Genomic DNA, 57,029 nt, shown 5'->3' on the forward strand with positions numbered 1-57,029 from the left:
GGCAGCCGGCGAGTCCGGCGTTCTCCAGTTCCTGGATGGTGCGGGCCACGTTCATCGGCTCGCCGAACCCCGTGTCGGCATCGACGATGGCCGGCAGGTCGGTCATCCGGGCGATCTGTCCGGCCCGGGTGGCGACCTCTGTCAAGGTGGTCAGGCCGACGTCGGGCAGGCCGAGGTCGTTGGCGAGCACGGCCCCGGAGATGTAGACGCCGTCGAACCCCTTTTCGCCGATCAGGCGTGCCGAGAGCGGGTTGAACGCCCCGGGGAACTGGCGGGCGGTGCCCGGGACCAGCAGTTCGCGCAGGGTGCGCCGCTTGGCCTCGGGGGTGGCGGTTGAGTACAACATCTAGAACAGTCCCTTCGGTGCGGCCGCGGCGTCGACGATGCCCGGCGCCGCGGCGATGTTCAGCTGGTCCAGATCGCCGGCTGCCAGCTCGGGCAGGCGTGCTGCCGCGGCCAGGAACCGGTCGATCTCCTCGGGGGTGACCAGTCCCTGGGCCAGGGTGCGGAACTTGTTGACGTACTGCTCCCGGGCGAACGGGCGGGCGCCGAGCGGGTGGGCGTCGGCGACGGCGATCTCGTCGGTGATGACGGTGCCGTCCTTGAGCGTGATCTCCACGGAGCCGCCGAACGCCTTCTCGGCGATGTCCAGCGAGTGGTAGCGCCGGGTCCACTCGGCGTCCTCCTCCGTGGTGACCTTGTGCCACAGCGCCACGGTGTCTGCGCGTCCTGCCCGCTCGGGCGAGTACGAGTCGACATGGTGCCAGGCGCCGTCCTGGAGGGCCACGGTGAAGATGTACGGGATGGAGTGGTCCAGCGTCTCGCGGGAGGCGGTCGGGTCGTACTTCTGCGGGTCGTTGGCGCCGGAGCCGATGACGAAGTGGGTGTGGTGGCTGGTCTTGATGCGCACGTTGTCCACGTTGGCCGGATCGGTCGCCTCGGGGTGCTCACCGTGGAGCTTGCGGGCCAGGTCGATCCACGCCTGGGCCTGGTATTCGGCGGAGTGTTCCTTCGTGTAGGTGTCCAGGATGGCGCGCTTGGCTTCGCCGGCTTCCGGCAGCGGGACCTCGTAGGAGGCCTCGGGGCCATCGAGCATCCAGGCGATGACGCCGTCCTCGCCCTCGTAGATCGGCACGGGCGAGGTCTGGCCGCGCATGGCCCGGTCGGCGGCCTCGACAGCCATCTTGCCGGCGAAGGCGGGGGCGTGCGCCTTCCAGGTGGAGATTTCACCCTTGCGGGATTGGCGGGTGGCCGTGGTGGTGTGCAGGCCCTGGCCGACGGCCTGGAAGATGGTCTCGACGTCCAACCCGAGGAGGGTGCCGATGCCGGCGGCCGCGGAGGGGCCCAGGTGGGCGACGTGGTCGATCTTGTGCGCATGCAGGCAAATGGCCTTCACGAGGTCCACCTGGATCTCGTAGCCGGTGGCGATGGCGCGCACCAGGTCGGCGCCGGAAGCCCCGGTGTGCTGGGCAACGGCCAGGATCGGCGGGATGTTGTCGCCCGGGTGGGAATACTCGGCGGCCAGGAACGTGTCGTGGTAGTCCAGCTCCCGGACGGCTACCCCGTTGGCCCAGGCGGCCCATTCGGGTGAAACCTTCTCGGTGATGCCGAACAGCGAGGCCCCGGCGCCGCCGGAGCTCGGGGCGTGGGTGAGGGCCTGCGACCGTGCGGCGATGATCGGGCCGCGGTTCAACGAGGCAATGGCGACCGAGGCGTTGTCGATCACGCGGTTGATCACCATGTCGGTGACCTCGGCGGACACCCCCACTGGATCAGCGGCGACGGTGGCGATCTTGTGGGCCAGCTGATCTTCGCGGGGCAGGTTTTCGTCGGAGCGGTAGACGCGGACGTGGTGGTTGATCATGCGGTGGCCTCTTTCGGTAGTGCGTGGGATCTGATGTGGTCAAGGCTGTTGTGCAGGTGGAGCAGTGTGGCAGCGGCGGCCAGGCCGGGGTCCCCGGAGGCGATGGCGCGGGCGAGTTGGGCATGTTCGCGGGCGGAGGCGCGTAGGCGTTGCGGATCGTCGTGGGAGAGCCGACGTAGCCGCGCCAGATGCACACGCAGGCCGGTGAGGGCCTGGCGCAGATAGGGGTTGGCGGCGCTTTCATCGATCGCCTGGTCCAGTTCGCCGGCCAGCTGGTAGTAGGCATCGCGGTCGGTGGTAGCGTCCAGGGTCTCTGATGCCGTATCGAAGCGTTGCGCCAGGTGCGTGAACGGTTCGGGGCGTCCGGAGCGGGCGGCGCTGCGGGCCGCCTCGGTCTCCAGGGCGCGGCGCAGGGAGAACAAGTCGTCGACGTGGTCGAGGGAGACGTCGGAGACGATGACGCCGCGGCCGCGCTGGGCGACGGCTAGTCCGTCGGCGGTGAGCCGGGACAGTGCCTCGCGCAGAGGGGTGCGCGAGACGCCGAGGCGTTCGGCCTGCTCCACCTCGCCCAGGACGGTGCCCGGCGGCAACGCCCACGAGACGATGTCCCGCCGGAGGACCGCATAGGCCTTGTCGCTTGCCTTCATGCCCTCAGTGTATACAGACAGCACGGAAAGGTGCCAGAAATTTCAACCGCTCTTCGGTAATTACCTCAAAAGTCTTCGCGTCATGTATACAAAACTCTTGAAGCGTTGTGGGGTACACCATAGAGTGGCCCTGTACTTGCCCAACGATGTGGGAGTCACCATGACACCGGATTACCGAGAAACCTATGCTGCCAGCACCGAGAACCCGGCGGCCTTCTGGCTTGAGGCCGCCGACCTGGTGGAGTGGGGCACCGCACCGACCCGAGGACTCGATGATTCCCAGGCCCCGCTGTACGGGTGGTATCCCGACGGCCGGCTGAACATCACGGTCAACGCCCTTGACCGGCACGTCGCCGCCGGCCGCGGCGAACAGGCAGCCCTCGTCTACGATTCCGCGGTGCTCGGCTCCACGCGCAGCTACAGCTATGCCGAGCTGCTGGATGAGGTCTCCCGCTTCGCCGGGGTCCTGCGCGGTCTCGGGGTCGATACTGGGGATCGGGTCATCCTGTACCTGCCGATGATCCCGCAGGCAGTCATCGCCATGCTGGCCTGCGCCCGGATCGGTGCCGTGCACTCGGTGGTTTTCGGTGGCTTCGCCGCCAAGGAGCTGGCCGCACGCATCAACGACTGCCAGCCGAAGGCGATCATCACGGCCACCGGTGGCATCGAGCCCGCCCGCCGCGTGGAGTACCTGCCGGCAGTGGCCGAAGCGGTGGGGACCGCCACACACCAGGTGGACACCGTCGTCGTGCATCACCGGGATGGCTTCCAACACGACCGCGCCGAGTTCGGAGGGACACCTGCGGGATGGCATGACTGGGACGAACTTGCCGCCGTGGCCGAACCGGCCGGTCCCGTCGACCTGGCGGCCGGGGACCCGCTGTACGTGCTCTACACCTCCGGGACGACCGGTTCGCCCAAGGGCGTGGTCCGCGATACCGGAGGCTACGCGGTGGCCATGGCCTGGTCGATGCGCAACATCTACGGGGTCAATGCCGGGGACACCATGTTCACCGCCTCGGACGTGGGTTGGGTCGTGGGGCATTCCTACATCGTCTACGGCCCGCTGATCGCCGGAGCGACCACGGTGCTCTACGAGGGCAAGCCGGTGGGCACCCCCGACGCCGGTGCATTCTGGCGCGTCGTCGCCGAGCAAGGCGTCGACGTCATGTTCACCGCCCCCACGGCGCTGCGCGCGATCCGCAAGGCCGACCCCGAGGCCGGACTGCTCGCCGACCACGACACCTCGGGTCTGCGGGCCCTGTTCGTGGCCGGTGAACGGCTGGACCCCGACACCTTCGCGTGGGCCGGCCGCGTGCTCGGAGTGCCGGTGGTCGACAACTGGTGGCAGACGGAGACGGGGTGGCCGATCGCCTCGAACCCGTTGGGCCTGGAGGAGTTGCCGATCAAGGCAGGGTCCCCGACGGTGCCGGTGCCCGGCTACCACGTAAGGATCCTCGGCGCCCTCGGCGAAGCCGTCGGCGCGGGGGAAGAGGGCAACATCGCCCTGGAGCTGCCGCTGCCACCGGGAGCCCTGCGCACCCTGTGGGGCAACGACGAGCGCTACCGTTCGGCCTACCTCGAACAGTTCCCCGGGTTCTATGCCACCGGCGACTCCGGCTATCTGGACGAGGACGGCTACCTGTTTGTGATGGGCCGCACCGACGACGTGATCAACGTGGCCGGCCACCGGCTCTCCACCGGGGCGATCGAACAGGTCCTGGGCTCGCATGCCGCCGTGGCGGAGTGCGCGGTCATCGGCGTCGCCGACGAGCTCAAGGGCCAGCGGGCGTGCGGTTTCGTCGTCTTGAAGTCGGGGGTCGAGACGGGCGAGGAGCAGCTGGCCGCCGAGCTCGTGGCCCTGGTGCGGGAGAAAATCGGCCCGGTGGCCGACTTCCGCCAGGTTCGGGTCGTGGACGCGCTGCCCAAGACCCGTTCGGGCAAGATCCTGCGCAAGACGATGCGCCAGATCGCCGACGGCAAGGCCTACTCCGTTCCCTCGACGATCGAGGACCCGGCCGTGATCGAGGCCCTGCTGCCCTTCCTGCGCGTCTCCTGAGCGGCGGGCCCGCTACTTCCAGCGGTATTCGTATTCCGGGCGGCCCGGTGTCCCGTGCCGGGGCGACTTGACCGCCTGGTCGAGCCCGGCCAGGTACTCCAGGTAGCGGCGGGCCGTCACCCGGGACAGCTCCAGCGCTTCGGCCACCTCCGTGGCGGAGAGGGCACGACCGGCTTCCTGCAGTTCGCGGGAGATGGCCGCCAGGGTCTCATCCAGCAGACCCTTGGGCAACCGGGTCGGACCCACGGTGCGCAGGGCGGCAAGTGCGTTGTCGATCGACGCCTGGGTGGCCGCCCCGCCGTCGTCGGCGAGGTTGAGCCGGAACCGGCGGTGGTTCTCCAGCTTCTCACGGAAGACGGCGAACGTGAACGGCTTGATCAGGTACTGCGTCACCCCGGCCGACAGGGCCGTCTTGACCACGTACAGGTCCCTGACAGCGGTGATGGCGATGATGTCCACCGGGTGGCCGCGGCCGCGGATCCGCCGGGCGACGTCGAGCCCGTGCAGGTCCGCCAGGTTCATGTCCAGCAGGACCAGGTCCACCGGGGTATCGCCGGCGGCCGCCTCGTCCAGCCGGGCCAGCGCCTCGCTGCCGGTGAGCACCACGGCGTCGACCGCGTAGCCGGGCACGCGGCGCACGTAGTCGGCGTGCGCCTGGGCGGTGAGGGGCTCGTCGTCGACGATCAGCACACGCAGGTCGCGCTCAGCGGCCATGCCCGCCGCCTTTCGGGGCTCTTGTGCCGGGAACCTGCGGCAGCAGGGGCAGCGTGACCGTGAAAATCGCGCCGCCGTCGGATTCAACGTCGAGCGTACCGTCCAGCCGGGCCACGGCCTGCCGCACCAGTGCCAGGCCAAGCCCCCGGCCGCCCGCTACGCCGCCGGAGGCCTTGGACGTGCCGCCGAGCCGGAAAAGCTGGTCCAGGTGGTCGGTGTCCACGCCCGGGCCCGAGTCGGCCACGGAGATGATGAGGGTGCCGTCCGCTGCCGAGAAGTCGGCCCACACGCTGCGCAGCTCCGAGCTGGCGGCGGCGTCGAACGCGTTGTCCAACAGGTTCCCGGTCACCGTGACCAGGTCCCGCGCGTCCAGCGACCCGGGCGGCAGGTCCCCGCTGGCCGTCATGGTCAGGTGGATCCCGCGCTCGTGTGCCTGGGCGGCCTTGCCGATCATCAGTGCGGTCAGGAACGGCTCGTCGATGGACTGCACGAACTCGTCGGTGAGCCGTTGGGATTCCTGGCGGTCCCGGACCGCGAAGTCGAGCGCCTCGCGCTCGCGGCCGAGCTCGATCATCGTCGCCACGGTGTGCAGTCGATTGGCGTGTTCGTGCGTCTGGGCGCGCAAGGCCTCCGAGAGCGTCTTCATCGACTCCAGCTCGCCGGCCAGCGCCTGCAACTCGGTGTGGTCGCGCAGTGTCGCCACCGTGCCCAGGGGACGCGAGGCGGCCCGGGTGGGAGCGGTGCCGCGCCGCAGCGCCGGGGCCCACCGGAAGGGGAAGCGGGCCGTGGGCCCGGTGTCGGGCTGGGCGGCCCGCTGCTGGCTGATCACCAGGATGCGGTCCCGCGTCAGGTGGATCTCGTCGACGGCACGGCGTCCGGAGGAGAAGAGGTCGGCGACCGACTCGGGCAGGCCCAGGGAGTCGACCGGTGCCGGTTTCAGGGCACCGGCCGGCGGCAGCCCCAACAGGTCTGCGGCTTGGTCGTTGTAGAGCACGAGGCGGCCCTTTTCGTCGATGAGCACCAGGCCCTCGCGCAGTGAGTGCAGCGCCGAATCATAGTAGGCGAAGAGGCTGCGCAGTTCCTCCGGCCCGTAGCCGAGTGTGACTCGGCGCAGGTAGCGGCTGAGCAGCCAGGCCCCGATGCCCCCCAGGACGACGGCGGCCAGCGCCACCCAGAGGATCGCCGGCAGGGCGGCGGCCTGGGTCAGGGACAGCGTCTGGAGGGTGACGCCGACGGCGACCATCGCGATGACCCGGCCCTCGTCGTCGAGCACCGGGACGATGGCCCGGACGGAGGGCCCCAGGGTGCCGATGTATTCCTCGACCTGGCTGTGCCCGGCCAGCGCCTGGTCGATGCTGCCGATGTAGTGCCGGCCCAGTTGTTCGGGGTTGGGGTGGGTGAAGCGGGTCCGGTCCGGTGCCATGATCGTCACGAAGTCCACCTGGGCCAAGGCATTGACTTCCAGCGAGTAGGGCTGCAGCCGGCTGGAGGGGTCGGGGGAGGAGACGGCCGCGGCAACAAACGGGTCGTTGGCCAGGGTCTCGGCGATGCTGAGCACGCGGGCCGCGGTGGCTTCGTGCGCCCGGGCTTGCGAGGTGGCGTAGCTGGTCGCGCTCAAGGCAGCGGTGACCAGGGCAACGAGAAGGAGCTGGACCAGGAACAGCCGGGTGGCCAGCGAATAGGTGCCGCGCGGTGCGGCCGTGGGATGTGCCGTCACTGCCATGCAGGTCCTCCTCGGAATCCAACTTCCAGTTTCCCACGCCCGGGCCCGGTGTGAACAATATGAACGCAAGCGTGAGCGTGGTCACGTCGGGACCCACCATGGAGTGGAAGCAGAACCTGAACACCACAAGGAGTCGGCATGGCAACGAGGCCCGGAGAACACGAACCCGCCCAGGGCGGAATGACGGCGGCAACCCCGCCGCAGCGCAAGAAGGACAGGACCCACTGGCTGTACATCATGGTCATCATCGCCGTCGTGCTCGGTGCGGCGATCGGCCTGGTCTTCCCCGAGGTCGGCAAGTCGCTGAAGCCGCTGGGCACGGCGTTCGTCGCCCTGATCAAGATGATCATCGCCCCCGTGATCTTCTGCACCATCGTCCTCGGTGTCGGGTCCGTGGCGCGTGCCGCGACCGTCGGCAAGGTCGGTGGACTGGCCCTGGCCTACTTCATCACCATGTCGACCTTCGCGCTGGCGATCGGCCTGCTCGTGGGCAACATCATCCACCCCGGGGCCGGCCTGCACCTGCAGCCCTACAAGGCGGCTGCCGGCGGCGAAGACGGAGGCCTCGTTGAATTCCTGATGAGCCTGATCCCCGGCGACATCCCGGTACTGCCGACCCTGGTGCTGGCGCTGCTGGTCGGGTTCGCCCTGCAGTCCATGGGCAAGGCCGGCGAGCCGGTCCTCCACGGGATCCAGAACATCCAAGGCGTCGTCTTCAAGCTGATGATGATGATCATGTGGGCCGCGCCCATCGGCGCCTTCGGTGCCATCGCCGCCGTCGTCGGTGCGACCGGCTGGGCGGCCATCGGGTCCATGGCCATCCTCATGGGTTCCTTCTACCTGACCTGTGCGCTGTTCATCGTCATCATCCTCGGTGGCCTCCTGAAGGCCGTCACCGGTCTGAACATCTTCTCGCTGCTGAAGTACCTGGCCCGCGAATACCTGCTGATCTTCTCGACGTCGTCCTCCGAGTCGGCGTTGCCGCGCCTGATCGCCAAGATGGAGCACGCCGGGGTCTCCAAGCCGGTCGTCGGCATCACAGTGCCGACCGGGTACTCCTTCAACCTCGATGGCACCGCCATCTACCTGACGATGGCCTCGCTGTTCGTCTCCACCGCCATGGGCATGCCGATGAACATCGGGGAGCAGATCTCCCTGCTCGTCTTCATGATCATCGCTTCCAAGGGCGCCGCCGGCGTGACCGGCGCCGGCTTGGCGACACTGGCCGCCGGCCTGCAGTCACACCGTCCGGAACTGCTCGATGGCATGGGCGTGATCGTGGGCATCGACAAGTTCATGTCCGAGTGCCGTGCCCTGACCAACTTCACCGGCAACGCCGTCGCCACCTTGCTGATCGGCAAGTGGACCCGGGAGATCGACATGGAACAGACCCGCGCCGTGCTCTCCGGCCAGCGCCCGTTCGATGAACTCTCGCTGGAACCGGATGCCCATGCTGCCCCGGTGGCATCTGAGGTGCCCTCCGAACCGGTATCTGTCCGATAGCCCGGTCCCACCCAGGACGTCGGCCGCCCTTCCCGTTGTGGGGAGGGCGGCCGACGTCGTTACCGGGGGATATCCCCGGGACGGCGAGGAGCCAACCCTCGAGTTCAGCTTCAAGGTAAAGGCTCGCCGCCAGCCGCCGGACCTCCGACATGACGGGCACCTGCGGCGATAGCCTAGGGGCTAGGCAGTGAGATACAAGCAACGAACGGAAGCGTGGTTCATACCGTGAGCGAGGAAAAGGGTTCGAGGACTCGTACGGCCGGATTGCTGAAAGAGCCACCGGCCCTCGGGCCGACCGGTCGACCCCTGACGGACTTCCCGGAACCGCAGCCCCTGGAGGGCCACGGTCCGGCGCGCGTCATCGCCATGGTGAACCAGAAGGGCGGGGTGGGCAAGACCACCTCGACCATCAACCTGGCCGCCGCGCTCGCCGAATACGGACGCAAGGTCCTGCTGGTCGACTTCGATCCGCAGGGTGCCCTGAGCGCCGGTTTCGGTACCAATCCGCATGAGTTGGACATCACCGTCTACAACGTGCTGATGGAACGCAAGACGAGCATCCACGATGCGATCCTGCAGACAGACATCGAGAACATCGACCTGCTGCCGGCGAACATCGACCTGTCCGCCGCCGAGGTCCAGCTGGTCAACGAGGTCGCCCGGGAGCAGGTACTTGAACGTGCCCTGCGCAAGGTCTCCGACGACTACGACGTCATCCTCATCGACTGCCAGCCGTCCCTGGGCCTGCTGACCGTCAACGCGTTGACCGCGGCCCACGGAGTGATCATCCCGCTGACCGCCGAGTTCTTTGCCCTGCGCGCCGTGGCCCTGCTGGTGGAGACCATCGACAAGGTCCAGGACCGGCTCAATCCCTCCCTGCAGGTCGACGGTGTCCTGGCGACCATGTACGACGCCCGCACCCTTCACTCCCGCGAGGTCATCGGCCGGCTCATCGAGGCGTTCGGGGACCAGGTCTTCCAAACCGTCATCAAGCGCACCATCAAGTTCGCCGACGCGAACGTGGCCGCCGAGCCGATCACCAGCTACGCCAGCAACCACCCCGGGGCCGAGTCCTACAGGATGCTGGCCCGGGAGCTCATCAGCCGCGGCGGCGCCCCGTAATGAGCGCGGCGGGCCGTGCGGACACCGCGTCGCCGTCCGCCGCACCGGATGCGGAGGCATCCGCCGGATTCGCCGTGGCCCTGGAGAACTTCTCCGGACCCTTCGATGTGCTGCTGAACCTCATCGGCAAGCACCAGCTGGACATCACCGAGATCGCCTTGGCCCGGGTGACCGACGAGTTCATCGCCTACCTGCGCGGGTTGCGCGAGCGGACCGGGGACCGCGCACTGGAGGAGACCACGTCGTTCCTGGTCGTGGCCTCCACCCTGCTGGACCTGAAGGCGGCGCGGCTGCTGCCCACCGGCGAAGTGGAATCCGACGAGGACATCGCCCTGTTGGAGGCTCGGGACCTGCTCTTCGCCCGCCTGCTCCAGTACCGGGCCTTCAAGGTGATGGCCGGCCAGCTCTCCGAGCGGCTCGCCGAGGAGGACGACAGTCACCCGCGACGCGTTGCCCTCGAACCCGGATTTTCCGCACTGCTGCCCGAACTGGTGTTCACCACGACCCCCGAGCAGCTGGCTGCCCTGGCCCGCAAGGCCATGGAGCCGCGACCCGCGGAACCCACGGAGGTCGGGATCGCGCACTTGCACGCCCCCACGGTCAGCGTGCGGGAGCAGGCCGACGTCATCGCCGGGCGCCTCGGCACCACGGGGTCGGTCAGCTTCGCCGAACTCGTCGCCGACGCGAGGGAGACAATGGTCGTGATCGCACGGTTTCTGGCCTTGCTGGAGATGTTCCGGGACAAATACGTTGGATTCGAACAGGACGGGCCGCTCGGCGAACTGCTGGTGGCATGGAACGGCGACGCCGGGCCATGGCACCCCGAGCACGTCGCAGAGGAATATGCCGGAACGCCCGTGCCGGCAGCCATCGGGAACGAACGCCAGGAGGAGACGGCATGAGCCACAACGACGATGCCCCCACCGGGCTGGACGAGTTGCCGGGCGGGACCCGGGCGGCCATCGAGGCCGTGCTGATGGTCGCCGACGAACCGGTCACCGTCCACCGCCTCGCCGAGGTCCTCGAACTCGATCCCGCGGTGGTCCGCGAGCTGCTGGAGGACCTGCAGCAGGACTACTCGGCGAACCACGGATTCGAGTTGCGGGAGCTGGCCGGCGGCTGGAGGGTCTACTCCAAACGTGACTTTGCTCCCGTTGTCTCCCGCTTCGTCCTCGACGGCGCCACGGCCAGGCTGTCCCAGGCGGCACTGGAGACCCTGGCCGTCATCGCCTACCGCCAACCCGTCTCCCGCGCCCGGATCGCGGCGATCCGCGGGGTCAACGTAGACTCCGTGGTACGCACCTTGACGATGCGCGGACTGGTCGCCGAAGAGGGGACGGATCCGCAGTCCGGTGCCATGCTGTATCGGACCACCCCATATTTTCTGGAAAGATTGGGGATAGACAGCGTGGAGGATCTTCCGCAGCTCTCTCCCCATCTACCTGGGCTGGACGACCTCGACCAATACGAAGACGTCCCTTTCTAGGCCACCACACCCAGCAGCAACGAAGGAATCGACATGACCCAGGGATCCAATTCAGGCGCAGGCCGCGGCAACCAACGCCGGTCAACGCCCGGCCAGGGTGCCGGGCGCGGCGCGGCCGGCTCGGGCCGTGGGGCAACCGGTGGCAAGCCCGGCACCGGCGGCCGCCAGCAAGGGGGCAAATCCGGGGGCAGCTTCGGCGCCAAGAAGCAAGGGCCGGCCAAGAACGGCCAGCAGGACGGGAAGCCGCGCGGCCCGCAGGCCTTCGGCGGGGAACGCTTCGGCCGCAACCTGGGGCCGGTGAAGAAGAACCGACCGGCATCCTCCCAACGTCCTGCGCCACGTCCCGATGCCGACCAGGACCAGGACGGCGTGCGCCTGCAGAAGGTACTCGCCAACGCGGGTGTGGCCTCACGCCGTGTCAGCGAGGAGATGATCACCGCCGGCCGCGTCGAGGTCAATGGCGAGATCGTCACCGAACTCGGCATCCGCGTGGACCCTGCCACCTCGAGCATCCACGTGGACGGCATGCGCATCCAGTTGAACGAGACGATGCGGTACTACGTCTTCAACAAGCCCCGCGGCGTCGTCTCCACGATGGAGGACCCCGAGGGCCGTCCCTGCATTTCGGACTACCTGCGTAAGAAGAGCGAACGCCTCTTCCACGTCGGACGACTCGATGTGAATACCGAGGGCCTGCTGCTGCTCACCAACGACGGTGAACTGGCCAACCGCTTGACCCACCCCTCCTACGAGATCCCCAAGACCTATCTCGTCCAGGTGCCCGGGCCGATGGCCCACGGCATCGGTGCCCAGATGAAGGCGGGGATCGCCCTCGAGGACGGCGTGGCCAAGGTCGACTCGTTCAAGCTCGTGGACTCGACCCCCGGCAAGGTCCTGGTCGAGGTAGTCCTGCACTCCGGACGCAACCGCGTCGTCCGCCGGCTCTTCGACGCCGTGGGCCACCCGGTCAAGCGTCTGGTCCGCGTGCAGATGGGCCCCATCAAGCTCGGGGACCAGAAACAGGGCACCATCCGCCAGCTCGGACACCACGAGATCGGCCATCTGCTGTCCAATGTGGGCATGTAGCCGGTGCCCGCAACCCATCTCTCCGGGCCGGTCCTGGTCATCGGCACCGGGTTGCTCGGCGCCAGTGTCGGTTTGGGTCTGAGCCGGCTTGGCCTGTCCGTGCTGCTCTCCGACACCTCGCCCACGGCGCAGCAGATTGCCCAGGACATCGGCGCCGGCACCATCTACACGCAGGGAACAACCCCGGAACCGGCGCTGGTGGTCGTCGCCTCGCCTCCGGACGTCACCGCAACCGTCGTATCGCGCGCACTGCGCGACCACCCCACGGCGACGGTCGTGGACATCGCCAGCGTCAAGACCTCGATCCTGCGCAGCCTGGAAGCCGACCCCGAGCTGGGCGCGGCCGAGCTGTCCCGCTATGTGGGCACGCACCCGATGGCCGGGCGCGAGAAGTCCGGGCCCGCGGCGGCCCGTGGAGAACTGTTCACCGCCATGCCCTGGGTCATCTGCGCGCACCCCGGATCCGCCGAGGACAGCGTGCGCATCGCCGGGTCGCTGGCCATCGACCTCGGGGCCACAGTGCACCGGCTGGACGCCGGAGAACACGACGCCGCTGTCGCCCTGGTCTCCCACTTCCCCCAGATTGCCTCGTCGCTGCTGGCCTCCCGGCTGCTCAACGCCCCCGCCCGCGCCCTCGGCCTGGCCGGAAACGGACTACGGGACACCACGCGCATTGCCGCCTCCGACCCGCGGCTCTGGATCCAGATCCTCAGCCACAACGCCCCCGAACTGGTGGGCATCCTGCACGGACTGCGCGAGGACCTCAATCGGCTCATCTCCACCCTGGAGAACCCGACCGGACCCGGGGCGCTGCTGGACCTCGCCGAGCTGATGGGGGAGGGAAATGCCGGGCAGGCCCGCATCCCGGGAAAACATGGTGCACCGCCGCAGGCCTTCGCCGTGGTCACCGTCATCGTCGACGACAGGCCCGGACAGATCGCCCAGCTGCTGGCCGACGTGGCAGCCGCCGGGGTGAACCTCGAGGACCTGCGGATGGAACACTCCTCCGGCCACAAGGTCGGGATGGTCGAATTGTCAGTATTGCCGGGGCGCAGCCAGGAATTGATGGAAGCCCTGACCGCACGTTCATGGAAGGTAGTGCAGTAAGTGGAGAATCTTGTGGTGGCCATCGATGGCCCCTCCGGCAGCGGGAAGTCCTCGGTATCGAAGGAAGTCGCCCGCCGGCTCGGCGCGGCGTACCTCGACACCGGTGCCATGTACCGCGCCTTGACGTTCGCCTGCGTTGAAGCACAGCTTGATCTGGCCGACACGGCCGCCGTGACGGCTGCGGTGAAGGATGCCCGCGTGGAGATCGGCACCGACCCCGACCGCGAGCAGGTCATGGTCAACGGCGCAGATGTCACCGCGGAGATCCGCAAACCCTACGTATCCGAGGCCGTCTCCGCGGTGGCGGTCATCCTCGACGTGCGGGCCGAGCTCATCCGCCGCCAACAGGAGATCATCGCCGGGCACGCGAGCATCGTCGCGGAGGGCCGCGACATCACCACCGTCGTCGCCCCCCGGGCCCCGGCGCGGATCCTGCTCACGGCCCGTGAGGAGATCCGCATGGCCCGTCGCGGCCTGCAACTGGGCGGCACCCAGTCCGGCGAGGACCTGCAGCGCCAGGTCGTCGCCCGGGACGCCAAGGACTCCACGGTCACCAGCTTCACGACCGCCGCCGACGGCGTCGTCACCGTCGACTCCTCGGACCTGGATTTCGAGCAGACGGTGCAGGCAGTTCTCACCGTGGTGGAAGCCGCCGCCACACCGGGCTGAGAGCCCGCCGTTCGACGGCATGCAAAAATGGTAAGTGCTCCCGCGTACGGCGGGAGCGGCGAACAAAGGAATCCCTGAACATGACCGATCACGCCGCCGTCCCCGGCGACGGAGACGAATACGTCCCCTCGGGAGAGGACCACGTCGCCGAAAGACTCAGCCAGATCACCGACGAGGAGGCAGAACAACGTGCTGCTGCCCTGCGCGATGGCCTTGCCGACTACGAACTCGATGACGAGGACACCCGTCTCCTCTCACATGTCGACGATGACGATTTCGAGGACGAGGACGACAAGGTCCCCCCGGTCGTCGCCATCATCGGCCGGCCCAACGTCGGCAAATCGACACTGGTCAACCGCATCATCGGACGCCGCGAGGCAGTCGTCGAGGATGTCCCCGGGGTGACGCGTGACCGCGTGACCTACAGTGCCGAATGGAGTGGACGCGACTTCACGCTCGTGGACACCGGCGGCTGGGAGCACGACGCCAAGGGCATCCATGCCCGCGTGGCAGAACAGGCCGAAGTTGCCGCGGATCTGGCGGATGCTGTCATCTTCGTCGTCGATTCCGCCGTCGGGGCCACCGCCACCGACGAGCTCGTGGTCAAGATGCTCCGCCGGCAGAAGAAGCCGGTCTTCCTCGTGGCCAACAAGGTCGACGGCGAGGCTCAGGAAGCCGATGCCGCCTCTTTGTGGAGCCTGGGGTTCGGCCAGCCCTATCCGGTCTCGGCCCTCCACGGCCGTGGCACCGCAGACCTGCTGGATGAGCTGCTGGAGAAGCTTCCGGCCTATTCGGCCTTCGGTGGGTTGATCCCCCGTGGTGGACCGCGCCGCGTCGCCCTCATCGGGCGTCCGAATGTGGGCAAGTCCTCGCTGTTGAACAAACTGGCCGGCGCGGAACGCGTCGTCGTCGACAACACCGCGGGTACGACGCGCGACCCCGTCGACGAGCTCGTCGAGCTCGGGGGGCGGACCTGGCGTTTCGTTGACACCGCGGGAATCCGGCGCCGCCAGCACATGGCACAGGGATCGGACTACTACGCTTCCCTGCGGACGCAATCGGCGCTCGAAAAGGCCGAGGTCGCCGTCGTGCTCCTGGCCGTCGACGAGGTGCTCAGCGAACAGGACGTGCGCATCCTGCAGACCAGCATCGACTCCGGACGTGCACTCGTGCTGGCTTTCAACAAGTGGGACCTGCTCGACGACGAACGCCGACGCTACCTGGAACGCGAGATCGACCAGGACCTGGCCCACGTGGCGTGGGCACCGCGGGTGAACCTCTCCGCGGCCACCGGCTGGCACAAGGAGAAACTCGTACCCGCACTGGACCTCGCCCTGGAATCCTGGGACCGGCGCATCCCCACCGGCAAGCTCAACGCCTTCCTGGGCGAGCTGGTTGCCGCCCACCCCCACCCGGTGCGTGGAGGCAAGCAGCCGCGTATTCTCTTCGCGACGCAGGCGTCCTCGCGGCCACCACGTTTCGTGCTCTTCACCACGGGGTTCCTGGACCCGGGATACCGCCGATTCATCACGCGACGCCTGCGGGAGACCTTCAACTTCACGGGTACGCCCATCGAGGTCAGCATGCGCGTCCGCGAGAAGCGCGGGCGGTCAAGGTAGCCCCAAGAATGGGGTAGGGTAGTTGAGGAGCTTTTCGCAGACGGCACCTCCCTTCACGGGCGGGATAACGGCTGCGGAACCGCCGGGCTATGGCGCAGCTTGGTAGCGCGCCTGACTGGGGGTCAGGAGGCCGTGGGTTCGAATCCCGCTAGCCCGACCGGCGACAAGGGGTCTTGCACGAACGGAACACCGTTCGGGCAGGGCCCCTTCTCCATGCTCGCGGCCGTCATCTGGTGCAGCTGGCAGGCGAGTCGGCTGGCGGGCTTGCATGCAGGGATAACCGGTAGGCTAGGCTGGATAAAACACAAAGTCGGCGCGTTTTTTGGGCCACAGTCCAGGCAGCCGGCACCGTCCATGCACCATTCCAGGGAGGAAGCATATGAGTGGCGATCACCGTTGGGGGGACGAAGCCGCGGAGCGTAAGCAAACCGCGGGCGAGACCACCAACATCAGCCTGCCTCCGGTCCGTGACGAAATCGTTCCCGAGGCATCGCTGTCCACCGAGGAGCGCTCGTCGGTCAATGCGCTGCCCGAGGGATCCGCGCTGCTGATTGCCCACTCGGGTCCCAATCGTGGAGCCCGCTTCCTGCTCGATGGTGAGGTGTCCACCGCGGGACGCCACCCCGAGGCCGACATCTTCCTCGACGACGTGACGGTCTCCCGCAAGCACGCCGAGTTCCGCCGCGACGGCGCGGGCTTCCAGATCGTTGATTCCGGCAGCCTCAATGGAACCTACGTCAACGGCGATCGCGTGGATGCGGTGCGCCTGCGTACCGGGTCGGAAGTGCGCATCGGCAAATTCCGCTTGACCTTCTATGCCGGCACCCTTCCCACGACCGCCTCACGGCAGGACTGACGGTAATTCCAGTGGTTGCATCTGCGCATTCCCGACGCGGCGTCGGCGTGGGCGCCGACGCCCCCCGGGCGAGCGTGCTCAACATCGGAGAGGTCCTGACCGAACTCACGGAGGACTTCCCGCAGACCACCGCCTCGAAGATCCGGTTCCTCGAGGAAAAAGGTCTGATCACCCCACAACGCACCGCCGCCGGATACCGGAAGTACACTTCCGGGGACATCGACCGGTTGCGGTTCATCTTGTCGCTCCAACGCGACCAGTACTTGCCCCTGAAGGTGATCAAGGACTATCTGGATGCCGTCGACCGTGGGGAACGCCCGGAACAGCTGGCTGGCGGACTGACACTCGCCCCGCGCAGCGTCACCGACCAGCTCGCCCAGGAGATCGCCGGCCACACCCGTCCACTCACCCGGGCCGAACTCCAGGGCGCCACCGGCGCGTCGGACGAGCTGGTGTCCGAGTTGCTCGCCTATGGCATCATCGCCGAAGAGGACCAGCGGTTCGACGAGCACGCGGTGCGCATCGCCACGGCCAGCGCCAAGCTCGCCGCCCATGGCATCGAACCACGCCACCTGCGCGGCTTCCGTGCCGCCGCCGACCGCGAACTCGGCCTGGTCGAACGGGCCGTGGCGCCCCTGTCCAGCCGCCGCGATGTCTCGTCCCGTGCCCGTGCCGCCGAAACGGCACGCGAGATCAGCGATGCGTGCCTGGCCTTGCACAGCGCGCTGGTCAACGGCTCCATCGCCCGGATGGACCATTAACACAGCAGGAGGAACCCATGCGAGAGCTCATGGTCGTCGGCGTCCGCATCGAACTGCCGTCCAATCAGCCGCTGGTCCTGCTCAAGGAGATCGACGGCCCACGGCACCTGCCCATCTGGATCGGGGCACCCGAGGCCTCCGCCATCGCCATGAGCCAGCAGGGCATGGTCACACCACGCCCCATGACCCACGACCTGCTTGAGTCCGTGGTCTCCGCCCTGGGGCACCCCCTGGTGGAGGCGAGGCTGGTGGCCGTGAAGGAAACGGTCTTCTACGCGGAACTGGAGTTCGACGGCGGCGCCAGTGTCGACTCCCGGGCCTCGGATGCGATTGCCTTCGCACTACGGGCCGGATGTCCGATCACGTGCACCGAGGAGGTGCTCGAGGAAGCCGGCGTCATGGTCAGCGAGGACGGCAACACGGTCGACGGAGCCGAGGACCAGGTGCGCCAGTTCCGTGAGTTCCTGGCCGATGTCGAACCCGAGGATTTTGGCGAATAGCGACACGCCCTCAAGTTAAGCTTGAAGGTCTTTGACGTGGGACCCGTTCGGCCGTACCGTCAAAGCATAAGAATCCCATTGCTTCGCTGTCCCATCACTCGGCACAGTGGACGGCATTTGATGCCGCCACGGTTCCCGGCAGCCGGCAAACTCCCTATGGGGGGAGTTTTTGACTAGGAGGGTCCACGTGAGTCCGATAGGTGAGCATGGCGGGGCGTCGTTCGGCGCTGGCCGGGCGGGCGCCGTTGCCAATGCGCAGGGGCTGCTCTTCACCGAGGACCTGCCCGTCCTCGACGAGGGGGCGGGTTATCGCGGTACTGTCGTCTGCAAGGCGGCCGGTATCACCTACCGCCAGCTCGACTACTGGGCCCGCACCGGTCTGGTCGAACCCGCGGTGCGCGGAGCTGCCGGTTCGGGCAGCCAGCGCCTTTATAGCTTTCGGGACATCCTCGTGCTCAAGGTCGTCAAACGCCTGCTCGACACCGGCGTTTCGCTACAACAGATCCGTACCGCAGTGGTCCACCTCCGCGAGCGCGGGGTCGAGGACCTGGCACAGATCACGCTGATGAGCGATGGCGCATCCGTCTACGAATGCACGTCGGCGGATGAGGTCATCGATCTGGTGCAAGGTGGCCAGGGCGTCTTCGGCATTGCCGTCGGACGCGTCTGGCGTGAGGTCGAGGGGAGCCTTTCGGAATTGCCGAGCGAACGCGCAGTCGAAGAGGAAACCATCTTCCCCGGCGACGAACTGGGTCGCCGACGCGCAGCCAAGAAGTCGGCCAGCTAGCCGCCAACTGGGCTTCGGCCCCCTGGAAATAGAGAACGCGTGCCCCCTGCGGGGACACGCGTTCTTGCCTTCTCCGCCGCTAGCGAGTCGACCGTGACTGTGCAGCGCGGGATGTGGAAAGGGCGCGCAACAATTCGTCGAAACGCGCCGCCGCGTGACGAGCCGCCTCGCCAGGCCACTGGTGCACCGCATACGCGGCCCCCTGGATCTGCTGCCAGTTTGACTGGTCGGGCAGCACGGGCGATAGCAGGGAATCTCCGAACATGGTGCGCATCTCGTCCAGACGGAAACGCTGCTCCGCCGAGGAATCCCGGAACCGGTTGGCCACGACACCGGCGGTCTGCAGGCCCGGGACGAACTCCTTGCGGAAAAGCTCCAGCGCCCGGAGCGTGCGTTCGGTCCCGGCCACGGAGAACAGGCTCGGTTCGGCCACCAGCAGGACCCGCTGGCTTGCGGTCCATGCCATGCGCGTGAGCCCGTTCAGGGACGGGGGGCAGTCGATGAGAACGAGTTCGTATTTGTCCTGGCGCGACAAGATGTTCTGGAGCCGGCGTAAATTGCGCAGCTTCAGGTCCGGCCGGTCGTAGATGCCGCTGAAGGCACCGCCGACCGCGACGTCAAGCACGGGGCCGTGCTGGCCTTTCCCCGAATGGGCGGCGCGCGACGTCCAGGGGCTCGGTGCTGCCGCTGCGGCGATATCGGCCCGCCGCGCGTTCTTGAGCAGGTGCCCGATGTCGTTCTCCCCGTTGGGCTCGACACCCAAACCCGTGCTGGCATCGGCGTGCGGATCCAGATCCACCACCAAGGTCGGGATTCCGGCGGCCAACGCCGCCGACGCCAAACCGAGGGTGACAGAGGTCTTCCCGACTCCACCCTTGAGACTGCTGATGCTCACGACCTGCACGGAACGGACCACGACCTTACTGTGTTGTTTCGCTGTTTCGGCTCCTACCCATCATAAGGTGGCGCCGACCCCTGCCGCTCCATGGGAAAGGGTGTGGCACAGGTCATAAGGAAACACAGTTCCGGGTGTGCGGTGCGCCACTGTAGTGTGACGGCAGGCCTGGATCTTCACCTCGCGCCTGACGCACGGAAGCAGAACCGCCCGCAACCTGGGCGCACCGTTGCGTATGTCCTGTCCGACAGACACCCTGCAGGAGCACCATGTTTTCTAAGGTATTGGTAGCCAACCGAGGCGAGATCGCCATCCGCGCATTCCGCGCCGGCTATGAATTGGGAGCAAAGACGGTTGCCGTCTTCCCCTACGAGGACCGCGGCTCCATCCACCGGCAGAAGGCCGACGAGGCCTATCAGATCGGGGAAGAGGGCCACCCCGTCCGGGCCTACCTCGATGTCGAGGAAATCATCCGCGTCGCCAAGGATGCCGGCGTGGATGCCATTTACCCCGGATACGGGTTCCTTTCGGAAAACCCGGAGTTGGCCCGCGCCGCGCACGAAGCCGGTATCACCTTCGTGGGGCCACCAGCCGATGTCCTCGAGCTCGCAGGCAACAAGGTCCAGGCGCTCAAGGCTGCGAAAGCTGCAGGGATCCCCACACTGGCTTCCTCCGAACCGAGTGACGACGCCGATTGGCTGATCGCCGAAGCCGACAACATCGGGTTTCCCATCTTCGTCAAGGCCGTCGCCGGTGGTGGCGGACGCGGGATGCGCCGGGTCGACAAGCGGGAAGACCTCCCCGAGTCGCTGAATGCGGCCATGCGCGAGGCCGGCACTGCTTTCGGCGACCCGACGGTCTTCCTGGAGATGGCCGTGCTGCGGCCTCGGCACATCGAGGTCCAGATCCTCGCCGATGCCCACGGAAACGTAGTGCACCTCTTCGAGCGCGACTGCTCGCTGCAGCGCCGCCACCAAAAGGTCGTGGAGATCGCCCCCGCGCCGAACCTCGACGAGAACATCCGCCAGGCGCTCTACGCCGACGCGGTGAAGTTCGCCAAGGCACTGAAGTACCAGAACGCCGGAACCGTCGAGTTCCTGGTCGACACGGTCGGCGAGCGGGCCGGTGAGCACGTCTTCATCGAGATGAACCCGCGCATCCAGGTCGAGCACACGGTCACCGAGGAGATCACCGACATCGACCTCGTCTCGGCCCAGATGCGCATCGCCGCGGGGGAGACCCTCGAGGATCTGGACATCCGCCAGGACCAACTGCGCATCCGCGGCGCGGCCTTGCAGTGCCGCATCACCACGGAGGACCCCTCCAATGGGTTCCGACCCGACGTCGGGACCATCACCGTATACCGCTCCGCCGGCGGCTCCGGCGTCCGCCTGGACGGCGGCACCATCTACACCGGCGCCGAGGTCTCCCCGCACTTCGACTCCATGCTGGTCAAGCTCACTTGCCGTGGCCGCGACTATGAAGCGGCAGTCAGAAGGGCACGCCGGGCCCTGGCGGAATTCAGGATCCGTGGGGTCGCCACGAACATCCCGTTCCTGATGAACGTGCTCGATGATCCGCAGTTCATCGCCGGGGACGTGGCCACCGACTTCATCGACACCCGCCCCGACCTGTTGGAGGGCAACCGCAGCCAGGACCGCGGCACCAAGGCGCTCACCTATCTGGCCGACGTGACCGTCAACCAGCCCAACGGTCCACGCATCGAGGGGATCGACCCACGCCTGAAGCTGCCGCACTACCCGGGGGACAAAACCGACCAGCCGATGCGCAGCCCCTTCGACGGGCCGTCCGAGCACCAGCCGCCGGCCGGCTGGAGGCAGGTCCTGCTCGAACGCGGACCTGAGGGCTTCGCGGCGGAATTGCGGGCCCGGACCGAACTCGCGGTGACGGATACGACGTTCCGAGACGCGCACCAGTCCCTGCTGGCCACCCGCGTGCGCACCCGCGACCTGCTGGCCGCGGCCCCGGCCTACGCGCACACCCTGCCCCAGCTGTTCTCCATGGAGGTCTGGGGAGGTGCCACCTACGACGTCGCCCTGCGATTCCTGGGTGAGGACCCCTGGCAGCGGCTTGCACTTCTCCGTGCAGAAATGCCGAACATCCCTCTGCAGATGTTGCTGCGCGGGCGCAACACCGTCGGCTACACGCCCTACCCGACGGAGGTCACCGACGCATTCGTGCAGGAGGCCGCGGCAACGGGCATCGACATCTTCCGCATCTTCGATGCACTGAACGACGTCTCGCAGATGGCCCCGGCCATCAAGGCGGTGCGCGAAACCGGGACCGCGGTGGCCGAGGTCGCCCTGTGCTACACCGGCAACCTGCTGGACCCCGCCGAGGACCTCTACACGCTGGACTACTACCTGGACCTGGCCCAGCAGATCGTCGACGCCGGCGCCCACATCCTGGCGATCAAGGACATGGCCGGGTTGCTCCGCCCCGCAGCGGCGGCCAAATTGGTTACCGCCCTGCGCGAGCGGTTCGACCTGCCCGTGCACCTGCATACCCACGACACCGCTGGCGGTCAGTTGGCGACGCTATTGGCGGCAGCCGACGCAGGCGTCGATGCCGTGGACGTCGCGGTCGCCTCCATGTCCGGTACCACCTCGCAACCCTCGGAATCGGCACTCGTCGCCGCCCTGGCGCACACCGGGCGCGACACCGGCATCGAGCTGGAGGCCGCCGCATCGCTGGAACCATATTGGGAAGCCGTGCGCGCCATGTATGCGCCGTTCGAGTCCGGGCTGCCCGGACCAACGGGCCGGGTCTACCGCCATGAGATCCCCGGCGGGCAGCTCTCGAATCTGCGCCAGCAGGCCAAGGCCCTGGGCCTGGCCGAACGGTTCGAGGACGTCGAGGACATGTACACCGCGGCCAATACGATCCTTGGACGACTCGTCAAGGTCACCCCGTCGTCCAAGGTCGTCGGCGATCTGGCCCTGCAACTGGTCGGCATGAACGTGGACCCGAAGGAGTTCGAGGCCAATCCGCAGGCCTATGACATCCCCGATTCGGTCATCGCGTTCCTCTCCGGGGAACTCGGCGACCCGCCCGGCGGCTGGCCCGAACCGTTCCGGTCCAAGGCGCTGGAAGGACGCAACGTCAAGGTCCGCGTCGAGGAACTCGCTCCCGAGGATTCGAAGGCACTCCAGGGCGATTCAGCCACCCGCCGCGAGACCCTGAACCGGTTGCTCTTCCCCGGCCCGACCCGTGACTTCGCGACCTCGCGTGCCGAGTACGGTGACGTGTCGGTGCTCCACACCCGCGATTACCTCTACGGGCTGGTCCAGCATGCCGAGCACGTCATCTCCCTCGGCAAGGGCGTGCGCCTGCTGGTGACGCTGCAGGCCGTGTCCGAACCCGACGACAAGGGCATGCGCACCCTGATGTGCACGCTCAACGGGCAGATGCGCCAGATCATCGTCCGCGACCAGAACGTCGAATCGACCGTCAAATCCGCCGAGAAGGCGGACACCGCCAATCCGGGCCACGTAGCGGCACCCTTCGCCGGTGCGGTGACCGCGACCGTGGAGGTCGGGGACACCGTCGAGGCCGGAGGGACCGTGGCCACGATCGAGGCGATGAAGATGGAGGCGGCGATCACCTCGGCGGCCGGCGGAAAGGTGGCGCGGGTCGCCATCAACAACACGGCCCAGGTCCAGGGCGGCGACCTGCTGGTCGTCCTCGAGGCCTGATACCGCGGGCATCGGGTCACCGAGGGGGCAGTCACATACTACGTGTGGCCGCCCCCTCGGTGCGCTAGGGTGATTGCTGACCAGCAGAACGACAGCACTTGTGCGCAGAGGATTCCATGACCCAGCCCCACCAGAACCACGACGACGAGGCCGCCGGCACGCGCCCGGGAGCGGGCCGGGACGACGCGGCAGAGCCGGTGGGTCCCGACGTGGATCCTCCGGTGGGGCCGCTCGACGACAAGCCAGGGCGCGGAACGGCCGGCCAGGGTGCCGCCGACGTCCCGGAACTCTCGGACTGGGAGCCGGCGGGCGACGGGGATGCCGTCCAGGAAACATCATGGCGTCCGATCGGCGACGGGCAGGTCATTCCCGCACCGCCAGCCAACCAGCCGCATCCGGCCCCCGCGGGCACGGGGCGTGGCGCCCAGGATTCCCGTCCGGCGTCGCCGGTCCCCGAAAGCGCCGCCCAGCTCACCGCGGACCGCTTGCTGGAACCGCGCGACCGCGAACCCGCCGGAGGCTGGCGACGGCTGCTGTTCCGAGCCACCTTCGGTCGCGTGAACGTCGGGGACTCGGACACCGTGCGGATTCGCCGGCAGATGGAACGGCGCATCGCGGCCCCCCTGGAGGGGGCCACCCGCTACGTACCGGTGCTCTCACGAAAGGGAGGGGTCGGCAAGACAACCGTGACGACCCTGCTGGGCATGTCGCTGGCGCAGTTGCGCGAGGACCGCGTCATCGCCCTGGACGCCAACCCCGACCGGGGGACCCTGAGCGACCGGTCGCCGGGAAAGTCGGCCTTCACCGCGCGGCACCTGGTGCAGAACCGCTTCATGGTCGATACGTTCTCCAAGCTATCCAGCTATGCCGCGCGTGAAGGATCCCGCCTGCACGTGCTGGCCTCCGATACCGACCCCCGGGTCGCCGAGGCCTTCGACGACGCCGACTACCGCGCCGTGACCGACCTGCTCTCGAAGTACTACTCGATCGTGCTGACCGACTCCGGGACCGGTATGGTCCACACCGTCATGAAGGGCACCCTCGAAAAGGCCGACGCCGTCGTCCTGGTCTCCGGTGCCAGCGTCGACGAGGCCCGCCTGGCCTCGGAGACACTCTCGTGGCTCGAGGCGCATGGGCGCTCCGACCTTGCCTCGAACGCCATCGTGGTCATCAACCAGTCGTCCGGGCAGGGCCGTGGCGTCAACGTGGAGGAAATCGAGGCACACTTCCGCTCCCGGGTGGCTACCGTCGTCCGGCTGCCCCACGACCCGCATCTGGCGGAGGGATCACGTGTCGAGCTCGACCGCCTCAAGCCGGCCACGAGGGATGCTGCCCTGGAGCTGGCCGCGCTGGTCGTCGATGAGCTGAAGGGCTGAACGAATGACCCACTACGATCTGGCCATCGTCGGTTCCGGTTCCGGCAATTCGCTGATCACGCCCCATTGGGACGGCAAGAAGGTCGCGCTCATCGACGCAGGGACCTTTGGGGGAACTTGCCTGAACGTGGGGTGCATCCCCACCAAGATGTTCGTCTATCCGGCCACCCTGGGTGCCTCGGCGGGGCAGGCGGGCCGGCTCGGGGTCGACCTCCAGCGGCGGGGCACCGATTGGGAGGGCATCCGCGACCGGGTCTTCGGACGCATCGATGCCATTTCCGCCGCTGGCCTGCGCTACCGCGACCAGGAGCTGGACAACGTGGACGTCTACCAGGAGACCGTGGTGATGCGGGATCCGCACACGCTGGTCACCGGTTCCGGCCATGTCATCACCGCCGAGCAGGTCGTCCTGGCCTCCGGTTCACGCGCCGTGCTGCCTGATGTGCCCGGCGTCGATTTGCCCCAGGTCCACACCTCGGACACGGTCATGCGGCTGGATGCGCTGCCGGAGCGGGTGCTCATCGTCGGAGGAGGCTTCATCGCCGCCGAATTCGCCCATGTCTTCCACGGTCTGGGTTCCCGGGTCACCCAGGTCAACCGGTCCGGTGCCCTGCTCCGCCACCACGACGGGGAGATCTCCCGACGGTTCACGGCGGCGGCCCAGCAGCGCTGGGAAGTGCTGCTCGACCACGCGTTGACGTCGATCACCGAGAACGACGACGGGACCGTCACCGGCCACTTCGAACAGGAAGGCACGGCACGCGAGGTGCGTGCCGACGTCGTGCTCATGGCCACCGGGCGGATGCCGAATTCCGATCGGCTCGCCGCGCCGGCCGCCGGACTCGACCTGGAGGAGGACGGCCGGCTGGCCGTGGACGAGTTCCAGCGGGTCCTCTCCGCGGGCGCTCCCGTGGAGGGCTGCTATGCGCTCGGGGACGCATCCAACGAATACCAGCTCAAGCATGTGGCGAATCGGGAAGCACGCGTCGTGGCCCATAACCTGGAGCACCCCCACGCCCTGCGGGCCACCGACCGGACGGCGGTGCCCGCCGCCGTCTTCTCCGACCCGCAAGTCGCGGCCGTCGGGCTCACCGAGGTCCAGGCCCGGGAGCGCGCGGGCGACCCGGACGACGTCGTCGCCGTCGTGCAGGACTACGGGTCCACGGCCTACGGATGGGCCATGGAGGATGGGGAAGGCGTCGTGAAGCTCATCGCCTCGCGCTCCACCGGGAAACTGCTCGGCGCGCACATCATGGGCCACGAGGCCTCGATGCTCATCCAGCCGCTCATCCAGGCCCTGGCCACCGGGCTCGGGGTCGCCGAGATGGCACGCGGCCAGTACTGGATCCACCCGGCCCTGACCGAGGTCGTGGAGAATGCGTTGCTGGGCCTGGATCTCCCGCAGGGCGCGGACGTGCCGCTCTAGGGAACGGCCGGAACAGGCGACTCAGCGGTTGTCGGTGACCGGCGCGTCCGGGCCGAGGACGGAACCGTCCGCGAGTCGCGCGGCCGCACCCTTCAATTCGATGAAGAGGGTGTGCGTCGGGGTGTCGCCGATGTTCTCACCGGCGTGCCGCTGCGCGGCCAGCCAGATGGCCTGGCCCGCTTCCAATTCGGCCTCGAAGGTCCGGTCGCCGATGCTCAGGCGCCGTCGGAACGCGGAAAGCGTGACCATGACGCTATTGGGGTGCTCATGTGGTGTCGTGCGGACCCCCGGCAGGTCGGTGTACTCCAGCACCCGGACGAACTCGTTTTCCCACAGGATGCGGTAGTGCTCGGGATTGCTGGTGACGGGATCGTCGTTGACCATGCCCCGAGGATACGCCGCGGCCCACCGGTGCGGTAGGCCGCGGTGTGGCAGCGTCAAGCCGGTTTTTTGGCGGAGTAGATCTCCTCGACGACCATCTCGAAGTCCTTGAGCACCTGGCCGCGCTTGACCTTCAACGACGGGGTGAGGTGGCCGGAGGCCTCGGAGAAATCCGTGGGCACGATCCGGAACGCCTTGATGGACTCGGCGTGGGAGACCGACTGGTTGGCCTTGTCGATGACCGCCTGGATGGCGTCCCGGACCTCCGGGTGTGCGGAGGCCTCCTCCACGGAGAGGCCGCCGAGCTGCTTGCGGCCGAGCCAGCCCGGCAGCGCCTCGGCATCGAGGGTCACCAGGGCGGCGATGAACGGCCGGTTGTCGCCGATGACCAGGCACTGGGAGACCAGCACGTCCGCGCGGATCTGGTCCTCGAGCAGCCCGGGGACGACGTTCTTGCCACCGGCGGTGACGATGATTTCCTTCTTGCGGCCGGTGATCCGCAGGAATCCATCGGCTTCGAGTTCGCCGATGTCGCCGGTGCGGAACCAGTCGCCGTCGAAGGCCTCGTCGCGCAGGTCTGGGCGGTTGTGGTAGCCGCGCATCACGCAGACTCCCCGGGCAAGGATTTCCCCGTCCTCCGCGATCTTGACGGCGTTGCCCGGAAGTGGCAGGCCCACCGATCCGATCTTGAGTTGGCGCGGGGTGTTCACCGTGATCGGGGCCGTCGTCTCGGTCAGGCCGTAGCCCTCGAGGATCATCAGGCCGATGCCGTGGAAGAAATGCCCCAGCCGTTCGCCCAGCGGGCCCCCGCCGGAGACCGCGTACTCGATGCGACCGCCCATGGCCTCGCGGATCTTGCCGAACACCAGCTGGTCGAACAGGCGGTGGCGCAGTTTCAGGCCCAGCGGGATCTTGCCGGCCTGTTCGGCGCGGGACCAGGCTTCGGCGGTGCGGGAGGCCGCGTGGAAGATCCTGGCCTTGAGGTTGCCGCCGTCCTCGGCCTTGAGCATGGAGGAGTTGTAGACCTTTTCGAACACGCGCGGTACGGCCAGGATGAACGTTGGCTTGAATCCCTGCAGGTCACCGAGCAGGTTCTTGATGTCCGGGGTGTGCGCGACCTTGGCGCCGCCGGCGACGCAGAGCACCGAGATGAAGCGGGCGAAGACGTGGGCCAGGGGCAGGAACATGATCGTCGATGCGCCCTCATGCACGCATTCGGGCAGGGCGGCCTGTGCGTTGCGGCTGAGTTCGACGAAGTTGAGGTGGGTCAGTTCGCAGCCTTTCGGGCGCCCGGTGGTTCCGGAGGTGTAGATGATGGTGGCGACGCTGTCCAGCTGCAGTGAAGAGCGGCGTTCCTCGAGCTGTTCGTCGCTGACGTCGACCCCGGCCTCGCGCAGGGCATCGAGTCCGTCTCCGTCCATCTGCCATACGGAGCGGACGTCGTCCAGCTGTTCCTGGATGGCTGCCTGGCGGATGACGTTCTCGTGGTGGGCCGATTCGACGATGACCGCCCCGGTGGCGGAGTCGCCCAGGATCCAGGCGACCTGGCTGGGGGAGGAGGTCTCGTAGACCGGAACGGAGATGCACCCGGCGAACCAGATCGCGAAGTCGACCAGCGCCCATTCGTAACGGGTCCGCGACATGATGCCGATCCGATCGCCGGGTTCGAGACCCGAGGCGATCAGGCCCTTGGCCAGTGCCGATGCGTCCGCGGCGAAGTCCCGGGCCGATACATCGACCCACCCGCCGTTCCCATCGGGCCTGGAGAACAGCATGGGGTTGGAACCGGCGGCTTGTTCCAGGACGAAATCCGTCGTGTTGGACGTCGCCGGGCTGACCACGAGCGGGGGTACGCTGAACTCTCGCACGGTGTGCTCCTCTGCTTCAGTAGATATTCACCTGTGGATGTCTGACGATCGGAATCGTTGCTCCAAGCATAGTGGGTTACATCACAAACTTACTCGTTAGTAACTTGTGGTCCAAAAACGAGGCGGAAAGGTCGGTGTCATGGTTCCCAGGCAGGGCGGTGGATTGGCCATTGGCCTGGATATCGGCGGCACGAAGATCGCCGCCGGCGTCGTCGATGCCGCGGGCAGCATCCTGCACCGGGAGCGGGCAGCCACACCGGGCTCCGATCCCGGGTTGGTCGAGCGGACCGTGGTGGATCTCGTGGCGATCCTGCGACGCGTGGCCCCGGATGCCCCGGTCGGCGTCGGGGCCGCCGGCTGGGTGAACCCCGAAACCGGAACGGTGCTGTTCAGCCCCCACCTGGCGTGGCGGAACGAACCATTGCGCGACCGCCTCGTCGCGGTGCTCGAGGGCCCGGTGACCGTGGCCAACGATGCCGACGCCGCAGGATGGGCGGAATACCGCTTCGGCGCGGGGCGGGACGAACAGAACCTGGTGTGCCTGACGCTGGGCACGGGCATCGGCGGTTCGCTGGTCGCCGACGGGCGGTTGCGGCGGGGCCGTTTTGGCCTGGCGGGGGAATTCGGGCACCAGGTCATCGTTCCGGGCGGACACCGGTGCGAATGCGGCAACCGCGGATGCTGGGAACAATATGCCTCCGGCAATGCGCTGGGTCGCGAGGGCCGCGAATTGGCCCGCGCCAACTCCCCGGTGGCGCATACCCTGCTCGACGCCGCGCACGGGGATGCCGGGGCGATCGACGGCGCACTGGTGACCGAACTGGCCAGGGCCGGCGATCCTGCCTGCCGTGAAATCGTCGCCGAAGCCGGTTGCTGGCTCGGGCTCGGACTGGCCAACCTGGCTGCCGCCTTGGATCCCGGGACCTTCGTCATCGGCGGTGGTCTCGGTTCGGCGTCCGCCCAGCTGCTGGAGGAAGCGGAGGCGTCCTACCGCCGTCACCTCACCGGCCGCGGATACCGGCCCTATGCCCGGATCCGCCGGGCGGGGCTCGGTGCCGATGCCGGGCTGATCGGCGCCGCCGACCTGGCCCGCCGCGAGACGGCCGGAAGCGCGCCGTAGCGAGGACGTGCGGGGGAGCGGTGCGGCGTCAGATCCGGGCACCGTCGTCGCCCTCGGCACGATGCCGGGGTAGGCGGAAGGCCAGGTATCCGGCCGCTGCGACGAACACCACGCAGAGCCCGATCCACACGGTCATCGGGGCCGAACGCCACAGGATCACCACCAGCAGCAGCGCGATCGGCGCGCCGGCGGCACAGGTCCAGGCGAGGACCGTCACCGGGTTCCCCGACCCCAGGGCCGGGGGATCCTCCGGCACCCAGTCCTCCTCGGGCTCCTCGGCAACGGAGTAGTCCCGAGGCCCGCCAACCGGTGGCCCGGGCGCCACCGGGACGACGGGCTGCGCAGGCGGGTCGATGGTGGGGGTCCCGGCGCCGGCCTGTCCGGCTTCGATACCCGGCCCGACATCCTCGAGCCGGCTGACCAGGTCCAGCCAGGCGGCCTCGTCGGCAGCCCGGTCCCGCGGTGACCGTCGCTCGTCCTCACCCATGGCCGTGTCCTCCCAGCCGGTCGAAGAAGGCGACCGAGCCCGCGAAGATGGCATCGGCGTCGTAATCCAGGGTTGCCACATGCCGGCTGCGTTCGAGGAACCGCAGCTGCAGCCGCGGCACCCCGGCGGCGTGCATGCCGACCAGTTCGCGGCGCAGCGCATCGATACCAGCCTCGGAGACGACGTTGTCGACCAGGGACCGATAGGCAAGCACGGGAGCACGCACGGTGTCCAGCCGGCGGCGGGTGGCGGCGATGAGGCGACGCAGCTCGTGGACGGCGGCGACCGGGGTCCGCGGGTAGGCTCCCTCGTCCTGACCGGGCTTGGCAATGTCGTTGGCAATGGCCGGGACCGAGGCGATGAAGCGCTTGAGGACCCCGGTCAGCACCGCGGTGCGGTCGACCATGCTCAGCGCCGGGTTGACCAGCACGATGCCTGCGGGGTCGCGCCGGATGCCCAGATGCAGCGCCAGCGTCCCGCCCATGGACAAACCCGCCACGAAGACCTGGCGATGCGTGGCGGCCAGCGCGTCGTAGTCCTCCTCGACGGCCCGGGTCCATGCTTCGTGCGCGGTCGCGGCCAGGTCCTCCCACCGGGTGCCGTGCCCGGGGAGCACCGGGAGGGCGACCGTGTAGCCGGCGGCCAGCAAGGCATCGGCCCACGGGCGCATGCTGCGCGGGCCGGAGGTGAACCCGTGGATGAGCAGGACCGCATCGCCGTTTTCGCCGCGCACCCGGAAACCGTCGGCGGCGTTGGACGGGGCCAGGGCTGAGAATTCCATACCGCTCCCAAACAGGCCGGGGTTGGTGCCCCGGGGTGGATATGTGCCTAGAGTAGAGCGTAACCGACATGGGGTCCGTACGATGCGGGCGCCCGACAATCCGCCCGGCGGAAGGCTCCCACACGTGTTTTATTGGTTCATGAAGCGGCTGCTCATCGCGCCGGTGGTCAACCTGCTGTTCCGGCCGTGGGTCAAGGGGATGTCCAACATCCCGGCCGAGGGCGGGGCCATCCTGGCCAGCAACCACCTTTCAGTGTCCGATTCGATCTTCCTGCCCGTCGCGGTGGAACGCCCCGTGGTCTTCCTGGCCAAGATGGAGTACTTCACCGGCAAGGGCCTCAAGGGCAAGGCGACCGCCCTGTTCTTCCGCTTGAGCAACCAGCTGCCGATGGACCGTTCCGGCGGCACCGCCTCGGCGAATTCGCTCGGTGCCGGTGAGCAGGCCCTGCTCGATGGCCAGCTGCTGGGCATCTACCCCGAGGGCACCCGCAGCCCGGACGGCCGGCTGTACCGCGGCAAGGTCGGCGTCGCCAAGCTCGCACTGTCCGCCGGGGTGCCCGTCATCCCCGTCGCCATGATCGGCACCGACAAGGTCCAGCCGATCGGCAAGACCGTGCCGAACATCCGCCGGGTCGGCATGATCATCGGCGAACCCCTGGACTTCTCGCGCTACGCGGGCATGGAGGACGACCGCTTCGTCCAGCGCTCGGTCACCGACGAGATCATGTACGCCCTCATGCGCCTCTCCGGCCAGGAATACGTCGACACCTACGCCTCGACCGTGAAGGCCAGGCTCACCGCCGAACGCGTCGCAGAGCGCAAGGCGGCCCGCGAGGCCCTCGCCGAAAACGCCCGTGCGCAGGTCCGGGCCACCGTCGACGCCGCCAAGAAGGAAGTCGAGCACATCCGCACACCGAAGGACGACGTGCCGGGGACCGGAACCGGGGAGGCCCCGGAAGTCACGAAGGCCACCAGTGGGCACGACGCCGGTGCCTCCACAGGGGACGAGGCACCTCCCGGGTCCGAAACTTTACGCGGGAAATAGGGCCGCGGACCGTCACCCGGCTACGCTGGTCGGGTGACTGACACGACCCAGCCTTCCGTCCCCTTCCACACCCCGGTGCCCGGCCCCGCAGCAGATCCGGGCCTCGATGCCTGGCGCAAGCTGCCGATCGCGCAGCAGCCGAGTTGGTCGGGTACCCCGGAACACGGCCGGGCCGTTGCCGAGCTGGCGTCGTTGCCGCCGCTGGTGTTCGCCGGCGAGGTCGACATCCTCCGCGAACGCCTCGCCGCCGCGGCCCAGGGCCACGCCTTCCTGCTCCAGGGCGGGGACTGCGCCGAGACCTTTGCGGCCGCCACGGCCGATCGCATCAGCGCCCGCGTCAAGACGATCCTGCAGATGGCCGTGGTGTTGACCTACGGCGCATCGATGCCGGTGGTGAAGATGGGACGCATGGCCGGGCAGTTCGCCAAGCCGCGCTCCTCCGATTCCGAGACCCGCGACGGCGTGACGCTTCCGGCCTTCCGCGGGGACATCGTCAACGGCTTCGAATTCACCCCCGAGTCCCGCCGACACGATCCGGGACGCATGGTCAAGGCGTACAACACGTCGGCGGCCACCCTCAACCTCATCCGCGCCTTCACCCAGGGCGGGTTCGCGGACCTGCGCAGCGTCCACAACTGGAACAAGGGCTTCCGCGCCAACCCCGCACACGCCCAGTATGAGTCGCTGGCGGCCGAGATCGACCGGGCCGTGCGCTTCATGGACGCCTGCGGTGCCGACTTCGATGCGCTGAAGACCACCGAGTTCTTCGCCAGCCACGAGGCGCTGCTGCTCGACTACGAACGCTCCCTCACGCGCACCGATTCACGCACCGGCCAGCCCTATGACACCTCCGGCCACTTCCTGTGGATCGGGGAACGCACGCGCCAGCTCGATGGCGCACATGTGGACTTTCTGTCGCGGGTCCGCAATCCGCTGGGAGTGAAGCTCGGGCCGAACACCACCGGTGAAGACGCCCTGGCACTGGTCGAGAAGCTGGACCCGAACCGCGAACCCGGCCGCCTGACCTTCATCACCCGCATGGGCGCCAAGAACATCCGCGAGAAGCTGCCGCCCATCGTCGAGAAGGTCACCGCTTCCGGAGCCCAGGTCCTGTGGGTCACCGACCCGATGCACGGCAACACCGTCACCAGCGAAAACGGCTACAAGACCCGCCGCTTCGACGATGTCATGGACGAGGTCCGCGGCTTCTTCGAAGTCCACAACTCCCTGGGCACCTATGCCGGCGGACTGCACGTGGAGATGACCGGCGACGACGTGGCCGAATGCCTCGGCGGTGCTGATCCGATCCGAGCCGACCAGTTCGACGACCTCTACGAATCGGTTTGCGACCCGCGCCTGAACCACCGGCAGTCCCTGGAGATGGCTTTCCTCGTCGCCGGCGCCTTGTCGGGACGCAAGCCGCGCACCGACTGACCAGCGGCAAAACCAAACGATGCGTCCCCGGCGGGATTGACCCCGTCGGGGCTGCGTCGTCCGGGATGCGGATGCGGCCTTACACCACGCCGAGCGTGATGGTTGAGCCCTCCGGCTGCTTGCTGCCGGACTTCGGGTCCTGGGTGGCAACGGTGTTGAAGATGATCCCGAAGCTGCTGGCATTGACCTTGACGTTGAATCCGGCCGCTTCGAGGATCTTGATCGCCTCGTCGCGCTGTTTGCCCCGGACCGAGGGAACCTCGATCATCTTCGGGCCCTTGGACACGGTGTAGGTCACCGTGGATTCCCGCTTGGCGGTGCCGGACGACGGCTCCTGCGAAATGACGGAGCCCTTGGCGACGTTCTTGTCGAACTCCTCGCCGCCATGATGCGCCTTCAATCCGGCGGACTCCAGCGCGTCCACTGCGTCCTGCTCCGGCCGCCCGGTGACATCCGGGACCTTGACCGGGGCGGGACCCCGGGATACGACATAGGAGATCGTGGTTCCCCGGCGGACCTGGCGGTCCGGGACGGGATCCTGCGAGACCACCAGGCCCGCGGCGATCGATTCGTTGTATTCCCGGGACACCGTGCCGACGGCGACGTGGGCGGCTTTCAGGGTCTTCTTCACGGAATCCTGGTCACGACCCACGACGTTCGGGACCGCAAAAAGCTCCGGACCTTTGGAGATCAGGAGCTCGACTGATTGGTATCGGCGGATGGTCGCGCCCGGTTCCGGTTCGGAACCGACCACCCGCCCCTTCTTGACCTCTTCGTCGAAGACCTGTCTTTGGGCGGATGTGACCCCTTCAGCCGCCAAGGCCTGGACGGCGGTGGCCGCCGGCTGGCCACTGAATTGCGGGATCTGCACCGGGGACCCGGGGCCCATGCCGAAAAACCACGCCGCGGTTCCCACCAGGGCCACCACGAGCAACAGCACGACGCCCAGGATCCATCCCCGCCGACGCGACGACGGCGATTCGAGGCTCTCCCGGGGTTTCTGGGCCTCCCGGGCCCACTGCCGCCGTGCCGCCTTCTCGGCTTTGCGCGCTTGGCGTTCGCTGGCCCGGGGCGAGAGTGTGCGGTGCTCGTCGGCAGTTGTGGTGTCGGGTGCAGGCACGACGGCGGTGAGTTGCCCCGTGGTGGTCGTTTGCCCGGGGCGGGGGATGGCGCGGGTGGCCCCGGCCGTGCCGATGACACTGGTGGCCTCCTCCTCCGGTCCGATGACCGCCGTGGCGTTGGCCGGCTCGACGCGATGCCCGAGGACCTCGGTCTGATCGGCGCCGGCGACGGCTGCGGCGCGACCTGTGGAGTCCTCGGCCACCATGGAACCCGATGCGGTGTTCGGAGGTTCGACGGCCGGATGGTCCAATTGGTCATCGGTCAACGTTCGTCGGATCTGCCGGATTTCTCCCAGAAGGGCCTCGGCGTCTTGGGGCCGGTCCTCCGGATCCCGGCGGGTGCAGAACTCGACGAGTTCATCCAGATCCGTGGCCAGGCCGGGCAGCACCGCCGATGGGGGCGGGACATCGCTGGTGACGTGCTGGTAGGCGACGGCGATCGGCGTGTCTGCGACGAAAGGCTGCCGGCCGGTAAGCATCTCGTAGGCCATGATGCCCAGTGCATAGATGTCGCTGCGCGCGTCCGCCGGGGCACCGGTTACCAGCTCCGGGGACACATAGGCGACGGTCCCGATGAGGTTCCCCGTTGACGTCTGATTGGTTGCCGCGCGGGCCAGCCCGAAATCCGCGACCTTGATTTGCCCGGAGTCCGAGAGCAGCACGTTCTCCGGCTTGATGTCCCGGTGCACCAGCCCCGCAGTATGCGCTGCCGCGAGACCTTCAACGATGGCATCGAGGAGGGCCAGTGATTGCCGGGGCGCTAGCCGTCCTTGGTCTCGGAGGAGTTGGCGCAGCGTATGGCCCCTGACAAGTTCCATGGCCAGATAGGCGGTACTGCCGTCGACTCCGGTGTCCAGCACGCCGACGATGTGGGGGTGGGAGAAGCCTGCGGCGGTAATGGCCTCGGTACGGAAGCGTTCGACCAGTACGGGGTCCTCGGCGAGGTGTGGATGCAGCAGCTTTAGGGCCACGCTGCGTTCCAGCCGGATGTCCGTCGCCCTGTAGACGGTGGACATGCCGCCGACTGCCAACCGCTCGATTATGCGATAGCGGCCGTCAATCATCGTGCCCTGGATAGGGCTGGCTCCATGTTCACTCACCCCACGATGGTAGCCAGAAACCCGGACGATTCCGGGGACATACTGCCGGGGAGCCGAAATCGGCATCATCGGATGGGGACGGTCTTGGCAGTGCCGGAAGCGAGGAAGGCGTCGAGCACTAGACGGCACCCGACTGCCTGCTTAACAAGCCGGAGGGAGCGAATCCGTGGATTCACTCCCTCCGTACGGCTTGAGGTCCTGCGCCTACGAAGCGCGTCGGGCCCGTGCGGCACGCCGCTTCAGGGCGCGGCGCTCGTCCTCGCTCATGCCGCCCCAGACGCCGGCGTCTTGGCCGGACTCGATGGCCCATTGAAGGCAGGTATCGATGACAGGGCAGCGGCGGCAGACGCTCTTTGCCTCTTCGATCTGGAGCAAGGCCGGACCGGTGTTTCCCACGGGGAAGAACAGCTCGGGGTCTTTGTCCAGGCAGGCTGCGCGACTACGCCAATCCATGCTCTTTGTTGCTCCTTGGGGCTAGATGTCAGGGAACGACCCACGACGGAGAGTCCGGTTAGTGGGGCGGTGGCAGCACAAAAGGGAGCATCAAACCATGCTCCCGTGCAACTGCCTAATAAGGTTTTCATGTTACCTGTACGTAAACAAGGGGTGGACGGGAACTATTCGCCGTATTGGCGTGAGGTTTTCGTCACAGACGGTTGTGCTGGAAGGCGGGGTTTTACGGGCGTTGGCTGGTCGCGGGATGCGGGAGGAGCCCGGGCTGACGCTTGGGAGGCGGAGGCGCCGTCGAGTAGATTCGAGCATGTGAGTTCCTCGAATGCCGCTGGCGAGCAGCCGGATGGCCCTACCGCATTGCCCCCTCGGCCGGCGTCAATCGTCGTCGTGTTTGTCCTGTTGCTTCTCGAGGCGATTGCCACCCTGGGGGCGGCGGCGTGGTACGCGACGTCGTTGGGCACCGAGGGCCCACTGTCCCTGGGCGGTCGCATCTTCATGCTCGCGTTGATCGTAGGTGCGGCGGCCTGGCAGTCGAATGTCGCCGTCCAGGTCTTCCAGGGGCACGCCTGGACGCGGGCCGCCGCGTTGGTGTGGCAGGTCTTCCAAGTCATTTTTGCCGTGTCATTTCTTGGTGCGGGTGGATGGGCGCTGGTCCTCGGAATTTCCCTGCTGGCTCCGGCCGCGGCCGTCATGCTTCTGACCTTCGATCCGAAGGCCACGGAGTATTTCGGGGATCGCGTGGTCCGCTCCTAGCCTGGAGCGGCTTCTCCAGCGTCGACCTGTGCGCATTGCGCATGTACCAACCTGCCGTGGATCATGGCGAGGGCTCGTCCGGGACGTTCCCGCCGGTGCGGCTGAACCCGCCAGCCGGGGACATCGCCATCTGCTGCTTGACGGGGATTGAGCAGGAGAAACGCATTGGCCGGCAACATCCGTGCGGCCGCTGGAAGACGAATCAGTCCGGATCGTTCCGGGCCGGCCGACATCACGACGTGCGTTCCCGCGCGGATCATTGCCTCCACCGTCGCCAGGTGAACATCTGATAGGTCCAAGACGTCATCCAGAAGCAGGACATCCGGTGCCGGGCGGCCCGGTTCCAGTCGATGGGAAACGTCGACAAGCCCTCGGAGCTGGTGCGCCAACAGCCTGATCAAACTGGTTTTCCCGGATCCGGGACCGCCGAGAACCATGCCGACGGCCCCGGGTTCCCAGACCCAGGCACGGTTGTCCGGTCCAATGACTGCGATGGGATATCGGCCGCGGCCCGCACGTGCGTGTGCCAGCGCGGCAGCGCGCGTGCGTTCGGGCAGCGGGAGGCTCCTCCTGACCGGAAGCTCCGCAGCCGGCCCGGCCGTGTCGGGACTCGAAGGTGGGGGCGTGCAGAGTTGGACGATGGCTCCTTGCTCATCGGTATCTGGACCAGTCCATACGGACCGACCAGCCAAGGGAGCGGTGTTGCGGAGCCTTGGCCAGCCCATCGTGGTTTCCGGTCCGAGACCAAAACGAAGGTAGAGCCGATGCTCTGCCAGCGCATAGTAGCGAGACGACATCAGGTCCCGGTCCCCGATGACGACGAGGCAGGCATTCCGCTGTCCAGCGGATCGAGCCAGGGCAGCCAGCCGGTCATCGAGTGCGGCGAACTCGGAGGCTCCCAGGGCAGCGGACCACGCTGCCAAACCGCTGACCACCAGGACGCGGGTGGCAGTCCTTTCCGAAAGGGATTCGGCTCCGACGTCGTAAACATCCAACAGCTCCGAGACCCGTTCTGGTTCGGCAGCGCCGACGTAGCCGGCGACGCGGGGAAGCTTGGCGACTGGCGAGAAGGATGCGGTACCGTCCAACACGTATGCATGTCGTTCGGGCTCCTCCCTGGCCAGGGCCTGCAGCACGCGCAGCAGTGCCGCCGGAGCAGCGCTGCCGGGACCGGCAACGATCGCCAGCCTGCGCTGCTTCTCCGGGTGCCACCACAGGGGGGCCAGTCGCTGGTTCTCGATGTCATCGACCAGGCCCAGGGCAATGGCACTGCCAGGTTGTTGCCGTCGTAGGCGACCGGGGATGAAATGCAATTCAGCTGGCAGCGGTGGGGCGAATGCGGCAACCGGCATGGGGGGTGGGGGAAGGTTTGACGTCAACGCCGCCAGGTCCATCGCAGTAGACGTCGACTGGGCCAGTTGGCCATGAAGCGTCGCCACGGTCTGGCAGTCCTGGAACCCCGGGCCGATCTCCTGGATCTTCCAGGATGGATTGCGTTGGTCAACGGTTATGGAGCGGAAGTGCCGGAGCTGTTCACCGGCCCGCCGTATGAACCCGGCACCCGGTGTTGACACGGGGATCTCGGCAGCCACCGAGGACCCTAGTAGTTCTTGGGAATCGCTCGGACTGAGCAACCGAAGCGAGATGACGGAATTGATGTTGGCGCGCATGGAGGCGGTCACAACTCCTTGCGGTCGCTGGGTCGATAGCAAGAGATGCACGCCTAGCGAACGCCCGACAGTGGCGATGCGCATGAGTTCCTGTACGGCGTCGGGTAACTCGTCGGAGAGGATGCGGAATTCGTCGACGATGACAAGTAACCGGGGGAGTGGCGGTGCTCCCGCGCAGGCGAAACCGCGATATCGGGGGTAGTCCTCGACGTTGGCTTCCTTGAAGAGGGATTCCCGACGCCTGAGTTCGACCCTCAGACCCGCCAGGACCCGTTCGCCGGATTCCACGTTCAAATCCGTGACGAGGCATTGGCAGTGTGGGGTCTCGGCGTAGGGGCCCAACGTCGATCCCCCCTTGAAGTCGAGCAGCACCAAGGCGAGCTGGTCTGGGCCGTAACGGTGCAACAGGTCCCTGGTCATGGCTTTGAGAAGTTCGGATTTTCCCGACCCCGTCGTCCCGGTGACAAGCACGTGCGGTCCGTCTCTAACGAAATCGAGTTCGCATCTCCCGTCGGCGGATTGGCCGATGCGGCAGTGGAGGGCCGACTCGCTGGAGTCGCTCCAGACGGGCACTGGCAAGTAATCGGCTGGCGAACCGTCTGAGCCGGCGAACAAACCGCCATGGTTGGTGGGTCTCGACCCCGTGGGAATCTCGGGTTCCGAGGCGACCGCAATGCCAGCCATGGTTGAACGCGAAATCCCATCCAAGTTGACGCAAATTACCCGGTCGGCGGCACGAAAAGTGGACGCGGTGGTATCGATTATCCAATCCGCCATGTCATGTTGGGCGACGCCTGTCAGGATGATGCTGGGACCGATCCTGCCAGGGGCAGGGGCCCTGGCCTGCGACACCAGGCGGTTCGGATCCGTGAGCCCGGGCATTGCGATGACCACCGATCCCGGCGGCAAGGATTCGAACGCGATCTGGGCATCGGCCAAGTCAGGACATGCCTGAACGCCAGGCAGGTATCGGGCTTCGGCCGGCAGTAAGTCGGTTCTGCCTACGATGACGAGTGACGAGTTGGCGCTCGCGCAGGAAGTGGAAAGTTGAAGGACCGCGGCGCGGATGACAGAGCCGAGCATTCCTCCCGCTCCCGCGAGTAGTCCGAGGCCTCCCGGCGCGACGCTGGCGATGACCGGACCGGGGACGGGCAGGATTTGCGGGCCGCGGTAGGTTGGCGGATCGATGTCAAGTGGAGGCATGACCCGGCCCGAACCCAAGCGAAGCGGATGCGTCGGCGGAGCAACGGGTTCGCCGGCAAGACGAGCGCCGCTTGTTGGGCGGGTACTCCGGAGCATGCAGAGCCCGACCGGTGGGACCCACGTGTCGACCCCGGAGACCAGATCTGCGGAGACGGTCCGGATGTGGCGGCGCAATTTCCGGCGGCCCACCAGCTCGTTGGTGGCTGGAACTCCCCCGGTGACCAGTCCGAGTGCACTGAATGCCAGAAAGATCCATGACCCGAGGGTCAGTGCCAAGACGATGCCGATGGCTAAGGGAAGAATCGCTGTCGTCATGGCCAGCCATGGCCTGCTTGTGGCGGACGTTCCGCGCAGCGTGGTCACCGGCGGCGGCCAGACGGGTCGTACCGGCGTTCTGGCATCGTGCCCCAGCGAGTGAACCGGGCAAATGCGAAACGTCGTCTCTCCCAAAACGAATTCGTCCCCAATACCGAGAAATTGTGGTCCGTTCCGGCCCGCCCGAGCGGCTCCGGGGGAGCCGGCAGAGGTCCGGACCAACGCTATGGAAGTCTGGTCGACGATTATGTCTGCGTGGTGCCGCGACAAGGCTGGATCCGACGCGCGCAGATCGCAATCACTTCTACCGATCGAATAGCAACCCCGAGTGAGGTTGAGACGCTGTCCGCAATCCGGGCCCTTGACAGCGACCAGCATCACCTCGGTCGCCAGTGAACCCGATTCGGTGGAACGTCTGAAGGGGGTCAGCGTCAACATTCCGTGGTCAGGAAGCTCCCCCAATTCTCCGAGCGGCACATCGCCGTCCGGCCACAGATCGTCGTGGCCAAGTTCCGCCAAGGCCCCGGATAGCGCTGTCCCGCTGAGTCCCGCGGGGCCGTGGACCTCGAAATATGACGTGGGCGGGACCTCGAAATCGTCACTTGGCCACGGGACAACGGCAACATGCAGTGTCATAGACGTCCTCCTTGCTCGCAGCTCTGACTAGGGCCAAGGCTAGTGGCCATACACAAGAAATGTAGCCAAGGTTCTAGGGCTGTGGAAAACGCGAACGGAGATTATCCACACGTCGGTGTAACCGCTTGTTTGGCGCGGAGAGGGTCGGTAGTGTCGCAGGTGTTGTCCCAGCCGCGGACGCCAAGGGCGCTGGGCCCATGCCATTCAATGCCTGGAGATGAAGGTGGACGGTCAACGCATCATCGAGGATGACGTGCGGGAGCGCGTACGCCGCCGCGGGCTGGATCCCGCCGAGCACGTCATGGAGGTCCGACGGATTGTGGACGTGGCGGTCCGGGACTATGACGAGCGTTCCCTCTTGGAGGGGCTGCCTAGACTCGGCCAACTGGACGAAACCGGTCGTGCTGTTTTCGACGCGGTCGCCGGTTTCGGACCGCTCCAGCCGCTTTTGGACGATCCTGAAGTCGAAGAGATCTGGATCAATTCACCGGTCAAGTCCCCGAATGCGTTTCATCCCGCCTAAGCTGGCAGCATGGCCCCCAAAACGACCGCTTGCGGCATCTACGCCCGTATCTCCCGAGACGACGACGGGACCGCGCTAGGCGTCACCCGGCAGCTCGAGGACTGCACCGCCGAAGCCGAACGCCGCGGCTGGCCGATCACCCAGACATTCGTGGACAACGACGTCAGCGCGTCCCGTGGCACCCCCCGCCCCGAATACCTGGCACTCATCGCCGCCATAACCGCCGGCGAAGTAGACGCCTTGATCGTATGGGATATTGACCGGCTCACCCGCACCCCGTCGGAGCTCGAAACGTTCATCGACCTAGCAGACCGGCACGGCGTGGCCCTCGCATCCGTCGGCGGAGAAATCGACCTAGCTACCCCACAGGGTAGGCTCACGGCACGCATCAAGGGCAGCGTAGCCCGGCACGAGGTAGAGCAGGCGTCACGCCGCCTCAAGCGAAAGTTCCAGGCGTCGGCAGCGGCCGGCCTGCCCCACGGCATGATTCCCTTCGGGTACCGGCGGGAACGCATCGTCGACGAGAAGGGGCACGACGTGGGAAGCCGTGACGTCATAGAGCCCACGGAGGCGGCAGCACTGCGGGAGGTGTACCGGCGCATCATTGCGGGGGAGTCGCTGCGGTCGGCGGCTAAGTACCTGAACGGGCTAGGGTTGACCACGAAACGGGGCAACCCGTGGCAGGGCGCCGTGGTGGGCCGAATGCTGCGGAAGCACCGCTACGTCGGCTTGCGGACGCACCAGGGCGAAGTGGTGGGGCCGGGGAACTGGGAACCCATCGTCGACGCGGATACGTTCGACCGTGCCGTCGCCGTGCTGACCACCCCGGGCCGCATTCATTCCCGCGGCGTGGAAGGGAAGTACCTAGGGAGTGGCCTGTACCGTTGCGGCCGCTGCGGGGCAGGTATGCGCCCGATCGTCAACCGGGAGCAGGAGGGCAGCTACCGGAAGCCCGCCTACGGTTGCCCGTCGTGCATGAGGCTCACGCGGAAGATGGAACCCGTAGACGAAGTGGTGGAAGCGGTGATCGTTGCCCGGCTCGAAGACCCCGCCCTGTTGGAGTTCATCAGCGACGACCCCGGCGCACTGGCGGAAGCCGTCGGCGCCCGTGACGCGGTGTTGGCCCGGATGGATGCCGGCGCGGACGCGTTCGCCGCGGGGACCATGACGGCCCGGCAGCTCGCCCGTGTGAATGAGTCGCTAGGTGTGCAGCTCGAAGCCGCAGAACGGCAGGTCAAGGCGTTGCAACCGTCGGGGAGCTTGGAGGGGATCACCGGCCCGGATGCGGCGAAGGCATGGGCAGGGCTCACGCTCGAGCGGCGCCGGGAGGTGTTGCGCACCCTGGCGACGGTGACCATCCTCCCCACGGGGCCGGGAGTGCCGTTCTCGCCGGAGCATGTGCGTGTGGAGTGGAACGCGTAGCCGAGTCGCAATAACCCGACCTTGCCCCGGTTTCGATAATGCGACCGTTTGTGAGACTCGCACGCCGCGGATTCATGCGGGCTGGATCTTCCGTTTCGGTGTCGCACCGGACCAACGTTTTCGAGACGGCCGACACGGGCCGCGGGCGGGCCTTGTTTGGTAACGGGAAGGTAACGATTAGCTCGCAACCTAGGCCGATCCACGCACAGTGGACAGCTTTGGATAGCTCTGCACTCGTCTATGCACAGAGCCTGTGGATAACGTCCTTGGTGATTCATGCATAGTGCTGCACAGTTGTCATAAGAGCACGATTCCCCCGGGAGAAACCGCTAAGAATCAGACCGGGGGAACCGAAGCCAGAGACGGCGCCAACCGTCACGGGCATTGCTTGTAACAGCCATCCGCCAAGACAGAGGTACAAGCCATGACAGCCCCAACAGAGGACCATCCACTACTCACTATCGCAGACGTGGCGAAACGCTACAACGTCAGCGTCTCAACCATCTACCGCCGCATCAAAGACGGAACGCTCACGACCTACAACGTCGGTCCTCGAGCAACACGCGTAGATGCATCAGAAGCCGCCGCAGCATTCCGGCGGTGACCCCGTGGCCCACGCGAACACCGCAGCCCGCCCGACACTCGCCGAGTACGTCGCCCGTACGATCGCCCAGGCTCCACCGCTCACCCCGTCGCAGCTCACAAAGCTAGGCGCACTCATCCGCGGTGGCAGCAAGTGAGCCGCCGGCCGCCGGCCCCCGACCATCGGGCCCTCATCGACCATGCTCTAGTGCTCGTCGTCGACGTCCCAACGGAGGACGGGCACCATACGCGCCGCTCAACCTATTTCTCACTCCCCGCAGCAAATAGGGCCCTCGACAGGGCAACCATGCGGGGACAGGTGGCATCCGTCATCCTCGCCCGCCTAGTACCCGTGGACGGTGGTGGCGACCTTGGATGATGCCCAGTTCATCGGCACCTACAAGCGGGCCCACAGCATCTACACGCAGGGTTACGAGCGCGGCTATCACGTCGGGCACCAGGACGGGTATAGGGCAGCCGGAGACGGCGCCGAACTCGCCGCCCGGGCCTTCATCGCCCTAGACGCAGCAAACGCGCACAGCAGGACGCATGTAGCCGACACGGTGCAATCCCTCGACGTGCCCCGCTTCCGCGACCGGCCGATGCCGACACCAACCATTCGCACCATTCCCACCCTCGCCCAGTTCATGAGTGGACTAGAGCGCGGGGGATGGATCACCAGCCGCCAGGAGGCCGCCGCGTGAGCTCCAACCTAGAGCCCCTGACCGAATACGAGTACGCCGGCCCCGGAACGCCCGAGGACGTGCCCGAGGAAGTCCCCACGTCATGGAAGCCCATCGACCTGACCGCCCACGTCGCCGGGAACTTTGCAGCCCTCGAGCCGTCCATCATGCGCCGCAATGACGGCCACTACCTGTTGTACCCGGGGAAGGTGCACACCCTCCAAGGGGAGAGCGAATCAGGCAAAAGCATGATCGCCCAGGCGGAAACAGCCCAGCAGATCAAAGGCGGGAAGCGGTGCCTTTACATCGACTTTGAATCGGACGCTGAAACAGTGGTCGATCGCCTAATGAAGATGGGCGCGACAGGCCCGCAGATCCTCGAAAGCCTCGACTACATCAACCCCGATTGCGACCCGCTTAGCTACCCGGACGAGCGCCAGTCATGGGCAGCCATTCTGCGGACCAGCTACACCCTGGCCGTCATCGACGGAGTCACCGAAGCATTCGCAGTGTTCGGCGTGAAGTCCATAGACAACGACGAGGTCACCCGGTGGGGTCGCATGGTTCCCCGTCAGTTGGCATCCTCCACGGGAGCCGCAACCGTAGTGGTCGATCACGTCACCAAATCATCAGAGGGCCGCGGGCGGTTCGCCATTGGGGCACAGTCCAAAATGAGCTACCTCACCGGGGCAAGCTACGGCGTCGAAGTCATTTCACCTATCGGCGTGGGTATGAAAGGCCGTCTTGCGCTGCGGGTAGGAAAGGACCGACCCGGCCGCGTTCGCCCCATATCGGGGGAGTGGCGCAAGTCAGACCGGACGCAGGAAGCCGCCGTTGTGGTGATCGACTCCACCGACACGGCACGCATCGTTTACGGGCTCTACGCACCCGACGAGAAGCCGCAAGCGACAGACCGGCACGCCGAACTCATGGAGACGGTATCCAAAGCCGTTGAGGACGCGCCCAAGCCGCTATCGTTCCGCGGCATCACAAAGGTGGTCAGTGGGCAGGAAGCCCGGATCCGGGAAGCCATTTCAGCACTGGTCGCCGAAGGATTCATTTACACCACGGACGAGGCGCGGAACGCGCAACACCACCACATCCTCAAACCGTACCGAGTGCAGCCCGAGACGACCGTCTCTGTCTCCCGTACTAAAGATACGGGACGGGAGACAGTCAACGGAGACAGTCAGAGTGTCTCCGGCGACGGTGGGGCGACAGTCGGAGACGCAGCGACACTCAATTTCCAGAACCAGGAGACAGCATCATGACGACCCCCGAACTAGACCGGCTCAACGCGACCTTGGAACGCCTCGCCACCGTCCTAGAAGCGACCCTCATCATGCAGGACACCACCGGGCAGCACTCGAGCTACCTATTCACCCGGGAGGACCAATGACCACCGAGGCGCCCACCCCGCCGGCCGACTGGACGCCCCCGAAGTGGGTAGCCCAGTTCACCAAACGCGACCTGCAATGGCTCGCCGTCCAACTACAGGACCGGCAGCACGAAGCCCGCAACCGGGCCACCCTCGCAGAATCCCGCCTAGCCGTCCTCGAAGCCCAGGAGACAGCATGACCACCCGGCAACCCAAGCCCGGCAGCAAAGCCGCCCGCATCGTCGAACTACACGGCCAAGGGCTCAACACCCGCGACATAGCCGACAAGGTAGGGACCAGCGTCGCCGCCGTAAACGCCCGACTAGGTGACTACGGACTCAAAGCCCACCAAAAACCCGCACCCCGGCCCACCACCGAGGACAACACCGCCGCCCTATGGAACTACCTCGACCACCGCCGCCAAGAACTACAGCGCGAAGTCGCCTACTGGAAAGCCCGGGCCATGCGCCTACAGCTCACCGCAGCCGACGGGACCGAAGAACCAGCCCTACCCACCACCCAGCCATGAACGGAGACAACATGCAGGCCACCCGAACCGACCAGACCGGATCCGCCGTTACGCGTGTGCACACGCCCGTTAGTGGAACGACCACACAAGAGGGCGACGTCACCGGAGCCGAGCGGGAACGCCTCGCCAACGGTTTCGGGAAGCGGCTACGCAGCTACCGGAGCGCGGTCCACATGACCCAGGCCGCCCTTGCGAAACGGGCCGGCGTATCCACGTCCACCATCAGCGCCTACGAGCAGGGAAAGAAACGCCCCGGAGAGACGACGGTAGCCGCTCTGGCCGTCGTTCTGGACTACGCCCACCCGTTGGGCGTCGCCGCCGATCTACGGGCCCTGGCGGGCGATTCATGGCGGCAGGGTAGGCAGTGGGCCAAGGGTGCCCCGCCAAGGCATCTACGCCCGGTTGAGGCGCGGAAGATCCTACGGCGGGCAGAGAGCGACTTGCAGACCGCCCGGCAGCTCGCCGCCAAGTACCCGACGCCCCACATGCAGGGATACGCCGACGATGCCCGGCAGCGCGTCCGCAACGCACGGGAAGACGTGGCAAGGGCCGACGCCCTCGCCGCCCGAACCAAATAGACCACCGCCCGGCACAAGCCGGGAGGACAACCGAAGGAGAACCGCCACCATGGCGAACATCAGCATCAACTCAGACCAGCTCCGAAAGACCATCACCGACGCAGAGGACCTCGAGGCACTGAAGGCGGAACTGCAGAAGATCCTCGACGACGCGGGGGATCCGGAAGAGCCCACCCGTGGGCAGTTCGAGGCCATGAACTACGCCGATAAGGCCGCATTGTTCAAGCGGAACCCGGACTTGTACCGGAAGTACACGGACGGCAAGTAACCACCACGGCGGGCCCACCCCGGGCCCGCCACCACCACCACAGCAAGGAACCACATCATGACCAGCACGACCGACCACATGGACACCGCCGAAGCCGAAGCACGGGCCGCAGCCCAGCAGGAAACCGACCTCGAGCGCCGCGTACTCGAAGGCGACGACACCGTTACCGCCCAGGAACTCGAGCACGCCGCCGCCGGCTCACGGCTGGCCCGCCTACGGGCCACCGCGGCACGCAACCGCAAGGCCAAGGCCGAACGGCAGGAACAGGCAACGAAGGACAAAGCAGCCCGGGAGGCATGGGCCAAGGTCAAGGCTTCCGGGGCCGCGGAACACGCCCGCATCACGGAAGCCGCCGACCAGCTCGCCGCCGACGTCGCGGCAGCGGTGGAGAAGTTCGGGGCCGCCGTCGCCGCCCGTGACGAGGCCGCCCGGGACGTGATCGCCACGGCCAAGGCGGCAGGCGCCCCGGTGATCCAGCCCTACGACCGGGAAACACCCCGCCCCGCGCTCTATGTCCACCCGGCGGCCGGCGGGAACACGCTCATGATCGACGGCGCCCAGGCGGTCACGGACGGGCCCGGCCCCATCATGAACCGGATCATCCGCGACCACGTCACGGCACCGGCTGGCAAGGTGTCCGTGTTGGGCCGGTTGCTGGCGGACTACCGCTAACCCCACCATCTCCCGGGGCCGGGAATCGCTCACCCGGCCCCGGGCCCTCATCCTCCCCATTCGACCGGAAGTAGGCTAGGCATCATGGCAGAGACAGAGCAGCAGCAGGCGGCAACGCTGGCCGAGCAGGTGGCAGCGTTGGGCGCATCCGTCGACGGCGTCTCGAAGGCGGGCCGGGCGTTCCTGGCAGGCGCGGAGACGGCGTTACGGGCGGTCGCTGGGGAGAAGTAGCCCCGATCATTCACGGGCCCCGCTGGCACATGCTGGCGGGGCCTTTGCCGTGTCGCAATAACGGTGGTGTGGTGCGACGTGTCGCGGTCGCTGTCGCGGTGCTTCATGTGTCGCGGATTGTCGCACCTAAGCGTGTCTTGAAATCCCGTCGCATAATGTGTATTCTCATATCCAAGAGCAACACGGGAAATTGAGAAACAGGGAGCGCACACCATGGCACGCATCGGATACGCCCGAGTCAGCACCACCGACCAGGACGCAGCACTACAGCACGCAGCACTGACCGACTGTGACCGCGTGTTCACCGACGACGGCGTGAGCGGCACCAAGGCCAGCCGCCCCGAACTAGACGCCATGCTCGACCACCTGCGCCCCGGCGACACCGTCGTCATCTGGAAATTCGACCGCCTAGGCCGCAACACCAAGAATCTGTTGGACCTCATCGAAACCATCGAAGCCAAGGGTTGCGGTTTCGAGTCCGTGACGGAGCGCATCGACACCACGGGGCCCATGGGCCGCGCCATGCTGACCATCATGTCCGCATTCGCCCAGCTCGAGCGCGACCAGATCGTCGAACGCACCCGTGCTGGACTGGCCGAAGCCCGGAAGAACGGACGCCAAGGCGGACGCCCCCGCAAGGCCGACGCTCAAGACATTGCAGATGCACGGAAGTGGAAGGCAGAGGGCGACAGCGTCGACCGCATCGCCAAGCGGCTACAGGTCAGCCGCGCCACCGTCTACCGCTACCTGTCCGATACTGCCGACGCCTAACCGCACACCCCGCCCTGTAGGGGCCACACCACAAGAGAGAGCGAACACCCCCGTGATTGACCCAATCAAATGCCAGCCATGGTGCCAAGACGGCACCGGACACACGAACGAGCGGATCCCCGCGGATCAAACGTGCTTCCACGTGACCGACCCGATCGACCTAACCGTCGACGTCGTGAACCTCGAGGACGACGGCGTGCACCGCCGAACCATGGCCGCCGGCCTGTGGGAGTTCCCCGAGGTTGGGCAGACGACAGTGGAGCTCGACTATTGGGGAGGCAGCGCCGGCCGCTTCACCCTTGCCGAAGCCCGGGAGCTCCACACCCGTCTAGGGGCATTGCTGGCCCTCGCCGAGCAGTAGCCGGCACCACCGCGGCCCCGTCACCCATCACCGGGAGGCGGGGCCGTTTCGTTATCAACCAACCCCGAGATTGCGGCTCTTGTGGTGGCATGATTCAGCCATGGGGATATTGAGTCGACTGTTCAAGCGCACACCTGCCAACGCCACGGAACCGCCGCCAGATACGGCACCGCGACCAGCCGCCGAACCCGCGCCAGCCGCCGAACCCGCCCCACCCGCTGCGCCCGTGCCGCAGCCCGAAGGCAGGCAAGCTGACAGCCGAGCCGACTACTACGACCGGGAACGGGAACGCGCAGCCACCGCGGGTAAGACCGTGAAGCAGCTACGCGCCGGCTACCTGGGCACAGAGGACACGAAACAGGCGCTGGCCGACCTCAAAGCCGCCGGCGGCGAATTCCCCGACTTCCGGATCCGGCACACCAACAACGGCCTTGACCTTGCCCTACCCGACGGCCGCATCATCGACGCGATAAATACAGGCCTGCGCCACTGGAACATTTACGGGTGCCGCATCATGGGCACCAGCTACTACAAGGCCAGTGAAGCGAAGCGACGGGACGGCCAAGTCTTGGGCCTTAAACGCGAGCCGAACAATCCGCACGACTCAAACGCCGTTGCAATCACAACGGGAACAGCAGCCCGCACCATCGGACACGTGCGCAAAGGACAGGCCCGGTGGGTAGCCAAGGCGATGGACAGCGGCGTCACCCTCGAAGCGCGGGCCACTCGAGGCGGGACGTTCATCATCATCGCTACGCCCGAAGCCTGGCAGGCCATGAATGACCGGTGACGAACCGGGCCCGACTCTGGCCGACCGCACCAGGGCCCGTGACGCCCTCATATGGGAGTTGCACCAGCGCGGCCAATCCATGGCAGAGATAGCCGCCCGTGCCGGCTGTTCCGTCGGCACCGTTCACCGGACCGTCACCGCCCGCAGGAACGCGCACTAGCCCAGGAGGACCGAGGCGTTATGATCGCCACCATCATTGCCGCCGTAGTCAGCATCGCCGCAGCGCTCGTAGCCGCATGGCAGGCCAGCCGGGCCCGAAAGAGCGCCCAGATGCTCGACTCACGGGCTCACCGAATCGCCAGGATCGATGCCCAGATCGAAGAAATGCGGGATGCGTACCGGCAACTCATGCAGGCGTTCGGCGAAGACAACAGGGCAGCAGCCGCCGCGTGGGCCGAAGTGCTCGCAGTCAGCCAGGGCTCAACCGACGAACTCGCCAAAGCTTGCCGGAGCCTATCGACCCGATGGGTAGCTGGTGATCCCACGATGCGCAGGTTAGCCGCGATCATGGAGGGTATTGGAGGCGTCCCGCCAACCCGCAACGTGAGTGCAGAGTACAGGAAGGCGCAGGAAGCGTTGGCTGACAAACGGGAAGCCCTCACGACGGACTAGCGGACTCCCTGCGGGAGCTGTGGCCTTTGCTGACCCCCTGCCCCGAAGTTTCGCCACCGCCCCCGCTCTCCGTCCGCGATATGCCGACGCCAGTAGCCCGCCACGGTATCCGTGACAGGCTGGCGCAACCCGTCGCGTGGCCTTTGCAACGGTCGGCCCCCGGTAGGGCCATAAGTGAGAGTGTCAAACACCGGGCCGACGCTGGTTAGCGTCTAGGTCGGCAGGAACGACGCGGGCGGGTAGCTCGGAAACGGTCACAGGATGGGGGAGCCTGTGACCGCATCCCAGCACCCGCACAAGGCGGGCAGGGAGGGCCTAGAACGGCCCCGTAATCAGACTGGGGGAGTAGGCAAGGAAGTACACGACGAGGACGGCAGCGCAGCCCTGTAGCCGCTTCACAGCGTGCCTACGTTCGGGAAGTGGCGCAGGAATTCGGAGCGCTCATGTTCATCGCCGGACCACATCAGGTGTTCGGCGTGCAGAGTGTGGGGGAGCTCGAGCGCATCGGGATTATCCCAAGCGACTCCCGCCCAGAGGCCCCGGTCATCCGTGCCCGTCGTCGAGACGGTGCCACGTTCCCCGGTGCCAGCATGGATAACCCGTGTACCTACGGGCAAAGATTGGGTAGAGTGGTGCATTGCAGACGCTCCTTATTCAGCGGATGCCACGCCCCGGATCGTTAGCGCGATGCCGGGGCATTCGTTTCGTCAACCGACCGGCTGACACCATGAAACGTATACGCCAACAGTTCCCCGACAGAGGTCTTTGCCGCTAGGGGTGGTAGTTCGGAGTTGACATCCATCCGCTTGGACGACGCGCATGTCAGGCTCCTGGTCGAGAGAATGCTCAAGTCTTCCGGCCGCCGGTTGGACCTCTCCACTCCGTTCGTTGACGCGGCTCTACCGGATGGCTCGCGGCTACACGTGGTGATCCCCGACATCACGCGCAAGCACTGGTCTGTGAACATCCGGAAGTTCATCGCCCGCGCGTCTCGGCTGGATCATCTCGTCGAATTGGGGTCGCTCAGCCGGCAGGCGGCTGACTTCCTCCACATGGCCGTTGGCGCCGGGCTCAATGTCCTGGTGTCCGGAGCCACACAGGCGGGAAAGACCACGTTGCTCAATTGCCTGGCTTCCGGCATTGGAAGCCGTGAGCGCGTCATCACAGTTGAGGAGATCTTCGAGTTGAAGATCCCGCTTCGGGACGTTGTGGCCATGCAATGCCGCCAGTCCAATCTTGAAGGACACGGGAAAATCGACATGCGCCGAATCGTCAAGGAGGCGCTGCGGATGCGCCCGGACCGCATCATCGTAGGAGAAGTCCGTGAAGCAGAGGCATTGGACATGCTGATTGCCATGAACGCTGGCCTGCCGGGCATGGCCAGCGTTCATGCGAATTCCGCCCGTGATGCCGTCACGAAGATCTGCACATTGCCATTGCTGGCCGGCGAGAACATCAACTCGAACTTCGTGCTTCCCACGGTCGCTTCGTGCATCGATCTGGTGGTGCACTGCGAACGCAACGGTGCAGGACAACGTGGTGTATCCGAAATCATCAAGCTTGGTCGCCGAGTTGAGAACGGAATCATTGAGTCATCGACTATCTTTCACCGTGTCAACGGTGAGCTGCAGATGGCGCCCTCCGCGGACTTGACCCATGAGAAGTTCGAACACGCAGGCGTTGACACCTCGACCCTGCTGGGTGCCGGACGATGAGCTTGGTGTACGGACTACTTCTGGGGCTGGGCAGTCTTCTGGTCTGGCAAGCCTGCTGGACCGAACCTGCAAAGCCGGCAAAGGTCCGGAAACGCCGGATCGAGACGCTGCTGCTCCACGCCGGTCTGGACAAGGTGAGCGTCGGCGGTTTCATATCGACGATGGTTATTTGCTTCCTGCTAGTTGCCGTCATCGTCTTCGTCGTAACGTTGTCACCCCTGATCGCTGTGATCTTCGGAACCTTCGGGGCAACTCTGCCGGTCTTGGTCGTCCGCTGGCGCGCCGCCAAGCGCGCGGCCGCGCTCCGCGAACAATGGCCCGACGTTGTGGACCATCTTCGATCCGCGATCAGAGCGGGGCTTTCGCTCCCGGAGGCGCTAATCCAATTGGGAACCCAGGGGCCGGAGCCACTGAGGCCCGCCTTCGTGGATTTCGGACTGGATTACCGCGCGACCTCGCGTTTTGACGAAGCCATAGAGCGGTTGAGGTATCGGTTGGCCGATCCTGTAGCTGACAAGATCATTGCCGCGCTGATGATCACCCGAGATGTCGGAGGATCCGATCTCGGGGAGATGCTGGGAACCCTGGGAGGATTCTTGCGTGACAGTGCGAGAACCCGTGGTGAACTCGAGGCCAGGCAGTCGTGGACCGTTAATGCCGCCCGCCTTGCAGTTGCCGCCCCATGGGTGATCCTGCTTCTTATGTCTACCCAGCCCCAAGCTGTCGAAGCATATTCGACATTGAGCGGGGCAGTTGTGCTCCTTGCCGGACTCTTGATCTCCTTCGTTTGCTACCGGATCATGCTGGGCATCGGGTCACTGCCCAGTGAAGAAAGGATCCTCAAGTGAGCTCCGGTATAGCTTGGGGGCTGGCCCTAGGACTGCTCCTGGGGGCTGGATTATGGTTAAGCTTCGTCAGGCTTCCCGCCCTGCGCCGCGTGACATTCGCCGACCGCATTGCCGGACAGCTCCGATCGGGTAGGGAACCCTCCGGAGCCAGTGCCGGGCAAGTGGCAGCCGAGTCTCCGTTGGGGCCGCTGGTTAAGATTATGTGGCCCGTCCTGAAGGATCTCGTGTCCATATTGAATCGATTCAATCCGGCCGGCGGGGGATTGCAGCAGCGATTGCAGCGCGCCGGTCTCAATTTGAGCATTACGGAGTTCCGAATATCGCAGTTAACCTACGCGGGTGTCGGCCTGCTGGTTGGAAGCATCTTCATCGCCGTTTCCGTAGCCGGTGGGACATTCAATGGGATTCTCTCGATTGTGGTCCTGATCATTTCTGCCTTGGCGGGGTACATCTTCCGAGAGTGGTATCTCACCGAGCAGGGAACGAAACGCAGCCGTCGTATTTTGGGACAGTTTCCGAGTATTGCTGAGCTCATAGCTTTGGCCGTCGCCGCAGGGGAGAGCACCGTTGGTGCCATTGAACGCGTATGCGACAGCTCTCAGGGGGACTTGCCGGATGAATTCAATGCGTTGCTAGCTGACATCCGGTCCGGAATACCTATGACCACTGCTTTTCATCACATGGCCAAACGGCTCGATTTGAATGCCATGACGAGATTTGTCGATGCAATCACTGTTGCGTCGGAGCGGGGGACGCCCTTGGCGGAGGTCATGAAGGCGCAAGCTCAGGACGTCCGAGACGCAGCAAAACGCGAACTCATGGAAACTGCTGGACGCAAGGAGATCAGCATGATGATTCCTGTTGTCTTCGGAATCCTTCCGCTAACCATTGTCTTTGCGGTCTATCCCGGCCTCTCACTCATCGACATGAACTTGTAGAGGCCAGAAGCAACTTGGTACACGAAACCGAAACCACCCAAGAGAGCAGGACACAATGAAGAACACATGGAACAGGGCTGCTGCCTTCGGAATGACGGCAACACTGATCTGTCTGTCAGGCGTCAATGGCCTGGGGCGGCGCATTCGTGAGGATGAACGGGGGGATGTCCCTGGCTGGGTTATGATCACGCTGATGTCGGCGGTGCTCGTTGCCGCATTGCTTGCCATCGCGGGCCCACGACTCAGCGAACTGTTCAACCAAGCTATCAACCGGGTCTCCGGGCTCGACTGACAACGGCACCGGCACTCCGATACTGATGCACATACGCGGGCAGACGTCTCATGGCCTCGGTCTCCATCCCACCGCGAGGCCACGGCGCGGGGAAAAGGGATCAGCGGTTGCCGAATTCGTGATGGTTTCGGCACTGCTGACAATGCTCTTCATATCCGTTCTGCAGTTGGCCTTGGTGCTGCATGTGCGTAACACCTTGATGGATGCTGCCGCCTCGGGGGCGCGTTTCGGGACGCTGGCCGACCGCTCACCTGCAGAGGGAGCCAGACGGACCCGAGAGCTCATTGCTGGCTCCCTGGGCAAAAGCCTCAAAGCGGACGTTGGCTACCAGGCAATCTCCATCGGTGGGCAACCTGGTTTGCGGGTTACGGTCAGCACCCCGTTCCCGCTCTTGGGATACTTTGCCGTCACCGGTCATCTGAACGTCAGCGGAGAGGCGGCAAGCTATGGCGGCTAGCAACAGCCGAAGCCGATTGTGCCATGCCTGGTCGCAGGTGTGCACCCGGGAGGAAGGCTCATCGATCGTCGAGTTCATCTTCCTTGGTGTCTTGTTGCTAGTTCCCGTGACGTACCTGATCATTAGTGCGTCGCAATTGCAGGCGGCTTCATTTGCCGCCGTTGGCGCGGCCGATCATGCAGCCAGGACGTTTGCTGCAGCTGACAGCGAGGTGGAGGGAGCGGCGCGGGCGCGAAATGCCGTCGACGTCGCCATCGGCAACCTCGACGTCGATGCGAACTCTGCAACGATGGAATACGCCTGTTCTCCGGCCTGCCTGGAGCCAGGCTCCACTGTATCGGTTGAGGTCATTATCCGCGTGCCACTGCCATTCTTGCCGGGCGGCGTGGACCTGGATTTCGGCAAGGCGTCATCGTCTTCGACCGTTCGCGTAGATCGGTTTGGCTGAGATGGCCCATCGCCGAACCCCTATCGCTGCGTCTCCGCATACCCGGCGGACCCGCCGCGGTGTCAGGCCCTTCCCCGACCGCCTCGACACGCCTGTAGAAGAGGGGCAATCGATGATCCTGATCATCGGATACGTGGTCATAGTTCTGCTGGCAGTTAGCGCGACATTGGCGGCTACGTTGGTCAATACCCAAGCACGCAAGCTCCTTAGCGTCGCTGACAGCGCGGTTACGGCCGCAGCCGATAGCTTCGAAGTGGAAAATGCCGGTGTAACCGACTCAATCCAGATCCACTTGAGCGACGCCGGTGTTGCTGCGGCAACTTCGAAGTATGTGGGTGATGTCGGGGCAGCCAGTCGATTCGACGGGTTTTCGGTCGCACGCGCCGGGGTCAGTAGCGATGGAACGACTGCCGTGGTCAGGCTTAGCGCCGTGGTCCGGCCCCCGATCATCGGCTGGTTCGTGCCTCGGGGTATCCCCATCAGCGTCGAGTCCAGCGCCCGGACCGGGCTCACGAGATGACGTAGGCTTGGGAGATCATGGCCTCTTCTGACTTCTCCGCGGAAATCCGCGACCTGCGCAACACATTCGCCTCCATCGAAGCCGTCACCGACGTCGATGCAATCAAGGCGGATATCGCCGAGCTCTCCGAAAAGGCGGGGGTGCCGGATCTGTGGGATGACCCCGCCTCGGCCCAGAGAATCACCTCCAAGCTGTCGCACCGGCAGACGGAGTTGGGACGCATTGAACGGCTGGATGCGCGAATCGACGATCTCGAGGTCCTCGTCGAGCTGGCCGGCGAGGAAGACGACGCCGAGACTTTGGCGGAAGCGGAAAAGGAACTGAAATCGCTGCGTAAGGCGCTTGGCGAGCTCGAGGTGGTCACGCTGTTGGCTGGGGAATACGACGAACGGGCCGCCGTTGTCACCATCCGCGCCGGGGCTGGCGGCGTCGACGCCGCCGACTTCGCCGACATGCTCATGCGCATGTATCTACGCTGGTCAGAACGCCACGGATACCCGACCGCCGTCATGGACACCTCGTACGCAGAAGAAGCCGGGATCAAATCCGCGACTTTCGAAGTCAACGCCCCATATGCCTTCGGCACGCTCTCCGTTGAGGCGGGGACGCATCGGCTGGTGCGTATCAGCCCATTCGACAACCAGGGGCGCCGTCAGACATCCTTCGCCGCCGTCGAGGTCATCCCCCTGATCGAACAGACCGACTCCGTCGAAATCCCCGAAAACGAGATCAAGGTGGACGTATTCCGGTCCTCGGGTCCGGGCGGCCAGTCCGTCAACACGACCGACTCCGCGGTCCGGATGACCCATATCCCCACGGGGATAGTGGTCTCCATGCAGAACGAGAAGTCGCAAATCCAGAACCGCGCTGCAGCGCTGCGCGTACTGCAGTCACGGCTCCTTCTGGTGCGTCAGGAAGAGGAGAATGCCGCGAAGAAAGCGCTCGCTGGCGATGTGAAGGCATCCTGGGGTGACCAGATGCGCTCCTATGTCCTGAACCCGTACCAGATGGTCAAGGACCTGCGCACCGAGCACGAGGTCGGTAACACCGGTGCCGTGTTCGATGGGGAGATCGACGACTTCATTGACGCAGGGATCCGCTGGCGTGCCAATGCACGCCACGAGGTGGCCGAGTAGCACTACCGTCCCAGACGGCCCCTGCCGACCGCTCCATGTACGCCCCCGCGTACCCATCAGGCGGGGCCCCTGACGGAACCGCCCCAGACGTGAAATGATCCGTGCAGGGACTACGGCGACGTCGCCGCCAACCAAGGCAGCCGTCCTCGCACCCCCTCGAAGGACATTCATCGCCAGACTGGGAGCGGACAACACATGAGCGGCAATTTGCAGGGACGCCACGCTATCGTCACCGGGGGTGCGAGCGGCATAGGCGCCGCTTGCGTCCAAGCCTTCGCAGAACGCGGGGCCACCGTGACGGTTGCAGATCTCAACGGCGAGGCGGCCGAAAAAGTCGCAGCTGGCGTCGGCGGGACGGCGTGGCAGATCGACCTCTCCGATACTGCGGCATTGGAGTCCCTCAGCCTAGAGGCGGATATCTTGGTGAACAATGCCGGAATCCAGCGCATTAATCCCGTCCACGAATTCGTGCCCGACGACTGGCGACTGATCCACCGGCTCATGCTTGAGGCGCCATTCCTGCTCATCCGCGCCGTGGTCCCGGGAATGTACAAACGCGGTTTTGGTCGGATCATCAACCTCTCCAGCATCCATGGACTGCGCGCTTCGGCCTATAAGAGCGCCTATGTCGCTGCGAAGCATGGACTTGAAGGCCTGTCCAAGGTCACCGCCTTGGAAGGCGGGGAACACGGCGTGACGAGCAACTGCATTGAACCCGCGTATGTCAGGACCCCCCTCGTCGAGAAGCAGATCGCCGACCAAGCAAAAATCCACGGGATTCCAGAGAGCGAGGTTGTCTCCAAGATCATGCTCACCGAGTCGGCGGTTAAGCGCCTCGTCGAGCCGGAGGAGGTTGCCTCGCTGGCCGCATGGCTGGCTTCGCCGGATGCGGGGATGGTGACAGGCGCCTCCTACACCGTTGACGGTGGTTGGAGCAGCCGCTAGCCAAGCCACCCTTCACGTGACGATGTGGGTTGCAGCGCGTGATGGCG

At 66.3% G+C, this 57,029-nt stretch carries 57 protein-coding genes, 1 tRNA gene and 2 pseudogenes (1 of these 60 running past the window's edge); 47 read left to right on the top strand and 13 right to left on the bottom strand.

Going from position 1 to position 57,029, the window contains the following annotated elements:
- The 3 genes in view from prpB to AC1MEQ_RS17075 are tightly spaced (each overlapping or abutting the next) and all read right to left on the bottom strand, a layout consistent with a single transcriptional unit that may run on beyond the window.
- Positions 1-346 carry the beginning of a methylisocitrate lyase gene (gene prpB / locus AC1MEQ_RS17065; RefSeq protein ID WP_479792416.1) on the bottom strand. 611 nt of this gene lie to the left of the window's left edge, so only the first 346 of its 957 coding nucleotides appear in the window; it begins with the start codon at positions 344-346; the stop codon falls past the left edge of the window.
- Positions 347-1,864, bottom strand: coding sequence for an MmgE/PrpD family protein (locus AC1MEQ_RS17070; protein WP_479792418.1), 1,518 nt, complete (start codon positions 1,862-1,864; stop codon positions 347-349). It abuts the gene before it with no gap.
- Entirely contained in the window at positions 1,861-2,511 is a 651-nt protein-coding gene (locus AC1MEQ_RS17075; RefSeq protein ID WP_479792419.1) for a GntR family transcriptional regulator, read from the bottom strand. Before AC1MEQ_RS17075 ends, AC1MEQ_RS17070 begins: the two co-directional genes overlap by 4 nt.
- Positions 2,512-2,671: 160 nt before the next feature.
- Here AC1MEQ_RS17075 and AC1MEQ_RS17080 point away from each other — a divergent pair, with 160 nt between their 5' ends.
- Positions 2,672-4,570 carry an AMP-binding protein gene (locus tag AC1MEQ_RS17080; RefSeq protein WP_479792421.1) on the top strand — a complete coding sequence of 633 codons (1,899 nt, stop codon included), beginning with the start codon at positions 2,672-2,674 and terminating at the stop codon, positions 4,568-4,570.
- A gap of 12 nt (positions 4,571-4,582) precedes the next feature.
- Here the strand turns inward: AC1MEQ_RS17080 and AC1MEQ_RS17085 are convergent, their stop codons facing one another.
- Both AC1MEQ_RS17085 and AC1MEQ_RS17090 read right to left on the bottom strand, forming a co-directional pair.
- Positions 4,583-5,284, bottom strand: coding sequence for a response regulator (locus AC1MEQ_RS17085; RefSeq protein WP_479792423.1), 702 nt, complete (start codon positions 5,282-5,284; stop codon positions 4,583-4,585).
- Positions 5,274-7,007, bottom strand: coding sequence for a sensor histidine kinase (locus tag AC1MEQ_RS17090; protein WP_479792424.1), 1,734 nt, complete (start codon positions 7,005-7,007; stop codon positions 5,274-5,276). The genes AC1MEQ_RS17085 and AC1MEQ_RS17090 overlap by 11 nt, the downstream gene beginning before the upstream one ends.
- 180 nt (positions 7,008-7,187) lie before the next feature.
- On the opposite strand from AC1MEQ_RS17090, the gene AC1MEQ_RS17095 reads away from it, so the two are divergent.
- From AC1MEQ_RS17095 to AC1MEQ_RS17155, 13 genes are all read left to right on the top strand, one after another.
- Positions 7,188-8,510, top strand: coding sequence for a cation:dicarboxylate symporter family transporter (locus AC1MEQ_RS17095; protein ID WP_479796169.1), 1,323 nt, complete (start codon positions 7,188-7,190; stop codon positions 8,508-8,510).
- Positions 8,511-8,735: 225 nt separating this feature from the next.
- Entirely contained in the window at positions 8,736-9,632 is an 897-nt protein-coding gene (locus tag AC1MEQ_RS17100; protein ID WP_479792426.1) for a ParA family protein, read from the top strand.
- Complete coding sequence (locus tag AC1MEQ_RS17105; protein ID WP_479792428.1) at positions 9,632-10,534, top strand: segregation and condensation protein A; 903 nt, start codon at positions 9,632-9,634, stop codon at positions 10,532-10,534. Before AC1MEQ_RS17100 ends, AC1MEQ_RS17105 begins: the two co-directional genes overlap by 1 nt.
- Complete coding sequence (gene scpB, locus AC1MEQ_RS17110; RefSeq protein WP_479792430.1) at positions 10,531-11,118, top strand: SMC-Scp complex subunit ScpB; 588 nt, start codon at positions 10,531-10,533, stop codon at positions 11,116-11,118. Before AC1MEQ_RS17105 ends, scpB begins: the two co-directional genes overlap by 4 nt.
- Positions 11,119-11,151: 33 nt before the next feature.
- Positions 11,152-12,204, top strand: coding sequence for a pseudouridine synthase (locus AC1MEQ_RS17115; RefSeq protein ID WP_479792432.1), 1,053 nt, complete (start codon positions 11,152-11,154; stop codon positions 12,202-12,204).
- A gap of 3 nt (positions 12,205-12,207) precedes the next feature.
- A complete protein-coding gene (locus AC1MEQ_RS17120) occupies positions 12,208-13,311 on the top strand; it encodes a prephenate dehydrogenase (RefSeq protein ID WP_479792434.1) in 1,104 nt (367 codons plus the stop codon).
- Entirely contained in the window at positions 13,312-13,980 is a 669-nt protein-coding gene (cmk, locus tag AC1MEQ_RS17125) for a (d)CMP kinase (RefSeq protein WP_479792435.1), read from the top strand.
- Between the two features lie 80 nt (positions 13,981-14,060).
- Positions 14,061-15,599, top strand: coding sequence for a ribosome biogenesis GTPase Der (gene der, locus AC1MEQ_RS17130; RefSeq protein ID WP_479792437.1), 1,539 nt, complete (start codon positions 14,061-14,063; stop codon positions 15,597-15,599).
- Positions 15,600-15,682: 83 nt separating this feature from the next.
- Positions 15,683-15,756 (top strand) — tRNA-Pro (locus tag AC1MEQ_RS17135).
- A 222-nt stretch (positions 15,757-15,978) separates the two neighbouring features.
- Positions 15,979-16,455 (top strand): FHA domain-containing protein, encoded by a 477-nt coding sequence (locus AC1MEQ_RS17140; RefSeq protein WP_479792439.1) that lies wholly within the window; start codon positions 15,979-15,981, stop codon positions 16,453-16,455.
- A 47-nt stretch (positions 16,456-16,502) separates the two neighbouring features.
- Complete coding sequence (gene ftsR, locus AC1MEQ_RS17145; RefSeq protein ID WP_479796170.1) at positions 16,503-17,216, top strand: transcriptional regulator FtsR; 714 nt, start codon at positions 16,503-16,505, stop codon at positions 17,214-17,216.
- A 17-nt stretch (positions 17,217-17,233) separates the two neighbouring features.
- A complete protein-coding gene (locus AC1MEQ_RS17150) occupies positions 17,234-17,716 on the top strand; it encodes a bifunctional nuclease family protein (protein WP_479792441.1) in 483 nt (160 codons plus the stop codon).
- Positions 17,717-17,903: 187 nt separating this feature from the next.
- Positions 17,904-18,503: a MerR family transcriptional regulator gene (locus tag AC1MEQ_RS17155; RefSeq protein ID WP_479792442.1), complete on the top strand. Its 600-nt coding sequence runs from the start codon at positions 17,904-17,906 to the stop codon at positions 18,501-18,503.
- 79 nt (positions 18,504-18,582) lie between these two features.
- On the opposite strand, the gene AC1MEQ_RS17160 is transcribed toward AC1MEQ_RS17155, so the two are convergent.
- Complete coding sequence (locus tag AC1MEQ_RS17160; RefSeq protein WP_479796171.1) at positions 18,583-19,407, bottom strand: ParA family protein; 825 nt, start codon at positions 19,405-19,407, stop codon at positions 18,583-18,585.
- A 260-nt stretch (positions 19,408-19,667) separates the two neighbouring features.
- On the opposite strand from AC1MEQ_RS17160, the gene AC1MEQ_RS17165 reads away from it, so the two are divergent.
- The 3 genes from AC1MEQ_RS17165 (at position 19,668) to AC1MEQ_RS17175 (ending at position 25,916) form a co-directional block, all read left to right on the top strand.
- Positions 19,668-23,114 carry a pyruvate carboxylase gene (locus AC1MEQ_RS17165; protein ID WP_479792444.1) on the top strand — a complete coding sequence of 1,149 codons (3,447 nt, stop codon included), beginning with the start codon at positions 19,668-19,670 and terminating at the stop codon, positions 23,112-23,114.
- A 116-nt stretch (positions 23,115-23,230) separates the two neighbouring features.
- Positions 23,231-24,490, top strand: a complete 1,260-nt coding sequence (locus AC1MEQ_RS17170) for a MinD/ParA family ATP-binding protein (protein WP_479792445.1) — start codon at positions 23,231-23,233, stop codon at positions 24,488-24,490.
- A gap of 4 nt (positions 24,491-24,494) precedes the next feature.
- Positions 24,495-25,916, top strand: coding sequence for a mycothione reductase (locus tag AC1MEQ_RS17175; protein ID WP_479792447.1), 1,422 nt, complete (start codon positions 24,495-24,497; stop codon positions 25,914-25,916).
- Positions 25,917-25,937: 21 nt separating this feature from the next.
- On the opposite strand, the gene AC1MEQ_RS17180 is transcribed toward AC1MEQ_RS17175, so the two are convergent.
- Entirely contained in the window at positions 25,938-26,300 is a 363-nt protein-coding gene (locus AC1MEQ_RS17180; protein ID WP_479792449.1) for a cupin domain-containing protein, read from the bottom strand.
- Between the two features lie 53 nt (positions 26,301-26,353).
- A complete protein-coding gene (locus AC1MEQ_RS17185) occupies positions 26,354-28,165 on the bottom strand; it encodes an AMP-dependent synthetase/ligase (protein WP_479792451.1) in 1,812 nt (603 codons plus the stop codon).
- Between the two features lie 139 nt (positions 28,166-28,304).
- Between AC1MEQ_RS17185 and AC1MEQ_RS17190 the strand changes: the two genes are divergently transcribed.
- Complete coding sequence (locus tag AC1MEQ_RS17190) at positions 28,305-29,285, top strand: ROK family glucokinase (protein WP_479792453.1); 981 nt, start codon at positions 28,305-28,307, stop codon at positions 29,283-29,285.
- 28 nt (positions 29,286-29,313) lie between these two features.
- Here the strand turns inward: AC1MEQ_RS17190 and AC1MEQ_RS17195 are convergent, their stop codons facing one another.
- Both AC1MEQ_RS17195 and AC1MEQ_RS17200 read right to left on the bottom strand, forming a co-directional pair.
- Positions 29,314-29,772, bottom strand: coding sequence for a hypothetical protein (locus tag AC1MEQ_RS17195; protein WP_479792454.1), 459 nt, complete (start codon positions 29,770-29,772; stop codon positions 29,314-29,316).
- Positions 29,765-30,553, bottom strand: a complete 789-nt coding sequence (locus AC1MEQ_RS17200) for an alpha/beta hydrolase (RefSeq protein WP_479792455.1) — start codon at positions 30,551-30,553, stop codon at positions 29,765-29,767. The genes AC1MEQ_RS17195 and AC1MEQ_RS17200 overlap by 8 nt, the downstream gene beginning before the upstream one ends.
- Positions 30,554-30,677: 124 nt before the next feature.
- Here AC1MEQ_RS17200 and AC1MEQ_RS17205 point away from each other — a divergent pair, with 124 nt between their 5' ends.
- Positions 30,678-31,598 carry a lysophospholipid acyltransferase family protein gene (locus tag AC1MEQ_RS17205; RefSeq protein WP_479792457.1) on the top strand — a complete coding sequence of 307 codons (921 nt, stop codon included), beginning with the start codon at positions 30,678-30,680 and terminating at the stop codon, positions 31,596-31,598.
- Positions 31,599-31,631: 33 nt separating this feature from the next.
- Positions 31,632-33,032 carry a class II 3-deoxy-7-phosphoheptulonate synthase gene (locus AC1MEQ_RS17210; protein WP_479792458.1) on the top strand — a complete coding sequence of 467 codons (1,401 nt, stop codon included), beginning with the start codon at positions 31,632-31,634 and terminating at the stop codon, positions 33,030-33,032.
- 79 nt (positions 33,033-33,111) lie between these two features.
- On the opposite strand, the gene AC1MEQ_RS17215 is transcribed toward AC1MEQ_RS17210, so the two are convergent.
- On the bottom strand, positions 33,112-35,253 hold the full coding sequence (locus tag AC1MEQ_RS17215) for a Stk1 family PASTA domain-containing Ser/Thr kinase (protein ID WP_479792460.1): 2,142 nt from the start codon (positions 35,251-35,253) through the stop codon (positions 33,112-33,114).
- 204 nt (positions 35,254-35,457) lie between these two features.
- Entirely contained in the window at positions 35,458-35,706 is a 249-nt protein-coding gene (locus AC1MEQ_RS17220; protein WP_086994524.1) for a WhiB family transcriptional regulator, read from the bottom strand.
- 309 nt (positions 35,707-36,015) lie between these two features.
- Between AC1MEQ_RS17220 and AC1MEQ_RS17225 the strand changes: the two genes are divergently transcribed.
- On the top strand, positions 36,016-36,459 hold the full coding sequence (locus AC1MEQ_RS17225; RefSeq protein WP_479792462.1) for a hypothetical protein: 444 nt from the start codon (positions 36,016-36,018) through the stop codon (positions 36,457-36,459).
- On the opposite strand, the gene AC1MEQ_RS17230 is transcribed toward AC1MEQ_RS17225, so the two are convergent.
- The gene (locus AC1MEQ_RS17230; protein ID WP_479792463.1) at positions 36,456-40,283 is read right to left on the bottom strand and encodes an FHA domain-containing protein; all 3,828 of its coding nucleotides are present in this window, start codon (positions 40,281-40,283) and stop codon (positions 36,456-36,458) included. The two genes, AC1MEQ_RS17225 and AC1MEQ_RS17230, sit on opposite strands and share 4 nt — an antisense overlap.
- Positions 40,284-40,500: 217 nt before the next feature.
- Between AC1MEQ_RS17230 and AC1MEQ_RS17235 the strand changes: the two are divergent.
- The 26 genes and pseudogenes from AC1MEQ_RS17235 to AC1MEQ_RS17360 all read left to right on the top strand — a co-directional run.
- Positions 40,501-40,773, top strand: a pseudogene (locus AC1MEQ_RS17235) (CpaF family protein); the annotation flags it as partial.
- Positions 40,774-40,815: 42 nt separating this feature from the next.
- Complete coding sequence (locus tag AC1MEQ_RS17240) at positions 40,816-42,228, top strand: recombinase family protein (RefSeq protein WP_479792464.1); 1,413 nt, start codon at positions 40,816-40,818, stop codon at positions 42,226-42,228.
- A 424-nt stretch (positions 42,229-42,652) separates the two neighbouring features.
- Complete coding sequence (locus AC1MEQ_RS17245) at positions 42,653-42,832, top strand: helix-turn-helix transcriptional regulator (RefSeq protein WP_479792466.1); 180 nt, start codon at positions 42,653-42,655, stop codon at positions 42,830-42,832.
- Positions 42,798-42,968, top strand: a complete 171-nt coding sequence (locus AC1MEQ_RS17250; protein ID WP_479796188.1) for a hypothetical protein — start codon at positions 42,798-42,800, stop codon at positions 42,966-42,968. The genes AC1MEQ_RS17245 and AC1MEQ_RS17250 overlap by 35 nt, the downstream gene beginning before the upstream one ends.
- 213 nt (positions 42,969-43,181) lie before the next feature.
- Positions 43,182-43,514 carry a hypothetical protein gene (locus AC1MEQ_RS17255; protein ID WP_479792468.1) on the top strand — a complete coding sequence of 111 codons (333 nt, stop codon included), beginning with the start codon at positions 43,182-43,184 and terminating at the stop codon, positions 43,512-43,514.
- Positions 43,511-44,764 (top strand): AAA family ATPase, encoded by a 1,254-nt coding sequence (locus AC1MEQ_RS17260; protein ID WP_479792469.1) that lies wholly within the window; start codon positions 43,511-43,513, stop codon positions 44,762-44,764. Before AC1MEQ_RS17255 ends, AC1MEQ_RS17260 begins: the two co-directional genes overlap by 4 nt.
- Complete coding sequence (locus AC1MEQ_RS17265) at positions 44,761-44,892, top strand: hypothetical protein (RefSeq protein WP_479792471.1); 132 nt, start codon at positions 44,761-44,763, stop codon at positions 44,890-44,892. Before AC1MEQ_RS17260 ends, AC1MEQ_RS17265 begins: the two co-directional genes overlap by 4 nt.
- Complete coding sequence (locus tag AC1MEQ_RS17270) at positions 44,889-45,071, top strand: hypothetical protein (protein ID WP_479792473.1); 183 nt, start codon at positions 44,889-44,891, stop codon at positions 45,069-45,071. The genes AC1MEQ_RS17265 and AC1MEQ_RS17270 overlap by 4 nt, the downstream gene beginning before the upstream one ends.
- Complete coding sequence (locus AC1MEQ_RS17275; RefSeq protein ID WP_479792475.1) at positions 45,068-45,400, top strand: hypothetical protein; 333 nt, start codon at positions 45,068-45,070, stop codon at positions 45,398-45,400. Before AC1MEQ_RS17270 ends, AC1MEQ_RS17275 begins: the two co-directional genes overlap by 4 nt.
- Positions 45,401-45,411: 11 nt before the next feature.
- Complete coding sequence (locus tag AC1MEQ_RS17280; protein WP_479792477.1) at positions 45,412-45,978, top strand: helix-turn-helix transcriptional regulator; 567 nt, start codon at positions 45,412-45,414, stop codon at positions 45,976-45,978.
- Positions 45,979-46,027: 49 nt separating this feature from the next.
- Complete coding sequence (locus tag AC1MEQ_RS17285) at positions 46,028-46,246, top strand: hypothetical protein (RefSeq protein WP_479792478.1); 219 nt, start codon at positions 46,028-46,030, stop codon at positions 46,244-46,246.
- A gap of 57 nt (positions 46,247-46,303) precedes the next feature.
- Positions 46,304-46,918 (top strand): hypothetical protein, encoded by a 615-nt coding sequence (locus AC1MEQ_RS17290; protein ID WP_479792480.1) that lies wholly within the window; start codon positions 46,304-46,306, stop codon positions 46,916-46,918.
- Between the two features lie 84 nt (positions 46,919-47,002).
- The gene (locus AC1MEQ_RS17295; protein ID WP_479792482.1) at positions 47,003-47,149 is read left to right on the top strand and encodes a hypothetical protein; all 147 of its coding nucleotides are present in this window, start codon (positions 47,003-47,005) and stop codon (positions 47,147-47,149) included.
- Between the two features lie 213 nt (positions 47,150-47,362).
- Positions 47,363-47,920 (top strand): recombinase family protein, encoded by a 558-nt coding sequence (locus AC1MEQ_RS17300; protein ID WP_479792484.1) that lies wholly within the window; start codon positions 47,363-47,365, stop codon positions 47,918-47,920.
- Positions 47,921-48,062: 142 nt separating this feature from the next.
- On the top strand, positions 48,063-48,281 hold the full coding sequence (locus AC1MEQ_RS17305) for a hypothetical protein (protein WP_479792486.1): 219 nt from the start codon (positions 48,063-48,065) through the stop codon (positions 48,279-48,281).
- A 226-nt stretch (positions 48,282-48,507) separates the two neighbouring features.
- Positions 48,508-49,071 (top strand): HIRAN domain-containing protein, encoded by a 564-nt coding sequence (locus tag AC1MEQ_RS17310; RefSeq protein ID WP_479792487.1) that lies wholly within the window; start codon positions 48,508-48,510, stop codon positions 49,069-49,071.
- Between the two features lie 180 nt (positions 49,072-49,251).
- A complete protein-coding gene (locus AC1MEQ_RS17315) occupies positions 49,252-49,683 on the top strand; it encodes a hypothetical protein (protein ID WP_479792489.1) in 432 nt (143 codons plus the stop codon).
- Between the two features lie 746 nt (positions 49,684-50,429).
- A pseudogene (locus AC1MEQ_RS17320) lies at positions 50,430-51,398 on the top strand (TadA family conjugal transfer-associated ATPase); the annotation flags it as partial.
- Positions 51,395-52,246, top strand: a complete 852-nt coding sequence (locus AC1MEQ_RS17325; RefSeq protein ID WP_479792491.1) for a type II secretion system F family protein — start codon at positions 51,395-51,397, stop codon at positions 52,244-52,246. The pseudogene AC1MEQ_RS17320 and the gene AC1MEQ_RS17325, both read left to right, overlap by 4 nt.
- A gap of 224 nt (positions 52,247-52,470) precedes the next feature.
- On the top strand, positions 52,471-53,184 hold the full coding sequence (locus tag AC1MEQ_RS17330; RefSeq protein WP_479792493.1) for a type II secretion system F family protein: 714 nt from the start codon (positions 52,471-52,473) through the stop codon (positions 53,182-53,184).
- 91 nt (positions 53,185-53,275) lie between these two features.
- Positions 53,276-53,476 carry a hypothetical protein gene (locus AC1MEQ_RS17335; RefSeq protein WP_479796172.1) on the top strand — a complete coding sequence of 67 codons (201 nt, stop codon included), beginning with the start codon at positions 53,276-53,278 and terminating at the stop codon, positions 53,474-53,476.
- A gap of 142 nt (positions 53,477-53,618) precedes the next feature.
- The gene (locus tag AC1MEQ_RS17340) at positions 53,619-53,933 is read left to right on the top strand and encodes a pilus assembly protein (RefSeq protein WP_479792495.1); all 315 of its coding nucleotides are present in this window, start codon (positions 53,619-53,621) and stop codon (positions 53,931-53,933) included.
- The gene (locus AC1MEQ_RS17345; protein WP_479792497.1) at positions 53,923-54,381 is read left to right on the top strand and encodes a hypothetical protein; all 459 of its coding nucleotides are present in this window, start codon (positions 53,923-53,925) and stop codon (positions 54,379-54,381) included. Before AC1MEQ_RS17340 ends, AC1MEQ_RS17345 begins: the two co-directional genes overlap by 11 nt.
- Positions 54,382-54,493: 112 nt before the next feature.
- Complete coding sequence (locus tag AC1MEQ_RS17350) at positions 54,494-54,901, top strand: hypothetical protein (protein WP_479792499.1); 408 nt, start codon at positions 54,494-54,496, stop codon at positions 54,899-54,901.
- Between the two features lie 17 nt (positions 54,902-54,918).
- On the top strand, positions 54,919-56,037 hold the full coding sequence (gene prfB, locus AC1MEQ_RS17355; RefSeq protein WP_479792501.1) for a peptide chain release factor 2: 1,119 nt from the start codon (positions 54,919-54,921) through the stop codon (positions 56,035-56,037).
- Between the two features lie 195 nt (positions 56,038-56,232).
- Positions 56,233-56,982 (top strand): 3-hydroxybutyrate dehydrogenase, encoded by a 750-nt coding sequence (locus tag AC1MEQ_RS17360; protein WP_479792505.1) that lies wholly within the window; start codon positions 56,233-56,235, stop codon positions 56,980-56,982.
- Positions 56,983-57,029 lie beyond the last annotated feature (47 nt).

The sequence above is a fragment of the Arthrobacter sp. ASL1 genome (genome assembly GCF_056680475.1).

Coding starts and splice junctions, on each gene's coding strand:
- AC1MEQ_RS17095 (WP_479796169.1), top strand. CDS start 7,188: ATGACGGCGGCAACCCCGCCGCAGCGCAAGAAGGACAGGACCCACTGG.
- AC1MEQ_RS17085 (WP_479792423.1), bottom strand. CDS start 5,284: ATGGCCGCTGAGCGCGACCTGCGTGTGCTGATCGTCGACGACGAGCCC.
- AC1MEQ_RS17140 (WP_479792439.1), top strand. CDS start 15,979: ATGAGTGGCGATCACCGTTGGGGGGACGAAGCCGCGGAGCGTAAGCAA.
- AC1MEQ_RS17250 (WP_479796188.1), top strand. CDS start 42,798: ATGCATCAGAAGCCGCCGCAGCATTCCGGCGGTGACCCCGTGGCCCAC.
- AC1MEQ_RS17080 (WP_479792421.1), top strand. CDS start 2,672: ATGACACCGGATTACCGAGAAACCTATGCTGCCAGCACCGAGAACCCG.
- AC1MEQ_RS17245 (WP_479792466.1), top strand. CDS start 42,653: ATGACAGCCCCAACAGAGGACCATCCACTACTCACTATCGCAGACGTG.
- AC1MEQ_RS17335 (WP_479796172.1), top strand. CDS start 53,276: ATGACGGCAACACTGATCTGTCTGTCAGGCGTCAATGGCCTGGGGCGG.
- AC1MEQ_RS17270 (WP_479792473.1), top strand. CDS start 44,889: ATGACCACCGAGGCGCCCACCCCGCCGGCCGACTGGACGCCCCCGAAG.
- AC1MEQ_RS17325 (WP_479792491.1), top strand. CDS start 51,395: ATGAGCTTGGTGTACGGACTACTTCTGGGGCTGGGCAGTCTTCTGGTC.
- AC1MEQ_RS17165 (WP_479792444.1), top strand. CDS start 19,668: ATGTTTTCTAAGGTATTGGTAGCCAACCGAGGCGAGATCGCCATCCGC.
- prfB (WP_479792501.1), top strand. CDS start 54,919: ATGGCCTCTTCTGACTTCTCCGCGGAAATCCGCGACCTGCGCAACACA.
- der (WP_479792437.1), top strand. CDS start 14,061: ATGACCGATCACGCCGCCGTCCCCGGCGACGGAGACGAATACGTCCCC.
- AC1MEQ_RS17280 (WP_479792477.1), top strand. CDS start 45,412: ATGCAGGCCACCCGAACCGACCAGACCGGATCCGCCGTTACGCGTGTG.
- AC1MEQ_RS17350 (WP_479792499.1), top strand. CDS start 54,494: ATGATCCTGATCATCGGATACGTGGTCATAGTTCTGCTGGCAGTTAGC.
- AC1MEQ_RS17150 (WP_479792441.1), top strand. CDS start 17,234: ATGCGAGAGCTCATGGTCGTCGGCGTCCGCATCGAACTGCCGTCCAAT.
- AC1MEQ_RS17275 (WP_479792475.1), top strand. CDS start 45,068: ATGACCACCCGGCAACCCAAGCCCGGCAGCAAAGCCGCCCGCATCGTC.
- AC1MEQ_RS17180 (WP_479792449.1), bottom strand. CDS start 26,300: ATGGTCAACGACGATCCCGTCACCAGCAATCCCGAGCACTACCGCATC.
- AC1MEQ_RS17240 (WP_479792464.1), top strand. CDS start 40,816: ATGGCCCCCAAAACGACCGCTTGCGGCATCTACGCCCGTATCTCCCGA.
- AC1MEQ_RS17195 (WP_479792454.1), bottom strand. CDS start 29,772: ATGGGTGAGGACGAGCGACGGTCACCGCGGGACCGGGCTGCCGACGAG.
- AC1MEQ_RS17170 (WP_479792445.1), top strand. CDS start 23,231: ATGACCCAGCCCCACCAGAACCACGACGACGAGGCCGCCGGCACGCGC.
- AC1MEQ_RS17200 (WP_479792455.1), bottom strand. CDS start 30,553: ATGGAATTCTCAGCCCTGGCCCCGTCCAACGCCGCCGACGGTTTCCGG.
- AC1MEQ_RS17285 (WP_479792478.1), top strand. CDS start 46,028: ATGGCGAACATCAGCATCAACTCAGACCAGCTCCGAAAGACCATCACC.
- AC1MEQ_RS17345 (WP_479792497.1), top strand. CDS start 53,923: ATGGCGGCTAGCAACAGCCGAAGCCGATTGTGCCATGCCTGGTCGCAG.
- AC1MEQ_RS17340 (WP_479792495.1), top strand. CDS start 53,619: ATGCTCTTCATATCCGTTCTGCAGTTGGCCTTGGTGCTGCATGTGCGT.
- AC1MEQ_RS17265 (WP_479792471.1), top strand. CDS start 44,761: ATGACGACCCCCGAACTAGACCGGCTCAACGCGACCTTGGAACGCCTC.
- AC1MEQ_RS17230 (WP_479792463.1), bottom strand. CDS start 40,283: ATGACACTGCATGTTGCCGTTGTCCCGTGGCCAAGTGACGATTTCGAG.
- AC1MEQ_RS17300 (WP_479792484.1), top strand. CDS start 47,363: ATGGCACGCATCGGATACGCCCGAGTCAGCACCACCGACCAGGACGCA.
- AC1MEQ_RS17360 (WP_479792505.1), top strand. CDS start 56,233: ATGAGCGGCAATTTGCAGGGACGCCACGCTATCGTCACCGGGGGTGCG.
- AC1MEQ_RS17115 (WP_479792432.1), top strand. CDS start 11,152: ATGACCCAGGGATCCAATTCAGGCGCAGGCCGCGGCAACCAACGCCGG.
- AC1MEQ_RS17315 (WP_479792489.1), top strand. CDS start 49,252: ATGATCGCCACCATCATTGCCGCCGTAGTCAGCATCGCCGCAGCGCTC.
- AC1MEQ_RS17070 (WP_479792418.1), bottom strand. CDS start 1,864: ATGATCAACCACCACGTCCGCGTCTACCGCTCCGACGAAAACCTGCCC.
- AC1MEQ_RS17190 (WP_479792453.1), top strand. CDS start 28,305: ATGGTTCCCAGGCAGGGCGGTGGATTGGCCATTGGCCTGGATATCGGC.
- AC1MEQ_RS17075 (WP_479792419.1), bottom strand. CDS start 2,511: ATGAAGGCAAGCGACAAGGCCTATGCGGTCCTCCGGCGGGACATCGTC.
- AC1MEQ_RS17105 (WP_479792428.1), top strand. CDS start 9,632: ATGAGCGCGGCGGGCCGTGCGGACACCGCGTCGCCGTCCGCCGCACCG.
- AC1MEQ_RS17290 (WP_479792480.1), top strand. CDS start 46,304: ATGACCAGCACGACCGACCACATGGACACCGCCGAAGCCGAAGCACGG.
- AC1MEQ_RS17295 (WP_479792482.1), top strand. CDS start 47,003: ATGGCAGAGACAGAGCAGCAGCAGGCGGCAACGCTGGCCGAGCAGGTG.
- scpB (WP_479792430.1), top strand. CDS start 10,531: ATGAGCCACAACGACGATGCCCCCACCGGGCTGGACGAGTTGCCGGGC.
- AC1MEQ_RS17175 (WP_479792447.1), top strand. CDS start 24,495: ATGACCCACTACGATCTGGCCATCGTCGGTTCCGGTTCCGGCAATTCG.
- AC1MEQ_RS17090 (WP_479792424.1), bottom strand. CDS start 7,007: ATGGCAGTGACGGCACATCCCACGGCCGCACCGCGCGGCACCTATTCG.
- AC1MEQ_RS17220 (WP_086994524.1), bottom strand. CDS start 35,706: ATGGATTGGCGTAGTCGCGCAGCCTGCCTGGACAAAGACCCCGAGCTG.